The 57,671-nt window shown below is 32.4% G+C and carries 51 protein-coding genes (1 of these 51 running past the window's edge); 7 read left to right on the forward strand and 44 right to left on the reverse strand.

Going from position 1 to position 57,671, the window contains the following annotated elements; all coding sequences use genetic code 11:
- Nucleotides 1–845 precede the first annotated feature (845 nt).
- The 3 genes from H4O20_RS08685 to H4O20_RS08695 all read left to right on the forward strand — a co-directional run bounded on the left by H4O20_RS08685 (nt 846) and on the right by H4O20_RS08695 (nt 3,571).
- Nucleotides 846–1,280 carry a hypothetical protein gene (locus tag H4O20_RS08685; RefSeq protein ID WP_185098987.1) on the forward strand — a complete coding sequence of 145 codons (435 nt, stop codon included), beginning with the start codon at nt 846–848 and terminating at the stop codon, nt 1,278–1,280.
- Between the two features lie 177 nt (nt 1,281–1,457).
- Entirely contained in the window at nt 1,458–2,099 is a 642-nt protein-coding gene (locus H4O20_RS08690; protein WP_185098988.1) for a DUF6266 family protein, read from the forward strand.
- 254 nt (nt 2,100–2,353) lie between these two features.
- Nucleotides 2,354–3,571 carry a serine hydrolase gene (locus tag H4O20_RS08695; RefSeq protein WP_185098989.1) on the forward strand — a complete coding sequence of 406 codons (1,218 nt, stop codon included), beginning with the start codon at nt 2,354–2,356 and terminating at the stop codon, nt 3,569–3,571.
- A 25-nt stretch (nt 3,572–3,596) separates the two neighbouring features.
- On the opposite strand, the gene nagB is transcribed toward H4O20_RS08695, so the two are convergent.
- A complete protein-coding gene (nagB, locus tag H4O20_RS08700) occupies nt 3,597–4,379 on the reverse strand; it encodes a glucosamine-6-phosphate deaminase (RefSeq protein WP_185099035.1) in 783 nt (260 codons plus the stop codon).
- Between the two features lie 335 nt (nt 4,380–4,714).
- Here nagB and H4O20_RS08705 point away from each other — a divergent pair, with 335 nt between their 5' ends.
- Entirely contained in the window at nt 4,715–5,401 is a 687-nt protein-coding gene (locus H4O20_RS08705) for a sulfotransferase (RefSeq protein ID WP_185098990.1), read from the forward strand.
- 36 nt (nt 5,402–5,437) lie between these two features.
- On the opposite strand, the gene H4O20_RS08710 is transcribed toward H4O20_RS08705, so the two are convergent.
- Nucleotides 5,438–6,652: a Xaa-Pro peptidase family protein gene (locus H4O20_RS08710; protein WP_185098991.1), complete on the reverse strand. Its 1,215-nt coding sequence runs from the start codon at nt 6,650–6,652 to the stop codon at nt 5,438–5,440.
- 565 nt (nt 6,653–7,217) lie between these two features.
- The gene (locus tag H4O20_RS08715; RefSeq protein WP_185098992.1) at nt 7,218–7,715 is read right to left on the reverse strand and encodes a DUF4494 domain-containing protein; all 498 of its coding nucleotides are present in this window, start codon (nt 7,713–7,715) and stop codon (nt 7,218–7,220) included.
- A gap of 522 nt (nt 7,716–8,237) precedes the next feature.
- Between H4O20_RS08715 and H4O20_RS08720 the strand changes: the two genes are divergently transcribed.
- The gene (locus tag H4O20_RS08720) at nt 8,238–8,666 is read left to right on the forward strand and encodes a peptidylprolyl isomerase (RefSeq protein WP_185098993.1); all 429 of its coding nucleotides are present in this window, start codon (nt 8,238–8,240) and stop codon (nt 8,664–8,666) included.
- A gap of 821 nt (nt 8,667–9,487) precedes the next feature.
- Here the strand turns inward: H4O20_RS08720 and H4O20_RS08725 are convergent.
- From H4O20_RS08725 to H4O20_RS08830, 22 genes are all read right to left on the reverse strand, one after another.
- Nucleotides 9,488–10,648, reverse strand: coding sequence for a glycosyltransferase family 4 protein (locus H4O20_RS08725; protein WP_185098994.1), 1,161 nt, complete (start codon nt 10,646–10,648; stop codon nt 9,488–9,490).
- A 183-nt stretch (nt 10,649–10,831) separates the two neighbouring features.
- On the reverse strand, nt 10,832–11,779 hold the full coding sequence (locus H4O20_RS08730; protein WP_185098995.1) for a polysaccharide deacetylase family protein: 948 nt from the start codon (nt 11,777–11,779) through the stop codon (nt 10,832–10,834).
- Complete coding sequence (locus H4O20_RS08735; RefSeq protein WP_185098996.1) at nt 11,779–12,543, reverse strand: formyl transferase; 765 nt, start codon at nt 12,541–12,543, stop codon at nt 11,779–11,781. Before H4O20_RS08735 ends, H4O20_RS08730 begins: the two co-directional genes overlap by 1 nt.
- 110 nt (nt 12,544–12,653) lie before the next feature.
- Nucleotides 12,654–13,478 carry a glycosyltransferase gene (locus H4O20_RS08740; protein WP_185098997.1) on the reverse strand — a complete coding sequence of 275 codons (825 nt, stop codon included), beginning with the start codon at nt 13,476–13,478 and terminating at the stop codon, nt 12,654–12,656.
- The gene (locus tag H4O20_RS08745; RefSeq protein ID WP_185098998.1) at nt 13,471–14,592 is read right to left on the reverse strand and encodes a glycosyltransferase; all 1,122 of its coding nucleotides are present in this window, start codon (nt 14,590–14,592) and stop codon (nt 13,471–13,473) included. The genes H4O20_RS08740 and H4O20_RS08745 overlap by 8 nt, the downstream gene beginning before the upstream one ends.
- Before the next feature lie 11 nt (nt 14,593–14,603).
- Entirely contained in the window at nt 14,604–15,566 is a 963-nt protein-coding gene (locus H4O20_RS08750) for an ATP-grasp fold amidoligase family protein (RefSeq protein WP_185098999.1), read from the reverse strand.
- A gap of 56 nt (nt 15,567–15,622) precedes the next feature.
- On the reverse strand, nt 15,623–16,684 hold the full coding sequence (locus H4O20_RS08755; protein ID WP_185099000.1) for a polysaccharide pyruvyl transferase family protein: 1,062 nt from the start codon (nt 16,682–16,684) through the stop codon (nt 15,623–15,625).
- Between the two features lies 1 nt (nt 16,685).
- Nucleotides 16,686–17,678, reverse strand: coding sequence for a glycosyltransferase family 2 protein (locus tag H4O20_RS08760; RefSeq protein WP_185099001.1), 993 nt, complete (start codon nt 17,676–17,678; stop codon nt 16,686–16,688).
- Entirely contained in the window at nt 17,678–19,165 is a 1,488-nt protein-coding gene (locus tag H4O20_RS08765) for a lipopolysaccharide biosynthesis protein (RefSeq protein WP_345742670.1), read from the reverse strand. Before H4O20_RS08765 ends, H4O20_RS08760 begins: the two co-directional genes overlap by 1 nt.
- Before the next feature lie 403 nt (nt 19,166–19,568).
- Nucleotides 19,569–20,648, reverse strand: a complete 1,080-nt coding sequence (locus tag H4O20_RS08770; RefSeq protein WP_185099003.1) for a DegT/DnrJ/EryC1/StrS aminotransferase family protein — start codon at nt 20,646–20,648, stop codon at nt 19,569–19,571.
- 237 nt (nt 20,649–20,885) lie between these two features.
- Entirely contained in the window at nt 20,886–22,682 is a 1,797-nt protein-coding gene (locus H4O20_RS08775) for an ABC transporter ATP-binding protein (RefSeq protein WP_185099004.1), read from the reverse strand.
- Between the two features lie 126 nt (nt 22,683–22,808).
- The gene (locus tag H4O20_RS08780) at nt 22,809–24,185 is read right to left on the reverse strand and encodes a bifunctional cytidylyltransferase/SDR family oxidoreductase (RefSeq protein WP_185099005.1); all 1,377 of its coding nucleotides are present in this window, start codon (nt 24,183–24,185) and stop codon (nt 22,809–22,811) included.
- Nucleotides 24,186–24,275: 90 nt separating this feature from the next.
- A complete protein-coding gene (locus H4O20_RS08785) occupies nt 24,276–25,334 on the reverse strand; it encodes a glycosyltransferase (RefSeq protein ID WP_185099006.1) in 1,059 nt (352 codons plus the stop codon).
- A 43-nt stretch (nt 25,335–25,377) separates the two neighbouring features.
- On the reverse strand, nt 25,378–26,496 hold the full coding sequence (locus tag H4O20_RS08790; RefSeq protein ID WP_185099007.1) for a CDP-glycerol glycerophosphotransferase family protein: 1,119 nt from the start codon (nt 26,494–26,496) through the stop codon (nt 25,378–25,380).
- 269 nt (nt 26,497–26,765) lie between these two features.
- Nucleotides 26,766–27,890: a hypothetical protein gene (locus H4O20_RS08795; RefSeq protein WP_185099008.1), complete on the reverse strand. Its 1,125-nt coding sequence runs from the start codon at nt 27,888–27,890 to the stop codon at nt 26,766–26,768.
- Between the two features lie 640 nt (nt 27,891–28,530).
- A complete protein-coding gene (locus H4O20_RS08800) occupies nt 28,531–29,358 on the reverse strand; it encodes a glycosyltransferase family 2 protein (RefSeq protein ID WP_185099009.1) in 828 nt (275 codons plus the stop codon).
- Nucleotides 29,359–29,409: 51 nt separating this feature from the next.
- A complete protein-coding gene (locus H4O20_RS08805; RefSeq protein WP_185099010.1) occupies nt 29,410–31,206 on the reverse strand; it encodes an ABC transporter ATP-binding protein in 1,797 nt (598 codons plus the stop codon).
- A gap of 210 nt (nt 31,207–31,416) precedes the next feature.
- Nucleotides 31,417–32,427: a glycosyltransferase family 2 protein gene (locus tag H4O20_RS08810; RefSeq protein ID WP_185099011.1), complete on the reverse strand. Its 1,011-nt coding sequence runs from the start codon at nt 32,425–32,427 to the stop codon at nt 31,417–31,419.
- Nucleotides 32,424–32,942 (reverse strand): GNAT family N-acetyltransferase, encoded by a 519-nt coding sequence (locus H4O20_RS08815; protein ID WP_185099012.1) that lies wholly within the window; start codon nt 32,940–32,942, stop codon nt 32,424–32,426. Before H4O20_RS08815 ends, H4O20_RS08810 begins: the two co-directional genes overlap by 4 nt.
- Nucleotides 32,939–33,652, reverse strand: coding sequence for a WbqC family protein (locus tag H4O20_RS08820; RefSeq protein WP_185099013.1), 714 nt, complete (start codon nt 33,650–33,652; stop codon nt 32,939–32,941). The genes H4O20_RS08815 and H4O20_RS08820 overlap by 4 nt, the downstream gene beginning before the upstream one ends.
- The gene (locus H4O20_RS08825) at nt 33,649–34,953 is read right to left on the reverse strand and encodes a polysaccharide pyruvyl transferase family protein (protein ID WP_221442805.1); all 1,305 of its coding nucleotides are present in this window, start codon (nt 34,951–34,953) and stop codon (nt 33,649–33,651) included. Before H4O20_RS08825 ends, H4O20_RS08820 begins: the two co-directional genes overlap by 4 nt.
- Before the next feature lie 48 nt (nt 34,954–35,001).
- A complete protein-coding gene (locus H4O20_RS08830) occupies nt 35,002–35,658 on the reverse strand; it encodes a sugar O-acyltransferase (RefSeq protein ID WP_185099014.1) in 657 nt (218 codons plus the stop codon).
- 321 nt (nt 35,659–35,979) lie between these two features.
- Between H4O20_RS08830 and H4O20_RS08835 the strand changes: the two genes are divergently transcribed.
- Nucleotides 35,980–36,981 (forward strand): lipoate--protein ligase, encoded by a 1,002-nt coding sequence (locus tag H4O20_RS08835; protein ID WP_185099015.1) that lies wholly within the window; start codon nt 35,980–35,982, stop codon nt 36,979–36,981.
- A 360-nt stretch (nt 36,982–37,341) separates the two neighbouring features.
- Here H4O20_RS08835 and azu read toward each other — a convergent pair whose 3' ends face one another.
- The 18 genes from azu to H4O20_RS08925 form a co-directional block, all read right to left on the reverse strand.
- A complete protein-coding gene (gene azu, locus H4O20_RS08840) occupies nt 37,342–37,860 on the reverse strand; it encodes an azurin (RefSeq protein WP_185099016.1) in 519 nt (172 codons plus the stop codon).
- Between the two features lie 455 nt (nt 37,861–38,315).
- Entirely contained in the window at nt 38,316–40,700 is a 2,385-nt protein-coding gene (locus tag H4O20_RS08845) for a polysaccharide biosynthesis tyrosine autokinase (RefSeq protein ID WP_185099017.1), read from the reverse strand.
- 3 nt (nt 40,701–40,703) lie between these two features.
- Nucleotides 40,704–41,462, reverse strand: a complete 759-nt coding sequence (locus H4O20_RS08850; protein WP_185099018.1) for a polysaccharide biosynthesis/export family protein — start codon at nt 41,460–41,462, stop codon at nt 40,704–40,706.
- 65 nt (nt 41,463–41,527) lie between these two features.
- A complete protein-coding gene (locus H4O20_RS08855) occupies nt 41,528–43,495 on the reverse strand; it encodes a nucleoside-diphosphate sugar epimerase/dehydratase (RefSeq protein ID WP_185099019.1) in 1,968 nt (655 codons plus the stop codon).
- Nucleotides 43,495–44,637: a DegT/DnrJ/EryC1/StrS aminotransferase family protein gene (locus H4O20_RS08860; RefSeq protein ID WP_185099020.1), complete on the reverse strand. Its 1,143-nt coding sequence runs from the start codon at nt 44,635–44,637 to the stop codon at nt 43,495–43,497. The genes H4O20_RS08855 and H4O20_RS08860 overlap by 1 nt, the downstream gene beginning before the upstream one ends.
- Before the next feature lie 315 nt (nt 44,638–44,952).
- Nucleotides 44,953–45,783, reverse strand: a complete 831-nt coding sequence (locus H4O20_RS08865; RefSeq protein ID WP_306785644.1) for an IS3 family transposase — start codon at nt 45,781–45,783, stop codon at nt 44,953–44,955.
- Nucleotides 45,784–45,791: 8 nt separating this feature from the next.
- Complete coding sequence (locus H4O20_RS08870) at nt 45,792–46,190, reverse strand: transposase (protein WP_139856833.1); 399 nt, start codon at nt 46,188–46,190, stop codon at nt 45,792–45,794.
- A 171-nt stretch (nt 46,191–46,361) separates the two neighbouring features.
- The gene (locus tag H4O20_RS08875; RefSeq protein WP_185099022.1) at nt 46,362–46,931 is read right to left on the reverse strand and encodes a sugar transferase; all 570 of its coding nucleotides are present in this window, start codon (nt 46,929–46,931) and stop codon (nt 46,362–46,364) included.
- Nucleotides 46,921–47,532, reverse strand: coding sequence for an acetyltransferase (locus tag H4O20_RS08880; protein ID WP_185099023.1), 612 nt, complete (start codon nt 47,530–47,532; stop codon nt 46,921–46,923). The genes H4O20_RS08875 and H4O20_RS08880 overlap by 11 nt, the downstream gene beginning before the upstream one ends.
- Nucleotide 47,533: 1 nt before the next feature.
- Entirely contained in the window at nt 47,534–48,136 is a 603-nt protein-coding gene (locus H4O20_RS08885) for a sugar transferase (protein WP_185099024.1), read from the reverse strand.
- A gap of 82 nt (nt 48,137–48,218) precedes the next feature.
- Nucleotides 48,219–49,310 carry an EpsG family protein gene (locus tag H4O20_RS08890; protein WP_185099025.1) on the reverse strand — a complete coding sequence of 364 codons (1,092 nt, stop codon included), beginning with the start codon at nt 49,308–49,310 and terminating at the stop codon, nt 48,219–48,221.
- 309 nt (nt 49,311–49,619) lie between these two features.
- The gene (locus H4O20_RS08895) at nt 49,620–50,288 is read right to left on the reverse strand and encodes a hypothetical protein (RefSeq protein ID WP_185099026.1); all 669 of its coding nucleotides are present in this window, start codon (nt 50,286–50,288) and stop codon (nt 49,620–49,622) included.
- A 138-nt stretch (nt 50,289–50,426) separates the two neighbouring features.
- A complete protein-coding gene (locus tag H4O20_RS08900) occupies nt 50,427–51,683 on the reverse strand; it encodes a sulfate adenylyltransferase subunit 1 (protein WP_185099027.1) in 1,257 nt (418 codons plus the stop codon).
- A gap of 309 nt (nt 51,684–51,992) precedes the next feature.
- Entirely contained in the window at nt 51,993–52,898 is a 906-nt protein-coding gene (gene cysD / locus H4O20_RS08905) for a sulfate adenylyltransferase subunit CysD (RefSeq protein WP_185099028.1), read from the reverse strand.
- 118 nt (nt 52,899–53,016) lie between these two features.
- Entirely contained in the window at nt 53,017–53,607 is a 591-nt protein-coding gene (gene cysC, locus H4O20_RS08910) for an adenylyl-sulfate kinase (RefSeq protein ID WP_185099029.1), read from the reverse strand.
- Between the two features lie 203 nt (nt 53,608–53,810).
- Nucleotides 53,811–54,239 (reverse strand): DUF2061 domain-containing protein, encoded by a 429-nt coding sequence (locus H4O20_RS08915; protein WP_185099030.1) that lies wholly within the window; start codon nt 54,237–54,239, stop codon nt 53,811–53,813.
- On the reverse strand, nt 54,239–55,027 hold the full coding sequence (gene cysQ, locus H4O20_RS08920; RefSeq protein WP_185099031.1) for a 3'(2'),5'-bisphosphate nucleotidase CysQ: 789 nt from the start codon (nt 55,025–55,027) through the stop codon (nt 54,239–54,241). The genes H4O20_RS08915 and cysQ overlap by 1 nt, the downstream gene beginning before the upstream one ends.
- Before the next feature lie 72 nt (nt 55,028–55,099).
- A complete protein-coding gene (locus H4O20_RS08925; protein WP_185099032.1) occupies nt 55,100–56,299 on the reverse strand; it encodes an FAD-binding oxidoreductase in 1,200 nt (399 codons plus the stop codon).
- A gap of 181 nt (nt 56,300–56,480) precedes the next feature.
- Here H4O20_RS08925 and H4O20_RS08930 point away from each other — a divergent pair, with 181 nt between their 5' ends.
- A complete protein-coding gene (locus H4O20_RS08930) occupies nt 56,481–56,960 on the forward strand; it encodes a PA2169 family four-helix-bundle protein (protein ID WP_139855635.1) in 480 nt (159 codons plus the stop codon).
- 77 nt (nt 56,961–57,037) lie between these two features.
- Here H4O20_RS08930 and H4O20_RS08935 read toward each other — a convergent pair whose 3' ends face one another.
- Nucleotides 57,038–57,671, reverse strand: partial view of a rhodanese-like domain-containing protein gene (locus tag H4O20_RS08935; RefSeq protein WP_185099033.1) — the 3' portion only. 752 nt of this gene lie beyond the right edge of the window; 634 of the gene's 1,386 nt are visible here — the last part of the coding sequence; its start codon lies beyond the right edge, outside the window — the gene reads right to left on this strand; it ends in the stop codon at nt 57,038–57,040.

A 57,671-nucleotide genomic window follows, 5' to 3' on the forward strand; every position in this document is an offset into this window, starting at 1 on the left:
TACCTGATTTTACTAATTCTACGATTAGAACCTTAAAATCGTTTTCATGTTTTCTTGCCATATGTTAAATTTAATCATTTAGGGCTTAATTAAGTTGTCACAACAAATATAGACACTCCACACCCACTTTCAGCAACCCGCGCAAGAGTAGTTCCTTCACTCCACTACACGAGCCTACGTACCTTCATTTCGCAATAAATTTGATAACTTCAATTCATAATGGACGCTATTAGTAAAAAGTAAATACCACAATATTAATAGCACTAAAGTATTGCTCCATTACGGTTCCGGCATCGTTTCGTTCCATTCAATCGCTACACTTGCCTTTCCCTACGTCGAAGCAAAAAATCCCGCCAGCCCTGCCGTAAACGGTAGGCGTCTGCCACCTTCATCCTTCAGGCTAATGCATCCACCACCCTTGCTCCGCTCGCAGGCGGCTCGCATTATAGTTACAGCAATCCATTCCATTCCTCTCCATTCCTTGCTTCCACTATAGCTCCGCTTTGGTTTACCTGCCTAATAGACCCTATTGATTTCCATCAATTCCAATTAACCAGAAACTTGAAACAAATAAATCATTCCGTTAGAGAGAAGTGAAAACTCAAACTTAAAGCAAAGTTACAGGCGTGCGGATGCGAGAGCCACAAGGGTATGTAAAGGTCAAGCCCTCCGGGTTTTGATGAAAATCTCCACCCTCTGGGTAGTATTTTCATTCAAAAACCTTGACAACCCCGGCAAACCCGCCTAAACTAAAGCTTTCTCATTTCTTTTTTTTCGCTTCTGATTTTCTCTTCTGAAAAAAATTAATGCGAAGCAAAAGGAAGCCAATTCTAAAAAGCTTTTATATGAAAACGTTTCGAATTAAAACACACAGAGCATCCCTAACCTATTCCGAACCTCATTTCTTTATCCTCAATAAAGGATTAAACAGCGGGAAACCGTTAAAGGAATCTTGTCCGAATTGCTTTGTCTGCACTACAACCGATGAAATCCACAGGGATTTTATGTTCTGGTTATGTTTCGCATTATGGAAATCAAAATCATTCCATTACTATTTGAAAGGATCCGTGATTCCCTTTATAACCATTGGAGAACTAAAAACCCATCTTCAAAAAAGCGAATCAATCGCATCCAGAAATTTTGAAAGATTCAACCAATCCATCCAAGCCCTAAAATCTTTAGAACTCAATGAACAAAAACTAAAGCTGACTCTAAAACTGATTGATACCGCGAAAAAGGCCATCCTTCGACAACTGATGTATAAATCAGATGCATTTTAAACTCTTCATTTATAAGAAAATCCATTTCTGAAAGGCAAAACAAAGCAAGTAAAAGCAACACCCCCCGCTACCAGAGCTCCGCACATTAATTGAAGTAATTTAGTTGTATAAGGACAACGCCGTATGAAGTCCGTGCCAAGTCCGAACATTTGTTTAACCCATAAATACATATAAATTATGGCGATCATCAATCAAGGTATTCTCGGCGGTGTATCCGGAAAAATCGGGAATGTAATCAGTGGGTCCTGGAAGGGTATCGATTACCTACGAATCAAACCTTCCAGCGTAGCGAACCCCAAAACCGAAGGACAAGTTGACCAACGCTCAAAGTTTTCAACCGTGCTTCGCTTTTTGCAACCAATGACTGACTTCTTGCGTGTCGGTTTCAAATTGTATGCTAACAAGATGACACAGTTTAACGCTGCAATGTCTTACAATTTGTTTAATGGTGTAACAGGATCTTATCCTAACTATTCTATTGACTATGCCAATGCGCTGATTACACGCGGAAATCTTACAGGTGCAGTCGGTGGAGCGGCTACTTCCCCAAGTGCTGCAACAGTAGATGTTACCTGGACAGATAATTCTGGAAGTGGTAGTGCCTTAGCTACTGATAAAGCATTGATTTTGCTTTTCAACGCTACAAGAGGGGAAAGTGTATTTACTACAGCTGGTCCAGTTAGATCAGCCGGTACAGAAAGTATTTCCGTGCCTTCAGAGTACACTGGTGAAGATGTTGAGGTATTCTTAGGGTTTATCTCAGAAGATGGCTCTAAAGTAGCGAATAGCTCTTATTTAGGTTCTGTAACAGTTGCTTAATAGCGATTGACGTTTTCTTGGAAAACCGTCCTTTTTTAGGGGCGGTTTTTTTATCTTTGCACCTCTCGATTTTCCTATCTTTAGTCCTTAATTAGCTATAATTCAACACTTTTTGTTGCTTATTTGTATCTATTAACATCTAATTAATTGATAATCAGTAGTGCATTACATTTTGTATTGGGAAGTAAATGAAAGCCATCTTCTCAAAATGTTAATCAAAATCTTATAGTAAACTTTACAAACTCACTTTAAAAATGATTCATTACAAAAACTTCATATTATCTACTTGTTTAGCGATGGCTTCGCTAACAGTAGCTGCTCAAGACTGTACAACTCTAACGACAGAGCAAGCTAAAGCTGAAATCGCAAACATTCCCGGAGAAACCATGGGGCAGAAACTTGAGAGTTTGCTCTTTTGGTCGCAAGAAGAAAAAGAGAGACGCTTTTCTATAATGCACGAACTTTATCCTAGCATACTTGTTTCAGGCGCTAGTGAAAGTTCTTCATTAGAAAAAATTGATGATATTACGCCAATTTGGGATGACACTACAACTTTAACTTCATATATGAGTGACAACCACGTTCAGGGAGTAATTGTAATTCAAAACAATAAAATTAAACTCGAAGCGTATTCAAACGGAATTGATAAAGAAACCTTATGGACTTCCTTTTCTGTTGCCAAATCTGTTTCTTCTATGTTAGTTGGAGTTGCACTAAAAGAAGGTGACATTGAAAGTTTAGACGATCCTTTAAAAAAATACATAAGTGAACTAGACGGATACGATTATGGAGAAGTAAGTGTACGTCAATTACTAACTATGACTTCAGGAATTGCTTGGAATGAAGACTATGAAGATCATAATTCGGATGTGGCTCAAATGTACTTACAGCCTTGTGAAGGTAATGAGTCGCATATATTGACATATATGAAGCAATTAGAATTTTCAAATAAGCCTGCCTCTACTTGGAACTACAGTACTGGTGAAACCGATTTAGTTGGGATATTGGTTCAGAAAGCTACCGGAAAAAGTTTGGCTGAATACCTTTCAGAAAGAATTTGGAAGCCTTGGGGAATGGAGCATTGCGCGTACTGGCTGGCAGACGAATGCAGCAATGAAAATATTGGCGGCAGCGGTCTTTCAGCAAGTCTTAGAGATTTTGCACGCCTAGGAACACTTATGCTAAGTGAAAGCAAATTAAACGATAATAAAATTCTAGCTGATGAATGGGTAAAAGATGCCACTTCTATTCTATATAAAACCAACGAGCAAGGCGACGGATACGGATATTTGTGGTGGCGTTCCAATAGTGGAAGCTACGCTGCTGTGGGAATATTTGGGCAGATGATTTATATCGACCCCAGTAAAGATCTTGTAATCGCGCAAACTGCAGCTTGGCCAAAAGCTAGTTCAAAAGAACTAGTTAAAGGCCGTAAAGAATTTGTAAATGCAGTAATAAAAGCTTTGGAATAATTCTTATAATAGAGAATAAAGCAAGCTATTTCTGTATCAATGCTGCTGCTTCTCGGTCGAGTATGTATTCCACTTGTGGTAGTGTTTGGAGTATAGACGATGGCACTTCAGTAGCGATGGTACCGTTAAGCGCTTTCTTAATAATTTCAGATTTTCTTTCCCCTAAGGCTAACAATAATATTTTTTTAGCTTGAACAATGGTATTGATGCCCATCGTAATAGCCTGGTGAGGAACATTATCTAAATCTCCAAAATTCTCGATAGCATCTTCCCTTGTTAGCGGATGTAAATCGATTAATCTCGTAATGGAATCAAATTTAGAACCTGGCTCATTAAAGCCAATGTGTCCGTTTCTACCAATACCTAACAACTGCAAATCTAAGCCACCATAGCTCTTGATTTTATTATCGTAATCTAAGCAGTATTCACTTATTTGGTTTGAAGAGCAGTCTGTATGTGGAATGTGAATATTTTCTTGTGTAATGTCAACATGATTAAACAAGTTGTTATTCATAAAATAAGTATAGCTCTGCTCGTCATTTACACTTATTGGATAGTACTCGTCCAGGTTAAAACTAACAACATTGCTAAAGCTCAAGCCTTCATACTTATGTAAACGAATTAATTCCTGATAAACCATTTTAGGCGTATTACCCGTAGCCAGACCTAAAATTGCGCGGTTACCTTCTTTTTGTTTCTGAAGAATAAGTTCTGCTATTTTCTTTGCAGTGTATTTAGAAGCAAGAACAGCACTATCATAGACTGTCAACTTATCAAAATCAGGCTGTATATTAGAGCTTTTAATCATCACAATTCAATCAGATTTAACTGATTATATTTATTCAAGTTCAATTTAAAAAGAGTGCAAAAATAGCAACTTTAAAGTTTAAATGGTATATATTAAAAATTAAAAAAACGTATCTACTTAATTTAGATTTAAAAAAATAATTAAATCTTAATTAGTTTACGATATGTTTTAAAATTATACATAATTCAAAACTTTAAACAAAAACTCAAATAATAGATTATTTTAAATAAAAACTTCATAAACTTGTAAAATAATGATTTTAAAAAAAACAAATTCGTGGCAATACTTATTAAGTTTAAAAATTTTTCCAGTATTAAATGAACAATAAATAAAGAATGTTTGAAAAGGTATTTAGAAAAGTCTTTCGTATAGTATATGTACTAAAAAAATCTCAACCTTATAGTAAGAGAAATAAAGTTTTTTGTATCGGTGCTAATAAAACTGGTACTACTAGCATGAAAGAAATATTTAGAACCCTAGAAATTCCAGTAGGTTCACAACTAATTGGAGAAATGTTGGTTAGTGATGTTGTTAATAAAAATTATTATGAATTCATTAAATACGTTAAATACGGAGGAGTCGGTTTTCAAGATTTGCCATTTAGCCTGCCTGAAGTTTTTAAAATATTAGATAAAAAATTTCCAGAAAGTAAATTTATTTTAACATTAAGAGACTCTCCCGAAGTTTGGTATAATTCCTTAATAAACTTTCATGCAAAAGTTTTCGGAAACGGAAAACTTCCAACGAAATCAGATTTACAAAACAATAAATACGTTTACAAGGGATGGGCCTGGGAGATAAATCGTCTGCTTTTTGATACTCCGGAGGATGATTTATATAATAAGGAAATATTAATTCAAAGTTATATTAATTACAATAACTCAGTAATTGAATATTTTAAATCACAACCAGAAAAATTGCTTGTAATTAATTTAAAAGAACCGGATGCTGCTAAAAAAATCTCTCAATTCTTGGATTCAGAAATAGCATTGAAAGAAATTCCATGGGAAAATAAAACCTAATTATTCTGATTTCCAATTGACCTGATTGTTAAAAAGTTAATTATTAACCCCAAAAGGATTATCAATACTATGCGCCGGCTCTGTAAACCATTTTGGTCCTTCACTGGTCATGTAAATATGATCTTCTAGACGGATTCCAAATTCGTTGGGTACAACTATCATAGGTTCTATACTAAACGTCATTCCCGCTTGCAGCTCATTATCGTTCCCTCTAAGAATAAACGGATGTTCGTGAATATCTAATCCGATTCCGTGTCCTGTTCTATGTGGCAGACCGGGGAGATCGTAATCAGGGCCTAAACCATCTTTTACAAGCTGTACGCGTACTTCGTCATCAATATGTCCGCAAGGTTTCCCTAATTCCGCCGCCCTAAAGGCAGCTAGCTGTGCGTCTTTTTCATTTGTCCAGATTTCTTTTTGCTTTGCTGTTGCTTCCCCGAAAACATAAGTTCTAGTGATATCGGAAAGATATCCATTGAATCGCGCTCCAGTATCTACTAACACTATATCATTTTCTTCTAGTGGTTTTGGCGATTTCACCCCGTGAGGAAAACTAGAATCCTTTCCAAATAGAACAATACAAAAGTACGATCCACTTGCAATTCCAAGTTTTTTATGTGCTTTATTTATGAAATCTTCTACTTCAGCGGTTGTAATCCCTGGTCTTAATATTTTGGCTGTTGCCTTATGCACTTGCATTGTCAAGTCCATTGCATATTGAAGTTGTGCAATTTCCGCATCACTCTTAAGCATTCGAATATCCCGAATCAGGGTTTCAGCGCTGCTTATTTGAAACACCTTGTGGTTTTGAAAACGAGAAACTAAGGTAAATGGCGTAACATCGTCTAAAGCAAGGCTTATCCCCTGTTCAACACTATCAGCAATTTTTTGTATAGGACACTCGTGTTCAGCCCAAGCAATTATTTCACCATCGATTCCTTTGTAATCGTTAAAAGTGCCTATTTCAAACTCAGGAACCACGTATTTTAAACTCCCATCAGCAAACAGAACTGCCCCTACTAAGCGTTCAGAAGGATTCCATTTGGTATTTGTAAAGTAATATAAGTTAGTACCTGCATTGATATATAATGCATCTAATCCGTTTTTTTTTAATGCTGCACAAGCTTTATCAATTCTATTTTGATACTCCTCTTTACTAATTGGAGACGGTTTTACTGTAGGTTCGGTTAATTTGAATAATTCCACTTCCGCAGTACTCCCACCGATTCCGTATTTTCTATTACTATTCATAATTCATTTAGTTTAAAATAAAGATACGACACACATTTTTAATATGCTATTATACAGCTAAGACCTCTTGAGTTTAGATGCTGGAATCTAGATGCTAGATGACAGACGCTAGATGATAGATGCTAGAAACTAGACTCCATTTCCAATTATCGTTATCCAAGTCTCTCTTTCTCTGTTCTGTTCTCTTCTCTTTTTTCTCTGCCCTCTGTTCTCAATTTACGAAACTTGAAGGCTTATTTTCTGTCTCTTTATACTTGACTTTTACGCCTTAGGTCCTACGTCTTACGTCTTAGGTCCTGTTGCTAAAGCATCTACCAACTATACTCTAAATATACAATCATTTATAAACTCAAAATCTCTGTTCTCTGTTCTTTGTTCTCTGTTCTCAACCTAAATCTACTGATTCTTGACTCTTGACTACAGATACTGGAATCTAGATGCTGGAACCTAGACGCTAGATGATAGATGCTGGATGCTAGAAACTAGACTCCATTTCCATTTATCGTTATCCAAGTCTCTCTTCTCTCTGTTCTTTTTTCTCTTCTCTTAATATTCACCTCTAACCCTAGTCTTCTTGTTCAACCAATTCTGGAGAATCGAGTACTTTAAACTTTTCTAACTGTTCTTCTTCTCCTGTAAAATAAGGAAAAACATCTACAATTGGAGACTCTGTGATAGAAGGAATATTATAATCCCCCATGGTTTGCTCCATAGCTTTTGTAGTGTTATCAAAAGCTTCCTTTACATCGTTTGCCTGAACTAGCAAGTAGATATTTGTCTTTTTCTCTTTCCCACTTTCTTCATCCAACGCTACTAAAGAAACCTTGGATCTAAACCAGCGGTCAGAATTTTCAAAGGGATGAACTTCTGAAAAGTTGGCTACTTTTATATTCATTATTCTAAAATCTTCCTCAGTAAATGTTTTCATCTCTTCGGTAATTCTAGCTTCTGCTTCCGTATAAGAAACTGCATCAAGCAGATAGGTATCAGTTGTTACTTTTTGCTCTCCAGTTTCGTGTGTTTTTTTGTATTTCACCTTACATTCATACCAAGTTACGCTCATAATATTTTTTTAAAAGCCCAAAAATATCAATTATAACACCACTGACTTAAAAAAAATAGAATAGATATTCACAATTGTCAATTCGGAATTATGAATTCAGAATTATGAATTAACGACTTTAAAAATTATATAAAAAAAACTATACAGTTATGGTGTAAAGTTAAGAGTTGTGAGTTCAGAGTTGTGAGTTCAGAGTTCAGAGTTATGAGTTGTGAATTTTGAGTTAAGAGTTATGAGTTTTGAGTTAAGAGTTATGAGTTATGAGTTATGAGTTATTTGGGTGGAGATTATAAAATTATAAATTGACACACTTTATGAGATAGTCCCGACTCTTTCTTGAAACAAAATCTTGGTTCCTAAATCTTGCTCTTTTTTTCTTCTCTCTTTTCTCTGTTCTAAGCTCCTTTCTCTATTTTTCCTAAAATTTACCTAAAACTTTGAATTATAGGCAATTTTCTGTGGAATTGGCAATTCAAACCTATAGTTTTGTTCACTTATTGAAATAATTGTAAAAACAAATTTATGAGTCAAGTACAAGGAAATGAAACCGTAAAACTTCATTACACAGGAAAATTAAACAACGGACAGGTGTTTGATAGTTCGCTACAGCGTGAGCCTTTAGAGGTTAAGCTTGGGGAAGGCCGTTTAATCCCTGGTTTTGAAAAGGGGTTGGTGGATATGAAAGTGAATGAGAAGAAAACCATCACCATCCCAAAAGAGGAAGCTTACGGTGAGGTTCAAAAAGAGCTTTTCCAAAAAATACCTAATGAAAACTTACCGCAAGAAATAAAGCCAGAAGTTGGTATGGGGTTAGTATCTAAAAACCCTGATGGATCTGAGCGTCAACTTCGCGTTGCCGATGTAAAAGACGATTTTATTATCGTTGATGCAAACCACCCACTTGCAGGACAAGATCTAACTTTCGAACTAGAATTACTTGAGATAAAGTAATTTTATTTTAAATATATTTAGTTATAAAGGCTGCCATTATGGTGGCCTTTTTTTTGGTTTATTTAATTTGGAGCTTATACATTTTTAAGTTTAATACTCTTTTGAACGAGCATGGAAACCTACATTTTTAGTAATATTTTGCATTTCTTAAAGATACCTGTAAACACAGTTAAAATATACCAAAACAACATCTTATTTTTAGATTAGGTTATTCTTAATGCCAGCAATAGAAGCGAATAGATCAAATAAAATTACCATTCTACTCCAAGTGGATATGTATGCAAAAGAATATTGTCGGTAGTGCTAAAATAATCCTGATATTTCAAAAAATAAATATTGGATACAAATACCCCCCCATGTGCTACATATTTGGCATTTAAACAAATATCAGATGCAAAAAAGAAAAAACAGAAATAAGTAATACAAAAATTAGAATTAATGATAATGCCGGAACCAGTCTTCGAATTCGTCTTATGTAAAAGCCATTAAAGGTGAATATGTTCTTTTCAAATTCTCTTAAAAACAATCTTTGTCATTATAAAACCTGAGATCACAAAAAACACATCCAATCCTAAAAATTCACTAGAAACCCCAGGTATTTGAAAATGGAAAAAAGTTCTATTAGCACTAATAGCTCGCTTAGAAAGCTAATGTCTGTAAGGGATTTCTTAAAAAAAGTTTCATTGAATAATTTAACCTACTCCATTAATGACACTATACTGCTAAATGTGTAAGTTTAAATTAACAGGGGTTAGTATTTTTAAAGTCTGGCTCTTTTATTATAGATAATTAAGAATTAAAATGAATAGTTTCTTGACCATTTAAGTCGGTTTTTCTTGTAAACCTTTTTTATAAACTTTCTCCTGCTCCTCCCAAATTAATTTATTCTCGAAAAAAGTTTCAACTCTTTTTCTCGCGTTAACTCCATGTTGTTTTACTAATTTTTTATCGTATAAATATTTTTGCATCTGTAAACCCAAGGCATCAACGGATTTTGGTTTAACCAAAAATCCCGTTACACCATTTTCAACAGTATCACGGGCACCTGGAATATCAGAAACTATTGCAGGAGTCTCCATAGCTGCAGCTTCAATAACCACATTGCCAAAACCTTCTCTATAAGAATTCAGTATCAAAACATCTATCAAGTAGGCATAGGTAGGTATATCATTGGAATAGCCAATTTCTATAATATTCTTATCCTTTTTAATTATATCAATATATTCATCACTAATTGAGTTCTCCTTTTCATAATCCCCAATTAAAAGTAAAACCATAGGTAGTTTGGAAGTATCTCTCAAACCTGTAAAAGCACTAATTAACTCTTCTACCCCTTTATCTTTAACCAATCTACCAATATAGCCAAATTTGAAAATCGCAGAATCCAGGTTTAGTTGAATTAATATTTTCGTTGATGAATTTTTAACAGTACTATTAATTGTAAAACGATTTAGGTCAACCCCATTACTACTGCCCTTACCTATTACGACAATTTTATTAGGATTTTTCACTAATTTAATTTCCATTGCTTCTTCTTTTAGGGAAGGACTAATGGCAATAACTTTATGGGCTAAGTAACAACTCAATTTTTCGAAAAACCTCATTAATACTTTTTTGAAGCCACTTAAAGAACTACTTCTCAAACCTCTTAAAGTAAAAATTCTTACTTCAATACCACATAAAAATGATGCAATCATATAAAGAAGACCAGCTTTGGGAGTTCCTGCATTCACCACATCAGGCTTGTGTTTTTTTAATACTTTGATGCACTGAACTAAGCATGAAAAATCATTTATAACATTTATTTCTCTGGAAAAGTTGATGGGTTCATATATGAGTTTTTCTTCTTTGACAAAGGCATCAGCCTTCTCCCCTTCGGAAGAACTAAATATAACCTCATTACCTTTACTTTTAAGCCACGCACCTTGTCCCTTAACCAATATCGCACTTACGTGGGATGTTGTAGCTAATAAAATCTTCATTTTTAAATTTAGTTTTTAATATGAAACAATGTTTCATAGTTTTAATACTTTTTATAGCTTCTGTTCTGGTTAAATAACAAAGTATCAAAGCTATCATTTATAAATTACAGTTATAATAATATGGTATTGTTGAGAGACAAGAAATCTGATTATGTAGATAAGTGAAAGAATAAGGTTTTTTTATTAATTTACGAAATCAATCATATTAGCAGAACCAAAATTGTACTTACCCTTTAAAATTTCAAAGTGTTCTAATATCTCTAATAATTGAATTTTATTATTTTCTATATCTTCCCCAAAATTATGGGGATGCCACCATAAATGGTAATTTAAATTATGTTTGGCTGCATAAGTCATCTCACTTTTAATTCTTCTAATTTTATATCTTTGAATTTTTTCTTCTCCTTTCTTATAAGGTCTATAAAATCGACTTGCGGGCAAATGAAGGACTCCATCGATTTCTAAAGGCTTATCAAAGCACAAAGATTTACTTATTGGAAACAAAGTATCCATGGCTCTGAACAAGGATGTTATTTTCCCATAACTTTTATTCCAGAACCAAACATTTGGATTTGAACGAACTACTTTAATCCCATTTTTTTTTACAACTTCCAAATAAGAACCATTTAGTTGATTTCGAGGAAAAACTAAGGATTTTAATGTAACTCCAAAATTTTCTTGCGCAATGGCTTGAGCAGCTTTCAAATCCGCATCAAACTGCTCCACGGTCTGACCTGATTCGATACAATAATAATGTTCAAAGGTATGAGAGGCAAGTTCTTGTCCAGGTGTGCTCAATATTTTTTGAATCAGATGCGGTGCAAAGTGAAAAGGATCCTCGTCTTTGTCATTTCCTAGTTTCGGAAAATAATTATAATAGGACAATTCATTTCGATTGTATGAAGGAGTATCGATAGGCGAAAAATCCAATAATTGCTTTTTGTCTTTCGCAAATAGAAACCCTACCGTAGCCCAAGTAACTCTAATTGAATTCTCTTTAAATATTTCTAATAATTCAGGAATAAACTTAATAGTTTCTAAAAAGTATTCTTGCTTTTTTTCAATGTCCCATTTTTCCACTCCACCCCAATGAAGTTCAAAATCCAGAGATATTATAAACTTACCATTCATTACTTTACTCCTTTAAATAGAAAACCAGAAATATATTTTGTAAATGTTGGATGATAATACAACCTACTTAGTGAATTCTCTTTTTTATATGTTTTTAATTGATTCCCTTCAATATCAGATAAGGTTTGTTGAAGCATTGGAATTGCTATAGCATATTGATATAAAGGATAGGTTAAAAAATTATCATCTCTTTTTACCTCCGTCGTTTTTTGATAGATAATCGAACCTGTATCTATACCCTTGTCAACAATATGAACCGTAACGCCAAAATTTTCTTTATCATTATTTCGCAAGGCCCAATAGCCACCATGAACTCCTCTATATTCAGGTGTAATTCCAACATGAGTATTGATAAATATTGCATTGGATGAATTTAACACTTTAGATGAAATGATTGTAGTACCATTAACGATTATAACGTCGGGATTCAACATTTTAATGGTTCTTATTGTTTTTTTTGAATTTACGGCGCCTACCTTTATAACGACTTCATCAGGAATTGGTGTAATTTCTAATTTTAACTCTGCTTTTCTTCTTTCAAATTTAGAAATTGTAAATATCTTAAGAACTTTCACTACGATTACCTGAAATAAAAGTTGATTAATTACTCTAAAATAACCCAGATTTTTAATCCTTCTTTTAACCAACTTCTTCTTAGATGGAGTACCTGTTATGATTACCTTATTTATTTTAAACTCCTTAGATAAGCCATTATAAATATATTTTGTGCTGGGTCCTGAACCAGCTAGCATTATTACTTTCATTTCTCGATGTATTAAAAAATAAATTCCTTCTCAAGTAACAACAGTACTCGAAAGGATTTAAACTTTGAATAACTGCGGTCCTAGCATTTTAACGTTAATTCGTTCATCTATTAAATCCCCATTTTTTTCTTACGTATTTTTTTCATTAAGAAATCTGGGATAAACGCTTTTATAAGATCAGGTATTGCATAATAGAAAGCATTGGAAATCCCTAATTCTTTCATAACATGTTTTTTGACAATAAATCCATTGTAACGGGTTCTAAACGTCCTCCTATTCATTGCGTCCTTATCATCCCGCATCTTATATAATGGCTCGCTCATATTAAATCCGCGGTAACCAGCTTTATAAATTTTATACCATAAGTAGTAATCTTGACCTCTTATAAGATATTTATTTACCGTATAACCATTAACTTCATTCATGACATATGTCCGCACCATAGCTGGTGCATGTACATGAGGTGTTCCCTTTTTGAAATCATATTTCGTTGGTTCAGGTATAGAAACACCTTTTCCCCAGTCTCCATTTTCATCGAAATAAATCATAGGTGTACTCACTAAGGCAAATTCTGGATGTTGATCTAAGAAATTTATTTGTTTTTCAAAACGGCTGGGTAAAGAAATATCATCCCCATCCATTCGAGCAATATACTCTGTATCAGCATATTCTAAACAACGATTTAATGAGGAGGCTAACTTTAAATTCTCTTCATTTCTTAATAAAATAATGTTGTCATATTTATCTGCATACTCTTTAGCAATGGAATAAGTTTTATCTGTAGATGCATCATCGCAAAGAATAAGCTTAAAATTCTTATAAGTTTGGTTTAATAAAGAATCTATAGCTTCCTCTAAGGTATCTGCACAATTAAATATTGCCATAAGTACAGAAATTCTTGGTTTTTCAAAATTTAAGCCAGCTTTATTACTCATTGTTTATTAATTTATCTATTAAATTTTCTACATCCAAAACTGCTTTTTCAGTTGAAAAGAAAGAGGCTCGTTTTTCTGCTTTTCTTTTATATTGTTGAAGTAATTCTGAGTCTAGTACTATGTCTTTTAACCCTCGGTATAGACTTTCTTCATCATTTTCTACTATCATTCCATATTCATTATTTTTCCCCAAAATTTCGTGCATTCCTGCACAATCAGTTGAAAGTACCGGAACTCCTAAAATAATACTTTCGACTACTACAGAACTGAACCCTTCTGAAAAAGACGAACAAACAAATAAATCACTATCAGCTATATATTTATACGGGTTTAATTGAAACCCAACCAACTTAACATAATTTTGCAATTGGCTTCTGGTTATAAAATCTTCTAAAGTTCTTCTTTCTCGTCCTTCCCCTACAATGGTTAAAGTTATATGAATGTCTTCGGCCACTAAACGTTTTACAACTTTTAGTAATCTTTGATATCCTTTTACTTTGTTAAGTTTTCCTACTGAACACAGTTTTATCTCCCCAATTAATTTAGAACCATCTTCGATATTTTCTAAAGACTTATCTTTAATCCCTTGCACATCAAATGTGTTGTAAATTAAATGAAGGTTATTATCTATTCCCGAAACATTTTTAAATGATTCTTCTACACTTTTACTGACTGAAACTATAGCATTATAACTATTAAAGCAAGATTGTAGTTTTTTTTTCGATTTAAAGCTTTTTATAAAAGGAGAATGCTCCATGTTAGAGTGTAAATATGCAATAGTTTTTTGTGAGGAGGGTGCATTTGCAACTATTTTAGTTAAAACACCGTGAAGGTAAACTATTATAACGTCAAACTGACCATAGGCTATTTTATTATAAATATATGTCTTTGGCAGTAAATGAAGAAAATTTATTCCCTTAAACCCTTTTTTGAAAATCGACTCATAAATTATAGTTCTATTTAAATCCTCTTTATTTTCTCCATGATCTATCAAAGTCCTTAATGTTACATAATATTTATTCTTATCTAGGTTGTTAACTAAATTGACCAATACCTTCTCGGCACCACCACCACCAAGATTATTGATTAAAAATAACACATTTTTCTTAGCCATCATTTTAGTAATTATGCGTTAATTTTATGGTATAAACCCATATTGTGATTTGGCTTCGGCAAATCTAAATAAGAACCAAAAAGTTTTTCATTTTTTTCAGTATTTGGGTAAAATGCACTTAAACCTCCTCCCGGAAAGAAAGTTAATTCTCCTAAAATTACTTTACCTTCAAAATTATAAAAATCAACCCTCACAAAAGGAAACTCCTCGCTCAATACTTTTGCGATTTCGATTAATTTTTCTAATGAGTTTGGAGGAGGTATTATTTTATCAGAGATTTTATAGCCTTTAAATGTAACTCCTAATTTTTGCCATTTCATGTCATAAAAATCCACATATCTACCTTTATCATCCTCACTGTTAATTTGAAAATATTTAGGCTCACCATTGAAACAAGTAATTTTATAATCAATTAGCGGCTTATAATCAATCATTTTTTCAATTAAAATTTTAGGTTTTAATTTCTTGTAATTCCATTCCCTACCAAAAACATATAGGTTTAATTTCATCCATTGTTTAAAAATTTTTTTTTGTGCTGACCAATTAACTTCATTTTTATCTTTACATATAAAATTCCATCCACTTCCATGAGTTGCTTTTACAACAAAAGAATTAGGAAGTGAACTGATATCAATATTGTCTATTTCTTCATCAGTTTGATAAATTCCGATTACGTCATTTAATAAATGTTCATAGCCAAATTTTTTTAAGTACAACCTTATGTCATATTTATCTGAGCAAATAGGCATATTTTCATTTCTGTAAAACAACTTCAACCACTGAAGTTTTTCAGATATCGTAACTGGTTCTTTTAAATTTAATTCTTTTCCATAGCGATTTTTATAGTCCGATGTAATATACTTATAATCATCCATTAAGGCTAAGGACAACTTCTCTCTTAATACACGAATTTTATAAAATAGTAATGTACCAAGGTTTGAATCTAAAAGGTTTCTTTTAATAGTCTTTCTCATATTTATGATAAATTCTTTATGGATAATTTTATTTTCTGAATTGTATAATATTGAAACTAAATTTCAACTAATACATCTTTAATTTGAGTATAATGATCAGAAATCTGCTGAATTTGTCCAATGTCAAAATTCTTTTTCTTTAAAAAGTTTTGGATATCTTCTTTAGAAAAATTTTCAACAAGATTGACATTGCTGTTTTCGCTAATCCAATTAAAAGTCTCTCTAACTTTGTGATTATTATTTTGAAATACTAAACAAGGAGTGTTTGTAATATAACAAAATATCATGCCGTGCAAGCGGTCTGTCACTACTAATTCAGCTGATTTAAATGTATTCCAAATTTTTTCTAATTCCTTTTCTCTTTCTTCAATATTCATATTATCTTTATTAATATGAGTATCATAGAATAAAACAGACTCGAACCTGTCTTTTATCTCGTTTTGAATAAAAGCAGTTTGTTTTTCTGTAAGATTTTTCTCTTTGTCTTGCCGCATACAAATAACAGCCCCATTTCTCTCTAGCTTAGGATATTCTTTATTAAGACTTAATACGATATCAGGAGTAAGTAAAATATTTGCTTTGTTAAAATGTTGCCTCATCAAGGCGTAAGAAGTTTTTTCTCTTGCCACCATATAAAAATTAGGGTGAGCATTGTAAACTTTTTTAGCAATCGCTAAGGCCTTCTTTCCTTCAGCAGTCTCAGAAAAATCAAAAGTTTGTGGAAAGGAAATAAATTTATTGTTAGGGAAAGACCGCACGGCTAATTGACGTATATATTCAATTTGATCATACAAATTCCCTAAATTCCCACCGCCAACTGAGGTAATAATATCCCCATGTTTAATATTTTTCTTTACAAAATAAAGTCCTTCTAAACTATGGCTAATAGGAATTTCAATTACTTCAAAATTACTTTCTAGTATATCTTTTAAGAATTTAGTTTGCGCATAGGTAATAGCTACATCCCCCAAGTTTCCATAATCAGCTGCTAAAAAGATATAGACTTGATTTTTGTTTTTATCAAATTTGATGTTTTTAAAAAAATCAAAATTTTTAAATTGCTGTAAAAACAATCTAATACGATATTTTGTTCTAAAACTTAATAAATCTTTAAGCATATCATTTTATAAATTCAGCAATAAAGCTAGTTGTAAATGCCATATTATGTTTAACTAAAAATTTAAAGGTTTTATCTTTTAAGTTTTTAGTTTTATAATTTTCAATATAGCCTTTTGTTTCTGGATTTTTGAATAATGATTTCGTCAATTTATATTTATCAAAAAAAGATAGGTTGTTCTTTGAAGTAAATATATTTTGAATTGCCCCGCGTAATCCTCCAATAACCAAATTGACTAAAATTTCTTTCTTATTATAAACATTCCATGTGACAAGCCATTTTTCTATGGCTTGAAATTTCATTTCCCGGAGTTCAATAAAGTCGGGGTGAAATTTTTTCATTTCCGATTCAGTAGTTCTACTAATATAATGATAATAGGCTTGCTGATTAAAATATATAGCGTTGGAGTTGGTGTATATTGGTGCATTAAAAAGAATATCCTCTACTAAAGTAATTCCTTTTGGGAAGATAAAATTATTTTTATCCAAAAATGATTTACGATAAATTTTATTCCAAGCATAACCTAATAACCCTACATGGTATATATCAATTTTTGGTTCGTCTTGATCTGTGTAATAAGCACTAACTTTAGGAATATATTCTATGGTAGAAATCAAGTTTTCGGAATATCCAAAATTATCTTGAAAATAGCCAAAAACTACAAAATCTAACTGTTTTTGTTCTATTATTGCGAGGTTATCTTCCAATAAATTAGGTTCTATCCAGTCGTCAGGATCCAAGAAATAGATAAACTTTCCATTTGCTCTTTCTAAACCATAATTTCGAGCGTCAGATAAACCTCCATTAGGTTTTTCATAGATCTTAATTCTTGGGTCCTTAATACTTTCGGCTATAGCTTTACTGTTATCTGGTGAACCATCGATAATCACTAATATTTCAAAGTCATCATAAGTCTGATCTAAGATTGATTGAATGCTTTTGGCAATGTACTTTTCTACATTGTAGCAAGGAAGGATGATTGATATTTTAGACATTAGGAAATTTTATTTCTAATAAAATTAATTAAATAAGTTCTTTCTCTTTTAGTTATTCCTAAAATTAAAATTATAGTTAATGTTGTAATAAGGCTTAGAACTGAAAATAATATTAAATCATACCAATTTTGAATAGAAAAAAAAACTTTTTCTCTGATTATATACAATATTCCGATAGTAATTCCACTTATCAAAAGTAACCTCAGATATATTTGAAATAATACATTCATATAATTAAAATGCAAGTAGCTATGAGTACGTATCAAACGAAATAAAAGCAATAATATATTAATAACAACCTTTGCAACAATTACATAAATTGGGGAATAATTAAAATACAACAATAGATAAGCTATAGGTAGATTCATAAATAAAATTAAGGCAACTCCTAATTGATATTTTCTTATTTTTCCTGTTGCATTTATAGAAGACCAAAATGGTCCTGCTAAAGCGTCTACTAAAGAGAAAAGCACAATTAACTGTGTGAATTCTGTAGCATAATCTGGAACAATGATTAACCAAAGAGTTAGGATATACTCCGTATTCAACAAAATAGGAACAGCCAAAATCAACAATAAATAATAAGAAAACTTGGAAGCCTGAAAAAGCAATTTTTTATGTTCTTCTAAATTACCCGATGCATATGTTTTCACTATTTGTGGATTAAAAGCAATTTGAAAATTGGAAACAAAGCCATAAATAGCAGTATTAACTTGTGAAGCAATTCCCATAGTCGCATTGATTGTAACCCCTAGAAAAACATTCAATATAAAAGATATTCCTTGGTTTGAACCTATTAGTGCCATATGTCCAAAAAGACTCCATCCTGAAAAACTCATCAATTCTTTTAAAAGCGTTTTGTCTCTTAGAAATTGATATCTGCAAGACTCATATAAGCTCCTGCAGAAAAAACGATAGGCTAAAAATATAATTACAGAAACTGCAAAAACTAGGATTGAATATAAAATCAACTTATCATAAAAAAAAAGCACAAGAAGAAATACAATCACTAATTTCAAAACTACTTCTAATACGCTAATCCAAGCATAAAACGACATTTTCTCATAAGCTATAACACTAGCATTATAAGGAACTTTAAGAACACTAAAGCAAAATGACAAAAGAGAAAATTGATAAACAATATTTGCAGCATACATTCTATCTCCTGGGATATTCAACCTATTATTTAAAAACCATAAACCGATAGTTTCTGACAAAAGTATGATTACTGCAATTATCAAAAAATGTGCATTCATGCTCACACTGAAGACACGTTGTACGGCTTTAGTTGAGTTTTTAGCCATCTCAAAATTCAAGAAACGTTGAGTAGCTGCAGTCATTCCGGAATTGATAAACGAAAATAAAACAACAATACCTCCCACTAAGTTATAGATACCAAAATCTTGCACTCCTAAAGTGTTTAAAACAACTCGTGAAGTGTATAAGGAAACCACCAAGGACAATAACATCCTAATATAAAGGAACATGGTGTTTTTTGCTATGGTTGTATTACTGGACAATTATTTATTAGTTTAACAATTATTGACAATTGTATGAAACCGGTTAAAAGGCTAATTTTTTTTGCGACTGCAAAGATATAGAAGCTATAATGAATAAATCGATTTTATTAGTAAAATGTATTGTTTAACAGGGAAGAGAAAGAAGAAAATAAAGTTGTCGGAAAATGAATTCGATATTTACAAATCACTCGATTATAAGCAGTAGAACGAAGCATTTTTATTAAGCAGTACAAGTAGTCACTCTTGAATCTTCAAACATTATGATAAATTTTATTTTTAATATAAGACTATTTAACATTATTATAATTTTCAAGATTTTTTATATTGACGCTGATTGAAACTTTCTTATATAAATCGAACAACATTAATACTAAATACATTCTAATATTAATTCACTTATTTTTTTAGCATCATTTAATGAAAGATCGAAATAGATTGGTAAGCACAGACATCTTGTTGAAATACTTTCAGTAATTGGTAAAAAAACAGCAGACATATAAGGTAGCGATGAAGCTAAGGATGGATAAAAATAGCGTCTGGTAAAAATATTATTCTGTTCTAAACATTCTTTAACGCGTAATAATTCTTGTTCCGTCTTAAATATAACGGGAAAATAACAATAGTTTTTACTGGCATAATTGTTCCATGTTTGAAACTTCACTTTGTCTTGAAGTTGTAACTCATAAATTTCAGCTATCTGTTGTCGTTTTTTTAAAATTTCACCAACGTAATTAAGGTTAACCAAACCCAAGGCCGCGTGAAATTCAGAGTTTTTGGCATTCGTACCTATGGATGCAAAGCCTTCTTTTTCATGTAGTCCGTGATTACGAATATAACCTAGCTTCCTAACTACTTCTTTATCTTTAGCTATTACTAAGCCACCTTCTCCAGTATGATAGAACTTAGTGGCATGTAAACTACAAGTTGAAATATCTCCGTAGTCAAAAATTGATTTGTGTTTAAAATTTATCTCAAAGGCATGAGCAGCATCATAAATTACCTTAAGATTATGCTTATTTGCAATTTTTTGGATGGCTTCAACATCACATGGATTTCCGAAAATATGTGTTGCGATTATAGCCGTTGTTTTATCGGTTATAGCCTCCTCAATTTTCTTTGAATCTATATTTAAACTATCTCTTTCTATATCAACAAATACAGGAGTGCAACCCTCCCATACAATACTATGTGTAGTAGCAACAAAGGAAAAAGGAGTAGTGATAATTTCACCTTTTAAATTCAATGCTTTTATTGCCATTTGCAGCGCAATTGTGCCATTAGAAACAAATAGCAAATTTTTTACGCCTATATGTGCCATCAATCTCTCCTCTAATTCAACTGCTAAAGGCCCCATATTTGTCAACCATTGATTGTCCCATATTTTATTAAAATATGTCTCATATTCTTCACGCGGTGCTAAAAATGGCCTTGTAACGAGAATTTTATTCATAAAAATATTAATCAATATTCATTAACCAATGGGGAAAGCAAGTTTAATCTTACAAAAGGTTAATATAAAGTTGCGAAGATAGATAAATTAAAAATTATGTTAAAGAAATAGAAATGCTTTAAAATATAGGAAAGAATAAATTTATGTGATTATAATTGATAGTTTAGTTAGCAAGACTTAGTGATTAATTAACTTAAGTTAGATTATGTTATAAGTGGTTTTTATATATTAAATTACTTATAACTCTTGTAACTCAACCATTTTTTTAAATCTTTCTTGTTTAAGTATCAAGTTTTCGAAAGTATCGATATCTAAAATTTTACCTTTATCCATAAATACAATCTTATTGACATTGCGAATAGTAGATAAACGATGGGCAACCATCACTATGGTGTATTCCCCTTGCAATTCATCTATACTCTCTTGTATGACTTTTTCAGTCTCTGAATCTAAAGCAGAAGTCGCTTCGTCTAGAATTAGAATATCTATTTCTTTGTAAAGTTCACGTGCTATCGAAATTCTTTGTTTTTGTCCGCCACTTAAATTTATTCCGTTATTTCCGAGTTGTGTTTCCTCTCCTTTAGGCAATTCATTTAGAAGAGTTTCTAAAGCAGCTTGCTTTATACTAAGTTTATACCGTTGTAGGTTTTCAGAAGTTTTTTGACCCCATAAAGTTACATTGTTATAGATAGTATCGTTAAATATTACAGGGTCCTGGCTTACATAACCTATTCGTTTTTGGAAAGATTCCTTATTCAAATCTTTCAATAACATATCATCTATATAAATACTTCCATCACTCTCCACTAAAAGTCCTGCAATTAGATTGGCTAAGGTCGATTTTCCACTCCCACTCTCTCCTACCAAAGCTATACTTTGAAATTTATCGATTTTTAAATTTATATCCTTTAAAATAAGTTCATTACCATAAGAAAAATCCACATCTTTTAGAACAATAGAATTTTTAAAATTATTAATTTTAACTTTTCCTTGCTTTTCTTTTCCCGACTCCAAATCCCTTTGAAAATCTTTCATGTTCTCTAAGGAACCTGAAACCTCCATATAACTATTCCAAAACCATTGCAAACTCATTAATGCTGTAAGTGCTCTATAAAAAAACAACAAACTAATTATAATTACGCCGATATTCCCTTCAAAATAGCTTACTTGAATTAGAATTACCGCAGCAATAATAATTACCATAATCGGTTCACGAACAGCTGTTGCAATACTGTTTAAAGCACCAATCCGTTTAAGGGAGTCTTCTATTTTGAGAATAGTATCTTTTAATTTTACTCCATAAGAAATTGCACTGCCAGTGGCTTTTAAATATTTAAAATGGCCTACATATTGAATTACTTGGCCTTGAAAAACAGAATTATGTTGTGTCAATTTTCCAGAGGCTCCTTTTGTGCGTTTATAAATATATTTGTAAAGAATATTTGTTAAAGCTCCTCCTACACTAACTAATAGTGCAAATTGGGCATTAGCCATAAACGCAAAACTCATATAAACCACTACCATAACCAATTGTTGGAAAGTGTTGAAGTATGCCGAAAATGCAAGTGAAACCTTACTAACCTCCCCCGTCATGGTGTTTTGAATACGCCCTACATCAGAAAGGATAAAGCGTTTAAAATCTATTTGGCTAAGTAGATCTAATAAATTAAGCCTAATTTTTTTAATAAAACTTTGTTGTAAAATCACTAGATAAATATTGCGTATATAAAAAGCTACTCCTTTTAATACAAAAAATACTATCATTAAAATTAAAATACTCTGCAGGGTCATTGATATTCCAACAGCTTCCAATGTTTTGATAAACACTCCTAAATACCCCATTTTATCGGGATTAGCCATATTGCTTTCACTCACAACCTGAAGCAATGGTATAAACATTGTTAAGCCTAATCCGTCTAAAAAGCTTACAGCAACACTCAAAAAAAAGGCTATAAAAACTTTGGCCCTTAGATAACGAAAGAAAAAGGCAAAGTCTGTAAAGTACTTTTTAATAAAGTTTTTTAATTTTAACATGGAGTTGAAAATACTATTTTATGTGATTGCGTAAACTACGGCAATGTTAATTTAAAGTAGAAGTTTATATATCAAGAGATGATTTATGGCAGTATAAATTTTAAAGAAGAAACACGGTGGATTTTTTTACATTAATTCATTCTTTTTTACATCAATTACTTGCCCATTTAATTGGCTAAGTAATACTCCTAGTGATATTTTTGCAACTTCACTAGCGCTTAATAAACTATCTACAGGCTCGTGACCGAAATTTGATAAACGCATAGGAGTTTTTGTTCGTTCAGGATTTATACAATTTACTTGAATATTATCAGGACTCCATTCCTCTGCCAAGGCTTGAGTAAAATTAACAACAGCAGCTTTAGTTGCTGAATACACACTATAAAATGATCTTCCACGTGTATAAGAACTTGATGTAAAATTTAATAATTGTCCATTAGATTTTTTAAGAAAAGTATAGCTCTCACGAGCTATACAAATAACTCCTTTTAAATTTGTATTTAGTGCTTCATCAATTTTCTCAGTCTCCATGTGTATTAATGCTTCCTTCGTTAATACTGCGGCAGTATTAATTACAAAATCTATTTTACTTTCTCTTGTTACCACCATTTGTAAGGCTGCTGCAACATGGACTGGATTTGAAATTTCGGTATTGTTTAAACTACGAGAAAAAGGATAAACCCTAGCCCTCAACTCTTTAGCTATATTTACAATTTCTTTCCCAATTCCTGATCCACCACCAAAAACAACTATTACTTTGTCTTTTAATTTTGATAAATCTGGGTTTGTATAAAAATTGGTTGTTTTTAGTTGAAATAATTTATCTAATAGAAAACTATCTTCCTTATAGGTTAGCTTAAAATTATTCTCTTCTCCAGGTACCACATAAATCTCAACTTCTGGTAAATAATTTAAAACAACGCCACAATCATCAGTCGTTTTAAAATTAGGGTCTTGAAGTGCTAAATCATAAGCTTTTTTTATAATCTCGTATTTAAAAGCCTGAGGGGTCTGCCCCCTTCTCAAATACTTTCTTTCTGGTATACTTTTAATAATATTATATTCCGAATTGAGCTGAATAATGGTATCGGTAGAAGGGATTGCTGTGTTTATAGCTGAATATTTTTTTAATGCTTGAATTACATTATCAATAATATCATCACTAACTAAAGGTCGGACAGAGTCGTGAAAAATTAAATTAATATCTGAATTAGCAGGAAACGCATTAATAGCACTCAAACTTGATTCATACCGTTCTTCTCCACCTTGAAGAATTTTTTTAACTTTAGTCCAATCGTTGATAAGCACAAAGTTCTCAACTTGAGTTATATATAAGGAATGGCAAACAATAACAATTTCATCTATATTTTTGTGATTTTGGAAGCTCTGTACTGTATGCTCTAAAACTGTTTTTCCTGCTACTTTGAAAAATTGTTTTGGCAGCTCCATATTCATTCTAGAGCCTATACCGCCTGCAAGAATGACTGCTATATTTTTTGACATTTTTTATATTTTGATAAAAGTTGACTATTTCACTAATCGACTACGTAATATTAATTATTTCACGAAAGTAATAATTCAATGTCTCTTATTTTATTTTTTATAATTACCTTTTAAAATAGTTATTAAATGATCTCCAAATAAAAGTCTCAACCAACGACTAAAATTCCCTTTATATCTGAAGTTTAAAAAAAAATCTAAATTATTAAATAGTAATTTTTTCCTTTCAGTTCTATTTGCATATCCATATGCTTCAGGTAAACAATTTTGTTTCCACCACTTATTGGTGGATTGAATTTCTTTATTGTATTTAAATTTTGAAAAACTGTTGAAAAGATTGTAAGTATAAATTCTGCTTTCCATATGATTAATCTGCCATTCAAAGGTTTTAGAAAGTTCACTCCAAGATCCAATCGTTCTTCTTCTATAAACTGCCATTGTACCTGGTATATATCCAATTTCACCATTGTAAGCATAATACAACTTTAAAGCTAAATCGGTAAGCGGTGCCTTAAAAAGCCAATTTGGTAAAGTTTTTAAAGATTCTGATTTCGCAACAACTGAAACAGTCCAAATCCCTAAGCCCTCTCCCAATATATAATCTTTTATATTAAATAATTGTAATTTTTCGGGGTTTGGAGGATGTTTAATATGATTGTAAAAAGGATCTTTTTCATCAACACACTCAGTAGGGTGATAGCACAGTACGCAATTTGGATTTGCTTCCATAAAATCAACTTGTTTTTGAAGTTTTAAGGGATCTGTCCAATAATCATCTCCCTCGCATATAGCTATATAATTCCCAGTACTGGAAAATGTACTATAAAAGAAATTAAAAACTGGTGAGGGTCTGTTGTTTATTTTAATATTATTTTTCCTACTATGTAAAAATAATCGAATTTTATCTGGGTTTTTTTCTGCATAATCCTTACATATTTCTCTAGTTCCGTCTAATGAATCATCCTCACCAATTATAATTTCAATATTAAAGTTTGTTTTTTGCTTTAGAATTCCATCTAGACAATCTTTAATATACGGAGCTTGCTGATAGGTTAACACCAAAACTGTTAACTTAGTGTTTTGATCTACCTGATTTGGAACTTCTATTACAGGCTGTAATTCATATTTACTTTTGAATACTTCAAAATTCATTTTAATACCTTTTAATAACCTTATAATAGAAAATTAGATTTTTTTAGTTTTTCTTAGAATTAAAAATAAAGTTCGCCAAGCGTTCTGCACTTTTACCATCCCGATATTTAAAATACAAATTACGCATTTTCACTCTCTTTTCTACATAAGGGTCGAGATCAGTTGTTAAGAGTTTATTAAGAAATTCAAAAAAATCTTTTTGATTTTGATATAGTTTTGAAGGCAACCAATTTTCAATATCCTCAAAGTACAGTTCTTCATTATTTTTGACTTTCTCCAAATCTGTACAAAAACATATAATGGGCTTATCTAATAAAGAGAAATCTGTCATTACAGATGAAAAATCGGTTATTAACATATCGGTACACCCAATTAAATGATAAAGTGTGATTTTTTTATTAAGTATCCATTGATCGTTTATAATTAAAATATTACTTAAACTATCAATATCCTTTTTACTTAAAGTGTCATAATAGTAATGAGGCTTTAGAATGCAGATAGCATTGTGTTTTTTTAGAATATTATTAAATGTCGACACATCAAATCCTTCACTATTAAATATATTATCTAGTTTTATTCCATATTCACCCATTTCAACATCTATCCCAGGAGGCATCCTCCTATAGGTAGGCATCCATAAGATAATTTTACTATAGCTGTTTAAATATGGATCTATTTGATTAATAATTTGATTTTTTTCATTTTTAGCTTTCAGCATTATATCATTTCTAGGATAACCAGAAATAATCACACTCTCAATAGGAACCGCAAAAGAATGTGAAAATATTTTCTGAGTTAATTCTGAAGTAGCGACGGTAATGTCTGCCTTTACACCTCCATAACCTCTAGCTGCTTTAATTTTTTTATGGCCTACACCATGCCATAGATTAACATGAATTTGACTTTTAGGAGTTTTCAAAAATCCATGAGTACTAAGAATATACTTGCTCGTTAAGTAAGTTGAATTAAATTTTAAGCTTCCTATTACAATCAATTCAACATTGTGATTAAGTAAAGGAGTAATCGAATTTTTGTTTGACTTTTTTACAACAAATGACACAGGTAAATTATAATTCTCAGAAATATAATTCGCCATCGCGATAGCATTTGTTTCTGCATTAAAACTGTCAATAAGCATTACCCTGCTAACTTTAGGCAGCATTAGACTCAAGTTTTGCCTTAAAAAACTTTTAAGTTTATACCTAATTGATGATTGCTTTGGAGTTGATTTTCTCAATATTGTATTAACTTTAAATCCTTACTGTTTTAAATAATAGACTCGTTGATGAACCATATCTAAATACTTACTGATTAACAATTCTCAGAACATGAGAATTAAAGTATTTTAAAATAGGAAAAAAAAATTGAATTTCTGATTTTTGTCATGATTTAAACTTTAGTTCTTTAATACCACATTGAATAAACAAAGGATTATTCACTATTAACAATCCGAATTATCTGGTTTTGAAATTTCTCTAAAGAATGTTCTCGCATTAGTATCTGTAAACTTTCAAAATTATTTTGTTTTTCTGATGCAGATAAAAATATATTATTGCATTTTAAGTCCTTTTCTAAATCATTCTCAATTGAATAAACTAAAAAATTATTTTTAGTTGCCCAGCTATATGTGACATTCTTTTCACTTAAATATATTTTTACTCCATTCATCAATGCAGTTACTATATTATCCAATGCCATTTGTCTATATCCATTTATTACTAAGGCTGCTGCATGGTGATATATTTCAATAAATTCCTCTTTGGGCAGAAATGTTTCTATCAATTCAATTTCTGGAATCTGCTCACTTTCTTTTTTTACTTGGTGGGAATATTCATCTACAATCCCATAGCTAAAAAACATTTTAATTTTTAATTCATTGGGAAGCATGGTATTTCTAAATAATTTTAGAACATCTAAATGATTATTGTCTTTATTCCTACTGTTTCCAAAAATAATCAACGAAGATTTTTTAAAATTTCCTTGATTGTAGGGGATAAATCCAATAGGAAATTGAAGAAAGGTGGGTAAATCATAGCCCATATTTTTTAAAAGAGTATGCTCATCTTCCATAACGCCCAAAAAAAAGTCAATCTTACTTAGCAATAATTTAATATTTTTATAGGAAAGTAAGGCAGGTCGAAAATACCGTATTATCATATGCATTACCGAGGTATTTTTCTTTTTTGTTTTCCAATATTTTAGCGTTTCTTTACTATAAAACAAATCGGGCTCACGAGTATAAATTTCAGCGCCATAAAATCTCCAAATTATTTTGATTTTTTCGGGCAGTGATAAAATAAGCTTAACTGTAATTTTATTAAGGAAGTTTACAATTAACAAATCAGCTGTTTTACATATTTCCAAGAGTTGATTCAATTGATTTGCGCTATCCTTTGCTAGAAGATGAGCATTTTTCTTAAATTTCAAAGGTATATTATCGGAATCTCCAATATACACTAATTCATTGTTAAATTGATGAAAACGATAACTATCAATAAAATAAATAAATTTTGGATCAGAATATATATGGATTATATTTTTTGGAGTCTTACTCATATTAAATTGGTTTTAAAACAAGATTGCTACAATTACTTATTATAGGTGTAGCTAAAAGATAAATGTTTAATAATAATATTATTCTCGATTTTTTTTTGGACACACACAAATCTTTAAATATAACTTAAGGCCAATTGACCAGATTTTATTAGCTCATAATCCTTCCGGTTTCTAATTCGTAGATATTTTTTAGTTTCACCAAATTTATTATAAAACGTAATTTTTGAACCAATTTGGTTTAAGCAGTATAACATTGAAATAAAGTTTGGAACATCCGGTTTTAATTAAAAAAAGTAATCTTAATTAAATAAGATTAGGTTGGACTTATCTCAAATAAAAATATGATTATTGAGTTTTGGGTTATGAGTAATAGTCGAAAATAAAAATAGGTATTCCGAATTTATACACAGTCATACAACAGCATTATTATCCAACTATCAAGGAAATTTCTATAAGTTTACCAATATTTTTTTCAATAAATTTCTTAAAGTGGTTTTCTCTTCATAAACATTATTTTTGAAATATTAATCTTTGTATATCAAATTGTAGGCATTTCTATTTTTTTATCATATTTTTAAAAATCTTAGATAAGTCTTTTAATGGCCTGCTTCAATTCAATAACGATTATGTTTTATTTAGACTAAGTGTTTTTTTTTAAAATTTTGAATAATTGCGTTTTGCAATAGATCGCCCACAATCCTTTTTTATACAAGTATTTAATATAGTTTTTTTTATATGCTTGTATTGATTTACAATATTTTATATGAAATTTTAATAAGGATATCAGATTGTTCAAATATTCATTTATGGTAAATTTAGTCGTATTGGAAATCCCTTTTTCGCTATGGCGAATCCACTTAAATAGGGCTTTATTTACATATGAAAACTCATCAACAATAAAAAACATTTTCAGGTTAAAATCTAAATCCTGACCCTTCTTTATTTTCGGATTCCATTTTATTAATCCAGGTTTAAAATAACTTGTATCAATTACCCCTATAGAAGTATGTAAAAAGCGAGCTTCTGTCAAAATTTGCTTAATACTTCTATTATTTGAAGCTAACAGTATAATTTTTCCATATTCATCAGTATGGTAATAATCGCAGATGCAGAAACCTGTGTTTTCCTCTTGCATTTTATTTATTTGCAATTCTAATTTTTCAGGCATTAAATAATCATCAGAATCTAAAAATTGTAAGTATCTACCTGATGCATTCTTAATTCCATTATTTCGAGCGCTTGGTGCTCCCGAATTTATTTGATAAATATATACAACCTTAAAGTCCTTATCTGTGTGTTGTATGACCCAATCGTTAATAATTTGCTTTGTATTATCCGTAGAGCCATCATCCACAATCACCACCTCAATAGGACGATAGGTCTGTTTCCATACACTATCCATGGCGTTTTCTAAATGCTTTGTCCTGTTATAAGTTGGAATGATAACTGAAACAAGATTCTTGTTCATAATAGACGCAAACATTATTATATTATATGGGTATTATCTCGATTTTAAGGTTTACAATTCCTGTAGCTCAACCATTCTTTTAAATCGCTCTTGTTTCTGCATTAAATTACCAAAAGTATCTACATCCACAATTCGCCCCTTATCCATAAAAACAATTCGATCAACATTTTTAATTGTAGATAACCTATGTGCCACAATTATAAGTGTATATCTTCCTTGCAATGCTTCTATGCTTTCTTGAATAGCTTTCTCGGTTTCAGAATCTAAAGCTGAAGTTGCCTCATCTAAGATAAGAATATCTATATCTTTATACATCTCGCGCGCTATGGAAACTCTCTGTTTTTGCCCTCCACTTAAATTTATTCCATTATTTCCTAAAAGAGTCTTGTCTCGTAAATTCAATTCTTGCACAAAACTTTCCAAAGAAGCTTTCTTTAAACTCTCCTTAAAACGTTTTTCAGTTTCTGGAGTTTTATGATCCCATAGAGTAATATTATTAAATAAAGTATCATCAAAAATTACGGGGTCCTGGCTTACATACCCTATCCTGCGCTGATATGTTTTTGATTTAAATTCATTTAAAGGAATGGAATCTACATTAATCTCCCCCTCCTGCGGTTTTAAAATTCCTGTTATTACGCTTGTGAGTGTGGTTTTTCCACTTCCACTCTCCCCTACGAATGCGATAGTTTCATTTTTAAAAATTTTGAGATTAAGGGATTTTAAAATTGCTTCAGAGCCGTAATAAAAACTTAGATTTGAAATATTAATCTCAGTTTGAAAGTGATCGAATTCTCTACTTACATCTTCCAGCTTACTTTCTTCTAGTTCCTGACCAAATTCTTCTATATTATCTATGGAGCCGGAAACTCCAAGAAAAGAATTCCAAAGTGCCTGAAGCCCAATTAGAGATGTTAGCGCCCTATAAAAAAACAGTAGGCTAACAAAAGCTGTTCCCAAGGTTCCTCCAAAATAATTGAATTGAATCCATAAAACAATGCAGAGAATAATGATGATTGCTGGTTCAACTACCGCTCCTCCAATACTTCTTAACATTCCTAAGCGCTTCCTACTTTCTTCAATAGCAAAAATTGTTTCTTCCAATTTTCGCGAAAACTTATCAATAACCCCTGTGGAACGCAAATATTTGAAATGAGTTACATGTTGAATAATCTGTCCTTGGAAAATGTGATTTTGAGTTGTCAATTCTTTCGACGCTAATCTTGTTCTACTATACACAAGCCTAAAAAGAAAATGTGAAATCACACTAAAGATTATCACCAATAAGGCAAAACCTGGATTAATCAAAAATGCGAATATTAAATATATTAATGCCATTAGTGCATTTCTAATTGTTCCAAAATAGGTCATAAAGGCATTAGCTACACGATCGACTTCACCGCTCAATGTATTTTGAATTCTACCCGAATCGGCAAGCATAAATTTTTTAAAGCTTATCTGATTTAAGCCTCTCAACAAGAACAATCTCATTTTTCTAATAAAACTTTGCTGAAGCACGATGATATAGACACTACATAAATATTTAACCATACCTTTAAGAATAAAAACCAGCAGCATTACCCCAATAATCTTAGTTATTGTTAAGGTAATTCCGAAGCCTTTTATTGTTTCCACAACTACTGCCAATTTCCCCATGCCCGACAGATCAATATTTCCATCATTGCTTATAACTTCAAACAAGGGAAGGAACATGGATAATCCTAAGGCATCTAACAAACTCATTAACATACTTAATAACAGAGCAGTGTAGACTCTTTTTCCTAGGTACTTATAAAAAAAAGAAAAATTGGAAGCATATTCCCTAAATATTCCTTTGGATTTGCTCATAGAATTAGCCTAGAATTTCGTTGAGAATTAATGTAAAGTTTTTAGCTTTAGTTTCTTTCTTATTAATCATTTATATGTATTTTTATAGGAGTAATTTATTTTAAAGTTTCGCATAACAACTTATTATTTTGGTTGAATTCCCTTCGGGAATGATATATTCATTCTCGATGCATCATCCATTTCGAAAACATTCAATAAAACAGAATCTTTCTATTTACTTATACTCATTTTTTTTTTAAGTTCCGATTTTAAAATTTTTAATTGTAGCGGAATAAAGCATTTATAAAATTCTTTACGTTCTTTCTCAGAATTCATTAAAGGTTTTATTTCCCGAATAATTTGTCTTGTAGTTATGGTTTTGTTTCTAAGTTGGGGCGTTTTTATTTTGGAGTTTGGCATCAATCCAGAAATTTTTAAATTAATTATTTTAAAGCAAATCTTCAAATAACGTTGCTTACTAAATGAATTTTTATCTTTTTCATAAATCTCTTTAACTAAATAGTATTGGAATAGTAATCTGTCTCGATGATCCGTCCCGCTGTTCACTCCACTTTTATGCACGTTGTAACCAACTAGTATCTCGTTGCTGTAATATCCTTTGCCTATTTTTAAAAGATGGTAAAAGAGATGGATATCAAAAGAAAATTCATATTCCTTTAAAAGTTTTACCTGTTCTGCATAATTTCGAAATAAAACGCTTGAAGGCCTTATTAACGAAAACCAAGCCTTATTATGGTCCTCTAGATCAAATTGCGAACCTTTATCCTCATTTTTTTCTGGGGATACTTTGTTGGTTCTTATAACTGGTGTTTTTTTTCCATCTTGAACCCGCATATAAGCTCCACAAACAAGGGAGAAATCAGGGTTATTCTCCAAAAATGTCACTTGTTTTTGTAATTTTTTCTCGTCTATCCAGAAATCATCTCCATCACAGAGCGCTAAGTACTTCCCTTTGGCTCTGGGATAATTAAACCTCAAGTTTATACCTCCAGCTTTTTTAGACCATTGATTTTCAGTTTGTAGAATTGGTTTTACAATCTCTGGATATTTTTGCTGAAATCCCTTAATAATAGCCTGGGTACCATCGGTAGAGGCATCGTCGTGAATTAGAATCTCAAAATCAAAGTCACATTTTTGATTTGTCAAGCTTTCAAGACATTTGCCGATAAACTGTTGGTGATTATAGGTGATGCACAATATGGAAACTAAAGGTTTTTTCATATTTCTCTTATCAAATAAGTTGAAGTTTCTCCTACACTTTTTACATAAAAGCCAATTTTTTTATATACATATATTAGAACCTGGTTATCGTTACGAACTTCTGTATGTATACTCTTAATAGGTATTTTATTAGCTTCAACATTGATACCAAGTGCTTTTGTAAAATCCTTGCTAAGTTTAATTGTTTCGGTCGAAATCTCTGAAAATCGACCTTCTAAAAACTTTATTAATTCAATTATTAAAGTTACTCCTTGACCACGATATTCTTTTTCAATACTGAAGTTTGTAATAAAAAGAAACTTACTTTCCGAATTGAAGTAACTTGCCATAAGTCCTATTAAGATGTTTTCATTATAATATTCTAAGCGAATAGCACTATCAACTAATTTCTTTGAATATTCATCTATATCGACATAAGTATGTAATGCAGGTTTAAAGTCATTATCTACTCTCCAAAAATGTTCTTTTATTTGCTGCTCAGTAGATTTATTAAAGGTATATGTAAGCGATATCATGGATTTATTATTTCATAATGGTTTAAAAACTCACTTACTTGAGAAACATCGTTAAACATACAAACATCCATTATTGATAGAAAGGGTATAAAATCATTTTCAAATTGTGAATACTCTATTTGACTAGTTCTAAAAAAGAATAATTCTAAATTTTCTTTTTCAAAGCTTTCTGGGTCATATAAGTTCTTCCCACCAAGGGAATTTATATAGTGAGTTGCCTGTAATGCTTTACAAACTCCTATAACCTTATCCTGTGCCCTCAATAAGTGGACATCCTTCCCCAATTTAGAAAATACTTTAATAGGGGTTTCAATATTTAAGAAATCTTTTATACAATATACACTATTGAGAATGTAATCGAATAGATTGCGTTCTTCATAACATATAATTTTTTCAACTACTGGAAAAAAATCATTAAAGTAAGGAGCTTTTGAATAATTAGCTTCTATACGCCTCAATAACCTACCTGCTTCCTTATCAAAATTTTCGACTAAATAGCGTTGATCCACATCTAAAAAGTCCGAATCCTTTTTAATCGGTAAAGTAAAATAAGCATCTTTGCCATTTTGTAGCATACGATTTCGACGAATCCAACTGGCTTTAGAAAACTCTATATTGTCATAAATCACAAATTCATCCACCATTTCCATCAATTGAAAATATCCTATATAAGGTAAGAAATAGGGTTGCATAATTCCAATCTTTTTCATTCAAAAAGACTTTTTAAAAGATTAAAATTTTGTTTCGATTTATTCTTGACCTCGGGAATATGCACTTTAAGTTGTTCTCTTATGATTTTTAAATTCTGAATGCATTTTTGAATTTTATAAAAAATATCTTCTGGTAGATTTGGGTTTGCAACATATTCTAGAACCCCTGCCTCTTTAGCAAAACCTTTTAATTTATGTGCTTGGGGCCCATTACCGTAATCTATAATCACCGTAGGAATTTGTTGACTCAATCCGGCAACTGCTCCGTGAATCCTACCACTGATTAACATATCAAAATTTCCTATAATGGCTTTAGTTGTCCAAGGATCATATACATCATTAAGAGCAAAAACCCTATCTGCATAACCTTTTTGAAGCATTATTTTTTCTAATTGCTTAATAGTATCATAATCTCTCCCATGAAGAAGACGAAAAGGCTTCTCTCCTGGATTAAATCCATTGGAATGAGACATTAAACATAATTTTACTTCAGAGTTCTCTTTTAAGAATTTTAACAATGGATTTACAAGAAAATCATACTCTGATTCTGTTCGTTTAGCAGAATCAAAGGCTTGAGTAGGAAAATTCCATCCACATAGAATAACTCCAACGACCAAATTTGGTTTTTCCCGATTGAATAGCGGATGAATTTCTTCTATGTCTAAATCAGTTTTAGTTTCAAACAAAAATGAAGGGCAACTTAGATCTTTAAGATTGCTTAAATTGAACCCATATTCTTTCAAAATTTTCCTACTGAAACTTTCTCTATTGGTAACTAAGTCGAAATTTTCAAAAACTTCTTTGGCGAAATCTAAGTTTTCCCCTGGGCTAAATGGACCAGGTGAACCCGCCATCATAACCGTTTTTTTACCTAATAGCTGTGCGGTTCTATCTTTATATAAACCTACCAGAAACCGGTTTTCTCCTAAAAAGTCCGCATTGTCACCCCAAATATCTCCACTGAAATCTATAACTAGATCCGCTTCCATTATAGCGTCCATAAAAGGAGTTGTTTCGGTGAGAGGTTTTCCGTTATGATAATCTAAAGCGAGTTGATATTCTTTTTGAGCTATGGGGAGATCTTCTTCGATAAAGCCATAGTACCATTCCATCGGCACTACTTCTATATTTTCATCTAGACAAAATCTTTTAGATAGCTGTAAGGTTGTTTTTACTTTGGCATTGGGGAAAGTATAATGTACCATTCGGATGGCAGGTTCAACTATATAGTAATTTCCAATATTTCCGAACTCTATTCTCCCCCAATGAACTGTAGATTGACCGAATATAAATATTTTCACAATTGAAGATGTTAATTGATTATTAAGCTAATTCCCTACCATTAAATCTTATAAAAGCCTTAATTTGGTTGAATCAAAACTTTGCTTTTCAGTAGCTTTATTTAAGTAAACTGAAGCAGGGTCAGTATTTTTAGAAATTGTACACCCCATTCCAACAACTGTATATTCTCCTAAAATTATATTGGGACCAATTATTGACCCTAAGCCTATAAAAACATTGTTTTTCAAGTGTACATTACCAGCTAATATACTTGCAGATATAAAGCAATTATCATCAATTTTACAGTGATGCCCTATTTTTGATCCAATTAAAGTGGTGTTGTTTCCTATTTCAACAAAACTTGAAATCCAACAGAACTGATCAATAAAGATATTCTCTCCTATCTTAACAGTTTTATCAATGAAAGGCGAAGGACAAACACAGTTTACAAAGCTATATCCATTCCTTTTACACTCTTGAAAAATTTCTTCTCTTGCTCGATTTACTCGTTGTGGACCAACAGCTATAAACAACTTAAATTCGTCGTTAGGATAAATGCGTGTTATATCTTCGTAAGAAATAACTGGATATCCATTTAATTCTGATGTATTAAGATATTCTCTTTTAACCGTAAAAGCAACAACTTGGTGTAAGTTATACTTTGTCATTAAATTCGCTGTAAGTTCAGCATGTCGGCCGGCGCCATATATTACAACTTTATCCATAGGGATTCTCACTTATTAATAAGTTAACAAGAATTATTGGGGAGAAAGTCAGTTTGTTACGAGCAAATATAAGATAAAAGCATCTAATATAAGCTTTCAATTATATTTTAAGAAATATTTAATTAAAGTACAGTCCGAAACAAAGATTTAGAATCAAAAGTACAATTATTAATTTAATTAAATTAAATTTTTACAAACACTTAAATTATTCCACGACTTACACTCATTGCTTCTAAATTAAATAATGACTTTATAAACCGCTCAATAAAATAAACGACTGATAAATCCTATCTTTGAGGTTTAAATCACAAATAAAGAACTATGATTTTTATAGAAAATGAGGATGTCACCAATCCACGGCTAAACCTAGCTTTAGAAGAGTATATTTTGCGAAATTTTAGTGCAGAAAATGATTATTTATTGTTTTATATAAACGAGCCTTCCATAATTATAGGACGTAATCAGAACACTTTAGAAGAAATCAATCACGAATATGTCGAGGATAATAATATACATGTAGTGAGAAGAGTTTCTGGCGGGGGAGCGGTTTACCACGACTTTGGAAATCTTAATTTTAGTTTTATTACCGATCACGACGTAAAGAGCTTAAACAACTTTAAAAAGTTTACTGCACCTGTAATTAGAGTGTTAAACAGTTTAGGGCTTGATGCTGAATTAAAAGGCCGAAATGATATATTAATAGACGAAAAGAAGATTTCAGGTACAGCCCAGTTTTCTACAGGAAAGAGAATGTTTAGCCACGGTACGCTACTCTTTAATACTGACTTAGGTGAAGTTGTAAATGCACTAAATGTAAAAATGAGTAAAATCCAATCTAAAGGCCACAAATCTGTGAGAAGTCGCGTTGCGAATATTTCAGAGTTCTTAAATGAACCACTCACTATAGAAGCATTTAGAACCTTGCTTCTTAAAGGCCTTTACGAAGAAAGTGAACCTTTTGAAACCTACCGCCTCACGGCAGACGAATGGAAAGCTGTACACCAATTGAAAGAAGAAAAATATGACACTTGGGATTGGAATTATGGTAAATCTCCAAAATTCAACATTCAACGTAGCAAACGTTTCCCTATCGGTGAAATAGATTTGCGAATTTTTGTCGACAAAGGGCTAATCAAGGAATTTAAAGTTTATGGCGATTTCTTTGGAAAAGAACCCGTAGAAACCCTAGAAAATCTCTTACTGGAAACCCGATACGATAAAGAGGACATCACAAAAATCATAAAAGATGTGAACCTAAAAGAATATTTTGGTGATATTGATGAGGAAGAATTTATAAACTTGATTTATGGGGATGATGAGTAGTTTTTTAGTTAGGAGTTATGAGTTATGAGTTAGGAGTTAGGAGTTATGAGTTATGAGTTAGGAGTTAGGAGTTAGGAGTTATGAGTTAGGTTTTAAAAGTTATAAATTGAGAGTTTAGAGTAGTTGAAGGATGATGGGTGGTTATCGTAATTATTTGAGAGAAGTCTAAATTCTAAATTCTTGGCTCTTACGCCATACATCCTATGTCCTACGTCGTACGTCCTATGTCCTACAGTCCTACGTCTCACATCTCAAATCTCAAATCTCACATCTCAAATCTCACATCTAGAATTCAAATCTGTCCAAAAAAAAGCCACATCTAATATGCAGCTTTTTTGTAATAATTATAGGCGCTATAGTTTATTCAACAATAAACTTTCCTTGCATAAGCGCGTAATGCCCAGGGAAGGTACATAGAAAGGTATAGGTACCTGCAGCAGGCGCGTCAAACTCTATGGTAGTTGTTTCTCCTCCACCAATCATTTCGGTATGGACGATAAACTTATCTTTCATATCTGCAGGGATATAGTCTGTTTCTTTAGCTAAAGCAGCAGCTTGTCCCACTGTAGCCATATCTGCGTCTGCAGTGAGTAAGGCCCAGTTATGTCCCATTACATCTTCAGACATTTTACCTACGTGCTTAAGGGTAAGTTTTACTTTTTGCCCAGCTTTAACGCGAATTTCACTCTTGTTAAATTTCATTTGGTCGTTTCCTTCTATAGTAACAACAGCTAAATTAGGATCTGCATTAATATCTTCAGTAACTTCTTTCTCTACTGTTTTCTGAGTTCCAATTTTCATCTCAGTTTTTTCTTCTTTCTTATTATCCCCGCAACTCATAACTAATGCAGCAGCAAAAACTAATAATAACTTTTTCATGGTTTAAAAATTTTATGGTTATATATAACAAAGCTAATTGCTATAATCAGTATTTCAAAATTAACACATCAATTCTTTAAATTATTGTGAAAACTATAACAGATTTTTAGTTTTAAAATAAGGATAGCTTAAATTTAGAGTTATGAATTATGAGTTCAAAGTTATGAGTTCAGAGTTAGGAGTTTAAAATGCAGAATTCAGAATTAAGAATTTGGAATTTACTAGTTATGAATTAAGAATTATGAATTAAGAATGCAGACTAAATAATTCAGAATGCAGAATTCAGACTGAGTATTTCTTTATCACAAGGCAAGTCTTACGTCATACCGTCCTAAGTCCTACGTCCTATCGTCCTAAGTCTTATAACTTGTCTCTAAAAACATCTATCAATAAAAAATCCGAAACAAGCCTAGGCCTATTTCGGAAATTTTTATAGTTGACATTATAGTGTTGGATTACTTCCCAAACATCTTTTGCCAGAATGTCTTCTTAGTTTGACCATAAGTATATCCATATTTGTTACCGTAACCAAAATTAGCTTCAGAAACGTTATTTAAAACAAAGGAAATATTATTGAGTTTACCATTATTTTTATTCTCAATTGGAAAATTCATAAGGTTTTTTTCGGTATACCCCGCTCTTAAGGTATAAAGAGTTACGTCTGCATACTTATTAATTAAAATAGTATCCGCAACCAACATTGCAGGAGCAGTATCTACCACTACATAATCAAATCTTGCAGCCAATTCTTTAAATAATTCACCTGCCCTATCTTGCATCCATAACTCAGCAGGGTTTGGAGGTATTACTCCAGACATAAATAAAAATAAGTTTTTATTTTTTCCTGCAGGTTGCAAATAGTCTTCAACTGTTGTATCCGGATAAACCAAATATTCCACAACACCTGACTTATTGTAATCCCCATCTATATAACGTTGAATTTGAGGATTTCGAATATCTGCCCCTACTAACACCACTTTGGCCCCACCATATGCTAAGGTAACCGCAAGATTAGAAGAAACAAAGGTTTTACCTTCACCTTTAATAGTAGAGGTGACAAAAATGACATTTCCTTTCTCTTCTTTATTAGTTTTATTCAACATTAAGTACTTTAAATTAGTACTCATTATTCTAAAAGACTCAGCGAGTATTGAAGTATCGTTAACTTTAACTAAATCTTCTTCCTTATTACCTAATTCAGGTATTTCTCCAACTATTGGAATATTCCTAGATTTACTTTCGATAAAAAAGCGATTTCTAATTTTATTATCAAATAATCTTCCTAAATAAATTATAAGAAAAGGAATAGAAATCCCTAAAAACAATGCTCCCATGTGCAAAATCTTTTTATTTGGCGCTACGGGAGTTATATCACTATAAGGCGCATCTACTACTTTAACTTTTGGAGCTGTTACTGCCAAAGAAATAGCATTTTCTTCTCTTTTTTGTAATAGGTACAAATAGAGTGTTTCTTTAATTTCTTGCTGTCTACTTATACCTCTAAAAACCTTTTCCTTTTCCGGAATTTGATAAATTTCAGAACCAATTTTACGCATTTCTTTATTAATCTCTCCCAAACTAATTCGAAGATTGTTTTTAGCATTTTTCATGCTTTTTAAAACATTTCCGCGAAGTTCTTCTATTTGTTGGTCGAGGCCTACAACCATTGGGTTTTTGGTGGTGCTGCTCTGTAATAACCGATTTCGCTCTAAAATTAATTGGTTGTATTTATCCACTTCTCCTGCAAAACTTTCCTCACCAACACCCAAATTTGCGGGTAGCAAATCCTTTTCTGAACTATTTTTAAAATAATCCATCATAGTGTTAATTAATGCAATTTGAGTTTCTAGTTGTATCTGTTGTCTATTAATTTCACTTGCACTCTCAAGGAAAATTTGGCTTTCTGCCTCAATACTAGTAAGTCTATTTTCTTCTTTAAAATCTACCTTGCCTGTTTCAACGCTATCTAATTCATTAGTAATAATTTCAAGTCTCCCTTGTATAAAATCTGCAGTATTTTGAGCCACGAGATTTTTATCTTCCATGGAATCTTGATTGTATTGCTTCACCAATTCATCTAATATTGCCCTTGATTTTTCAGGTATAGTTGAAGTCAAAGACAATTTTAGAACACTACTCATTTCCAGTATCGATGAAACATTTATAGCTGCACTAATTCCGTTAGCCACCTCATCCCGTTTTTGAAATCTCACAAGAATTTCAGGATAATTGTTAAAAGAATCGGTATTTTCTAATACATTTAGGTTTGGAGTCACGAATAAAGACACTCGTTTCAATTCAATTGAATCTCCAAATGTATAGTCTCCAATTTTTTCTCTTTCATTATTAAAAACAGTAAATTGTGTTGTAGAAATAGGTTTGAAATAAAAAGTACCTGTAAAATCTTTATCGGTACCATTAGACTTTATAACTTTAACATCGAAAGGTTTATTATCGAATATCTCGGTATCCAAAATATTACCTTCTACAAAGTAAGAAACGGTAAGGTTAAGTTTATCTACAACTTTCTCACTTAAACTTTTAGATTTTAAAACAACCTTCAAATTTTCAAAGTCAACAATATTGAGTTTGTCCACTAATCCCAAATCGTTAAAAGCAGCTAACTCAGAGGAGGCTTTGCTATTCTCATTTTTAAGTAAAATGGTAGTAGTTGTGGAATAAGTTAATGGTGTATATCGCAGATATATAGTAACAATAATAAATGCTACTAATACAGAAACAACGAACCAAGGCCATTTTCTAAGATAAATGGCAACATGATCTCGAATAGAACTATCTTGATCTGATTCTTTATTTGTATCTTGAGGTAATTCTTGCATATTTTATTTTATAAAAACCACAATTATGGTAATTAATAACGAAGCTACACTTGCTAAGGTTCTAAAGTAATTGTTATCATTATAAGACTGAGCAGCTGCGCTATTGGGCTCGACATAGATTAGATCGTTTTGTTGAAGGTAATAAAAGTCGCTTTCCATTATTTTAACATCTCTTAAATCTAAATAGGCATATTCTTTTTTACCGTTCGTCTCTCTTAAAACTAAAACGTTCTCTCTTTTTCCTTGAATATGCAAATCCCCAGCAAGACTTATCGCTTCAGGTAATGTTAATCGCTCCCCTTGAACAGCAAAAGTACCAGGTTTATTAACTGCACCTAAAACACTAACTTTAAAATTAAGAATATTTATTGTAACTATGGGATCTAAAATATATTCAGATATTCTTTTGGTAAGATATTCACTTAATTCTGCCCTTGTAAGCCCCGCAGCCTTCACTTTTCCTAATACTGGAAAATTAATGGTACCATCTGCCCCCGTTAAATAACCTTGATTTTGAGCCAGTACTCCCCCACTCGACTCTAATACCAAATTAAAGGGTTTTACCGCAGAAGGGTCATAGGCAGTAACCGTAATACTTAAAATATCATTGGGTTTAATTTTAAAATTATTTTGCACACTATCAAGTTGATCTAACGCATCGGGTAGGTTTTGAAAATACGCTATTTCTTTTCTAGAAGCACAGGAAGCAATAAGAAACAGTAACAATATAGGAACTAATACCTTAATCGAGATTCTTTTCATTTATAATAATTTATTGCAAATATAATTTTTTATTGATAGCGTTAAAATTGTAATCCAAATAGAATTTATTCACTTTGTTTATCCAAAGTTGAATATTCCGAATTTTGGCTTACAAATTCTGGCACTAATATTTTAAGCTTTTTGATAATATCCTTCTTTTTCCCCACACTATCCGCCATAAGTTCTAACTCATCAATAGCATCGCAAATAACCGTATATTCATGAGGCACTGTACTGCAAACCATAATTTTAGGATGATATGTTGGCAGCGTATTTTCCCCGTCTATCAAAAGCTCCTCGTACAATTTTTCCCCTTGCCTTAATCCTACTATTTCTATAGGGATATCTTTATAGGGTTTAAACCCACTAAGTTTAATCATTCTCTCAGCTAAGTCTAATATTTTAACGGGTTTGCCCATATCAAATACAAAAATCTCTCCCCCCTTTCCCATAGTTCCTGCCTGTAATACTAGTTGACAAGCTTCTTCAATGGTCATAAAATAACGAATAATATCTTTATGCGTAACCGTTACAGGACCACCATTTTTAATTTGTTCTCTAAAAAATGGGATTACCGAGCCATTACTGCCCAATACATTTCCAAATCGAGTGGTGATAAATTTAGTTGTTATCCCCGGGGTACGTTGTAGCGATTGTACAAACATTTCAGCCGCACGTTTTGATGCCCCCATTACGTTACTCGGGTTGACTGCCTTATCGGTAGAAACCATTACAAATCGCTCACATCCGTACTTAACAGATAGCTCCGCCAAGGTACGTGTTCCTACTATATTTGTTTTAATCGCCTCCCTAGGATGACGCTCCATCATAGGTACGTGTTTATATGCTGCTGCGTGATAAACTACATCGAACTTAAACTTTTTAAAAATCCCCTCCATTCTCCCTTTCTTGGTTACATCGGCAAGAAAGATGCTGTAATTAAGATGCGGGAAGTTGTTTTTTAAATATATCTCTACCCCGTGTAACGGACTTTCACCATTGTCTAAAACCACTAATAATCTAGGATTTATTTTAGCTATTTGTCTAACCAATTCGCTTCCAATACTCCCTGCTCCTCCGGTAATTAAGATCGTTTTATCTTTTAGGTCTTTAGATATCAATTCTATATCGGTATCGATGACACTTCGCTCCAACAAATCCTCAATTCTAAGAGGATCTATCTTTAAAGGTTTTTTCGAAATATCACTCCACTGCTCTGGTAATGATAAATTATAAACCTCAAGTCCTACAGTAAAACACGCTTCTGCTATAGAGTTCCGTTCGTCAACAGAAAGTAAATCTCCAACAAATAATACGCCATCGGCATTTTGCTTAGACTTGGTATTTTCTAAGTTTGTTTCAAGATCATCATCTGTATAGCAAACTGGAAGGTTTAATATTTTGAAACGCTTACGCTTTTCTTTAGTCGTTAAAAATGCAACTGGCTTATATATAGAAGCAGAATCGGATAAAATAGCATGTGATAGCGAAATTGTTTTATCGTCGATTCCCAATATAATAACGCGTTTTTTTAAACGGCCCGAAGTAGCTGCCGCGCGAAGAAAACGGTACATTTCTTTTATAGTAATTCTAAAAGCTAATAATAGCGTTAACGATAAAAATGCATAAAGTAATATGGTAGTAGTAAGGAATAGTTTGGTGCCATTAAAATAATAAAACACCATATTTCCAACCATTGTAATTACTAGAAATGCGAAGGTGGATTTTGCAAAACGATACACATCGGCAAAGGTGCTATGCCTTATAATCCCAGAATAAGTTCGGAATATAATAAAGCACAAAAAGTGTAGACCTATTAGTACTAAGGCTTTCTGTGGAATGGATAAAAACTGATTGAAAAAAACCGGAGTTTCACTTAAGATAAGCCAAGTTAACAAAAAAGAGACGCCACAAATAGAAAGATCTATTAATGCCACTATCCAACGCGGTAAATAGCGTTGGCCTAAAATAAAGTCTCTAAACTTATTATAAAGTCTAAAAGCAAGAAAAGTAAATTTCCCTGGCATTTTCATTATACGCTATTTTTTAAATAGTTAATAACAGTTTCTGAAATTCTAGTTCTATCTGCGTCAGTTAAATTACTTCCCGAAGGCAAGCACAAACCAATTTTAAATAGTCGTTCTCCTACTCCATTTACATAGGAAGGAGCATCTTTAAAGATAGGTTGTAAGTGCATTGGCTTCCACAAAGGTCTAGCCTCGATGTTTTCTGCTAACAAAAATTTGCGTAGGGCTTCAGGATTTAATTTTGTTGTTGTATTGGTAAATGTAATGCAACTCAACCAATGATTGCTATAAATAGCATCATTTGCTTCTTTAAAAACCTCAATTTCATTGAAATCTTTAAAAAGATTTTGATAAAACAAATTCATATCTCGTCGTAAAGACACGTGTTTATCGAGTACTTCCATTTGCCCGCAGCCAATACCTGCACTAACATTGCTAAGTCTGTAATTATATCCTATTTCAGAATGTTGATAATGTGGTGCGTCATCTCTGGCTTGAGTTGCTAAAAATATGGCTTTATTTTTATCGGCAAGATTGTTTGAAACTAAAGCCCCTCCACCTGAAGTGGTTATTATTTTATTTCCATTAAAAGACAAGATTGAAATATCACCAAAAGTTCCACATTTTTTGCCGTTATAACTACTCCCCAGAGCTTCAGCACTATCTTCCACAATAGGAATTTCATATTTATCAGCAACTGTTCTTAAAGCTGTTACCTTATACGGCATACCATATAAGTGAACTGCTACAATTGCTTTAGGCTTTTTCCCTTTTGCTATTCGGTCTTTTATAGCGGTTTCCAATAATTCAGGACACATATTCCAGGTTTCCACTTCGCTATCTACAAACACAGGAGTTGCTCCTTGGTATAGTATAGGATTGGCAGAAGCCGAAAACGTCATACTTTGACACAGTACTTCATCTCCTTTCCCTACGCCTAAAATTATTAATGCTAAATGAATTGAGGAAGTTCCAGAACTAAGGGTTGCCACATGACTTCCTGACTGTAAATACTGCTCCAATAACGATTCAAATTGGGAAACGTTTGGCCCTAAAGGTGCTATCCAGTTTGTATGAAATGCTTCTTTTACAAAGTCTAATTCACTACCGCCCATGTGGGGTGAGGAGAGGTAAATCTTATCTTTCATTAATTTTTGAATAATTGAAAACTACTTCTTGTGAAGTTACATTAATTTTTGTTAAACACCTCACGTATAAGTAGTTTCAGTTAGATGACTCTTTTGCTTAAATAAACAGGAATCAGGGAGGTTGCAAAGATATAAATTATTTACCCAAATTCACCAACAACATACTACTACTCAACGAATAGTTTGGAAACAATTAACTAATATTAGCAGTTTAAGATTATAAGTCTTAAATTTTTTACGTCATAGCCCTCAAATCCTAAGACATTTTTCTACGTCTCATGTTGAACATCCCTGATTAGTGTTGACCGTTATTTATTAATTTATATTATCAAAAATAGTCATCAATTTTCTTTCTTGAGGCCTCAAGAAAGAAAATTGATTTATGAACTTCTCAGGGCTCATTCTGTCGTTATTGTTATGTAATCTTTTACTGTTATAATTCTTGACCGCTTTTGCTGTCATTCTTTTTAACTGGTTAAATGTCTGTGGTTTCCAGTGGTCAAGATATTCTTCCTTTATCGTCCTATTGATACGTTCCGCATAAGCATTGTCATGGGCTGAGATTGCCATACTTATTTGGCTTCCACTTTCCCTTAAAAGATTAATATAGCCCTTGTAGGTATACTGACTCCCCCGATCACTGTGGTGCACCAGAGGAGCATCGTTTTCTTTCAATGCCATATTCAATGCATCCACATTTGCTTGTGCCCTCATGTTATCAGAGACTTTATATCCTACGATCTTCTTTGTATAGACATCTATTATAAAAACTGCATAATAATGTTTGTCACCTATAGGTATGTAAGTAATATCAGACTGCCATACCATTGATGGTCGGTCAACCTCCATCCCTTTTATCAGGTTGGGATAATAAATCTTTGAAGCAATGGTCGTTCTTATATAGTTCTTTCTGCGCTTCAATCGGTATCCCAGTTCCATCATTAATTCAATAAACCTATCCCTTCCTATAAAGTCTGGTTTAAGTGTATAGTACATTTTCTCAACCCCACAACCAGGGTGATCCGCTCTGAGCTCATCAGCTTCGAGCATCATTTGCTTGACTTTCTTATCAAAGGTCTTTTGCCTTGTGTTATAATGGCTTACAGCTTGCTTGCTGATACCAACGGTGGCATATAGCATGTTCATTGAAAAACTCACTTTTTCTTTGTTTTTCCTGAACCAGTTGATTGTGGGGTGCCGAAGTTTTTTTTGATGTCGATATCAAGTTCATCCTTGGCAATCTCCATCATCTTCTCCAAATAATCAATCATTATTTGCTTGCGGCCCACGGTGCTCTCAAGCTCCTTTATACGAGCTTCGAGCTCTTTCATCTTTTGGCTGCTGCTGTCTTTCATTTCTATAATTCTAAATCCTTTTTCGTTAAAGGTAGAGAATTTATAAATCCATTTATAAATTGTTGGATTTCTGATTCCGTGAAGCTTCTCCAATTGGAGCACACTAAACTTCCCACTTTCAAAATCTGCAACAATCCTTTTTTTAAATTCAATTGAGTATTTACGCTGCTTGCGAATACTCCGTACATTTGCTTTCATAGGTTTTCACTGGTTAAGAGGTCAACCTATATCAGGGACGTACATGTCTCATATCTCATATCTCATATCTCAAGTCTCATATCTCAAGTCTCAAGTCTCATATCTTACCTCTAATCTCCTACGAACTAAAACACAGGACTAATTCTAAAATAAGAATCTTTTGCTTATAAATTAGGAAGAAATTAAATTGGAAATTATTTTTTTAATTGACGCTAATAAAATTTTAAGATCTTCCTTTAGTGAACGCTTATAAAAATACTCCAAGTTCATCGACACTTTATCTGGAAAAATTATATTGTTATTATAATATTGGGGATTGTCTTGAGATTTTAATAGATTTTCTTCATTGTAATACTTTAGTGCTGCCCAGCTAAATAAGCCAGGTTTTAGTGTAATAATTTTTTTAGCCTCACCCTCTAAGGTATCATAATATCCCGGAATATCTGGGCGTGGGCCTACAAAACTCATTTGCCCTAAAAGAATATTTACTAATTGGGGAAGTTCGTCTAATTTATATTTTCGCAAAAAATTCCCAAAAGTAGAAATATCTCCATCTTTTGAAAAGGTTCGTATTTTAAATATTGTAAAGGGTTTACCGAATTGACCTATACGCTTTTGTAAGAATACACCTTGACTTTTTGTATCTATGGAAGCTATAATGATTAAAAATAAAATTATTAAACCAAAAATTAGCAGACCGATCACTGAAAAGACTAAATCAAAAAGTCTTTTAGTAATCATTATGCTCTGTATACTTAATAATTTTCGCTGGCACGCCTACAACAACTGCAAAATCAGGTACATCTCTAGTAATTACTGCTCCTGCACCAATTACCGCCCACTTTCCAATTTTTACCCCTTGTAAAACACTAGCACCTATACCGATATGTACTCCTTCCCCCACTACAACTTCCCCCGCTAAACTAGCATTCGGAGATATATGAACGAAATTTTTTAGAACACAATCGTGTTCAATTACAGCTCCGCTATTAATAATACAATGTTCCCCTATATTTACATTAGCGTTAATCACTGTATTCGCCATTACAACTGTACCTAATTCTAAAGAAGATCTAGAGGAAATACTAGCAGATTTATGGAGCAACCTTCCAAAAGAAACTTTTAATTTTGAACTTAGTATTTTTCGAGTGTTATTATTCCCAATTGAAATCACCCAATTATTATCAGTTTCAGTGTTCACACTTAAAAATTTTTTCACAGGAATCTCGAATATAGTATCAGTTTTAGGGTTATCGTCATAGATACAGAGTATCTTTTGATTTATCGACTCTGCTATATCGATAACAGATTTACAATGCCCACTTGCCCCGTATAGAATCATGCTAATTTCCTTTAAATGATTCGGCAGTAACTTGCCCTTCTTGACTAATTCCTTCTTTTATAAATACTTTCTTAATTGTCATAATAAATATTTTAAGGTCAAGTAAGAACGTTTGATTGTTGACATACCAAACATCATATTCAAACTTTTTTTCCCAAGACACAGTGTTTCTACCATTTACTTGCGCCCAACCAGTTATTCCTGGTTTTACATCATGACGATGGCGTTGCGTTTCATTATATAAAGGTAAGTATTCTGGCAACAACGGCCTTGGTCCGATAAAACTCATATCGCCCTTAAGCACGTTAATAAGCTGCGGGATTTCGTCTAAGGAGGTTTTTCGCACGAAGCTCCCAATTTTTGTTAAGCGAGCGGAATCAGGTAAAAGATTCCCTTTAGAATCTTTTTTATCGTTCATGCTTTTAAACTTAATTATTTTAAAAATTTTCTCATTCTTCCCAGGTCTACGCTGGAAAAAGAAAGGCTTACCATTATTTGCAATTCCCAAACCAACTGTAACAACTAAAAATATTGGGGATAAAATAATCAACCCAATAAAAGCAGCTAAAAAATCGAACAACGGTTTTAATATATTCTTATACATTAATTCTGTAAAATATATAAATGATAAAGCACATAGCTCTAAACTATGAATTATTCACTATTAATAACTCTTTTTAAATTATCTATAAACCTACTAAAATAAAATTCATTAAAAATGTAAAAGAATAATATACTACTAATAGTAACCCTATTTTTTTATGTTGTTTGTCGACAATATATTTTTTTAATAAAGGATAGAGAATTACTAAGCTAATCATAAACCAGGATAAGTACGCAAATCTGTTTGAAAACTGAGCACGAATTACCAAGATCCAAAAAGCATTGGTCAAAATATAAGTGTTAAACAGCCAAAAATAAATCTTGTCTTTATACTTTCTCTTAAAAATATAGAACCAACCCGCAAACACTGCCGTAGCACTATACAACAAAAAATCCCAACGGAAGCCTGTACTCGCAAACTCAACATTATAAATATTTTCTTGTGTTAGGTAACTTGTCCTTTCATCAAACCCAAAACCTGCAAAAAAATCTATAAAAGCTCCTCCAGCAATTAATGACAATGGGATACAAAATGCCCAAAAATATATTAACACTTTCGGGTTATTATAAAAATTAGCTAGTAAAAAAGCAGCAGCTGGTAATACCATTGATTTGTGAAAACTTATAGCAATTAAAATAATTACAATTTGCCATAATTTTTTCTCCCGAGACATTCCTAATAAAAAAATTGAGCCCGCAAATCCATTTCTGATTCCATTAGTCCCAAAAGCCCAAAACGCATAAGATGATACAAAGAACAAAAATCCGTAAAACCAATAATCCTTAAACCATTTTTTACTTATTACCGCAAATGGTAAAATATATAAAATTGCACAAGTAAGAAAATAAAAATTAGCACTCATTATTTGAGAACAAGCCTTTGTAAACAAATGATATAAAATATCTTTAGTAGATATAATTTGCCCTCCACTTTGATAATATTCAAAAATCCTATTATAGGTTGTCATATCCACAAACACTCCACTAATTGGTCGCAAACCCACATATAAAATAATAAATATTAGATAGCACCAACCCATTACCTTCATATATCTAAAATTCTCATTACTGTTAATAGCATTACTTTGAGAATGAATAAAGGTTATTAATACCAAAAAGAGCAAAACAATATAGTGTATAGGTGTATAAACCTCTATTGGAATCCAATCAAACATATATTTAGTAAAACATTAAAAGGGTTTATTATTTTGGCGACAATTTACATTATTAACTACGAATAAACTCAGTAAATTAAGCACTGTAAAAAGATTTTTACCATCCTTCTCACCAAATTTTCAAAGATAGATAATTGTTTTTATTATTTTTTATATAACATTTTAAGTAGTATTATAAATTTAATTTTGAGATATAAAGCCGTAAATTTGAGGTTGAAAAAAAAATGGTCTTTTTTGAGTTTCAAAAAAGACCATTTTAATTCATATTTTATAAATGGCACAGGCCAATTAAATTATTTTTTGGAAAAATTAATTGTCATAATACCAGTCTGCGTGCTCTTCTCTATTTCCAAAGCTGACACTTAGACCTAAACTTAAATTCACTAAACCACCTGTTTCGTGCTTATAACCAAGGTCGAAAAGCTCACCTCCATAAGAGTAATGCTGCTTGATATTAGCCATATAAGATATATCTGCAAACAAAGCAAAATTATCAGAAATTCTAAATTGAGGCGTAAATCCAACAATAATATTTCCTATGTGATCTGTTCCGGTAACAGTACTCGGGTTAGCAAAAGTAACTCCAGCACCTAAGTGAAATAAAAGACCGATATTTTCTTTAAATTCACCTTCAACTTTTGCAACTTTCCACACATTAGCAACACCTTCAAGGGCTACTCTATTATATTTCACCCCACCACCTTGTACTTCAGGGTTTTCAAAATTTAAGAATGAATAATGTGCTCTTACACCATATGTATCTGTTATCATATAACGCACACCAGCTTGAAATTGCTTAAATGCCCCGTCATAATCTCCTAATTCTACAAATTTATTTGGAGCTAAAGGAACGTGATATCCTGTTTGGGCTTCTATAGACCAGTTATTATATTGTCTATCACCTTTTTGTGCTGTTGCTGTTATGCCAATCAATAAGAATGCGGCAATTGAAAGAAACTTGATATTCACTAACTTCATGTTGATTAGTTTAAAAGTATTATAAATTTATTTTATAAATATTCGAATTATAAGGGGCAAAAATAAGATAATTTTTATTGAATGCTAATCTTATTAACACTAAATTATATCCTATTTTTTTGATAATTATCGCTAAAGCTAAACAATCATCCCAGCTGCTACCGTCTCATGTGTTGAATCTTCTATTAAGATAAAACTTCCTGTAATTCGGTTGTCGCGGTATTCGTCTACCATCAAAGGGCGTGTAGTGCGAATGGTAATTCGGGCAATATCATTCATATTTAAGGTATTATCCTCCTCTTGACGGGCATAAGTGTTGACATCTATTTTATAAATCACATCTTTTATCATTGCCTTTTGTTCGTTTGAGGTATGAACTATAGTGTATTTCGCCCTAGGTTTGGCTGCAGAAGTATTAAACCAACACAGCATGGCGTCAAATTCCTGCAAGGCTTTAGGTTGGTTGTTTTGCTTTACAATCATATCACCACGACTAATATCGATATCATCCTCTAAAGTAATAGAAACACTCATAGGTGCAAACACTTCCTCCATCGTGCCTTCCATAGTATCGATGCTCTTAATTTTAGAACTAAATCCAGATGGCATAACAACCACCTCATCTCCTATTCTAAAAATCCCGCTAGCAACTCTACCTGCATATCCTCTATAATCTATAAAACCTTCTCGTTGCGGACGTAAAACCGTTTGCACCGGAAAACGAGCGTCAATTTTATTGATATCACTCCCAATATGCATAGTTTCTAAGGCATGTAATAAAGGTGGGCCTTGATACCAATCCATATTTGTTGAACGATTTACTACATTATCACCATTTAATGCACTTATAGGAAGAAATTGAATGTCCTTAACAATAAGTTTCGAAGAAAAGCCTTCAAACTGACTAACGATATTCTCATAGACCTTTTCGGAATAGTCCACTAAATCCATTTTATTGATACAAACAATAATATGAGGAATTTGTAGAAGGGAAGCTATAAATGCGTGACGTTTAGTTTGTTCTATTACCCCGTGTCGCGCATCAATTAAAATTAACGCAGCATTTGCTGTAGAAGCTCCCGTAACCATATTTCGGGTGTATTGTATGTGCCCTGGAGTATCGGCAATGATAAATTTACGTTTGGGAGTTGTAAAATATCTGTAAGCAACATCTATAGTAATCCCCTGCTCACGTTCATCGCGTAAACCATCTGTAAACAATGCAAGATCAATTCCTTCGTGTCCTTTTTTACGGCTTGTATTTTCTACCGATTCCAACTGATCTTCAAAAATAGCTTTGCTATCGTACAGTAGCCTTCCTATTAAAGTACTCTTCCCATCATCTACACTCCCCGCAGTCGTGAATCTCAATAACTGATTCTTATCTATTTCCATTATAAATGCTTATCACAGTTTATATTATATTGAATATTATCTAATAGTGTTCTTCTCCCAAAATCCTTCATTAATCATAAGCAAGATTCAAAAACCAAGTTGAAAGAAGCTAAACTTTTGTCTCATGAAATTGAAACTACCACTCAACGTCCTGTATCACGATTTCGTCAGAACTCCTAACTCATAACTCTGAACTCATAACTCATAACTCATAACTCTGAACTCATAACTCATAACTCCTAACTCATAACTCATAAACTTCAAGTAAGTAAATCCATAATTCTGAATTCTTAATTCTAAATTCTTAATTTAAAAATACCCCTCTCTTTTCCTGTCCTCCATTGCTGTATCGCTCCTTTTATCATCGGTACGATTGCCGCGTTCAGTTTGTTTCATAGCTGCTACTTCTAGAACAATCTTATCTAAAGTATCAGCATCCGATTCAATGCCACCTGTAATAGTGATATCACCAAGGGTTCTAAAACGAACTTTCTTAGTGTGAATCTTTTCGTTTTCCTCAAGTTTTAAGTATTCAGAAACTGGAATCCAAGAATCACTTCGCCATACTACTTCACGATTATGGGCTTTATATAAGGAAGGAATTTCAATTTGTTCTCTTTTGATGTAATTCCAAACATCCATCTCGGTCCAATTGCTTATTGGGAAGGCACGGAAATGTTCCCCTTCAAAATGTTTTCCATTAAGAATATTCCAAAGCTCTGGACGTTGATTTTTTGGGTCCCATTGTCCAAAATCGTCTCTATGTGAAAAAAAACGTTCTTTTGCTCGAGCTTTTTCTTCATCGCGTCTGCCGCCACCAATAGCACAATCAATTTTATTGCTTTCAATAGCGTCCAATAAAGTTGTTATTTGCAAGGCATTACGAGTAGCGTGCTTTCCCCTCTCTTCAGCAACACGGCCCGCATCAATAGATTCTTGCACCGAACCTACTAATAACTGTACTCCTAAATTCTTCACTAAATCATCTCTAAACTGAATGGTTTCTGGGAAATTATGTCCTGTATCAATGTGCAGTAAAGGGAAAGGTATCTTACAAGGGTAAAATGCTTTTTTTGCTAAATGGGTTACAAGAATAGAATCTTTTCCTCCAGAAAACAGTATTACAGGATTCTGAAACTGCGCATATACCTCCCGAAGAATATAAATAGCTTCAGATTCTAATTCATCTAAATAATTTAAATAATACTTATTCATTTGCATTTAATTTATCCGAGGCATAAAAAAATATCCTCCTTTACTCTCTTTTCTCTGCTCTCTTTTCTATATTCCCTGCTCTCTGTTCTCTTTTCTCTGCTCTCTGTTTTTCCGTCCTTTACTTTACTCTATCATCAATCTCATTCAAAATTAATAAAACCGCATCTTCCACCGAAATCTGAGAAGTGTCTATTTCAATATCTGCTGCCATAGGGGGCTCATAAGGTGCATCTACACCGGTAAAGTTTTTAATTTCTCCTGCTCGAGCTTTAGCGTATAAACCCTTAACATCTCTGCTTTCACATATTTCAATTGGAGTGTTTACATATACTTCTATAAAGTTTTTATACCCTACAATCCGTTTTACCATTTCTCGATCCTCTCTATAAGGCGAAATAAATGAAGCCAAAACTATCAAACCTGCATCTAGCATTAAATTGGCTACTTCGGCTATACGTCGGATATTTTCCGTTCTATCTTCAGGTGAAAATGTCAAGTTGTTGTTTAACCCACCTCTAACGTTATCACCATCTAAAAGATAGGTGTGCATATTGCGTTGAAAAAGAGCGCGCTCTAAGGCATCGGCAAGAGTAGATTTTCCAGACCCCGATAGCCCTGTAAACCAAAGCAACATTGGCTTCTGCTCTTTTAAATCACTCCTTTCATTTTGAGAAACACTAAAATTATGTGGAATAATATTTTCTTTCATTATTAAAACAGATATTTCGTTTATTCTTTTTTCAACTTAACCAATAGCTGTATTTTTTTACAACTAAAATCTCCTCTACCCTTTTTCCTATCTAATGCCATTAATCTTTATATAAACAAGATTCATAATTCACAATTCTACATTCTGAATTTTTAATTATCTCACGTCTAAAGTCTCACGTCTCAAGACTCCCATCTCAAACCTCACATCTCCACCCTATCAATCAAACCATAATCAATTCTATACCAAATTCGTTCGTGAATATAGTATAAAATCATTTTGGTTAAAAGTTCAGCTAGACCTATTTTAACTCCAGTTAAAGGGTTACCGGTTAAAAGCCAAGCTAAAACCATAGTATCTGCTGTTCCCACCATTCGCCAAGTAATAGTTTTTGCTAAATGCCGCATTTTGTTTTCGCGAACCAATCCACTTTTTGAAAGATTGATATTAAACCAAACTCGTTCGTGTAAGTAATACAGTACCATTTTCGTTATTACCTCGGCGAAACCTATTTTTAAACCCGTCATAGGGTTTCCTGTAATTAACCATGATAGAAACACGGTATCTACAGACCCAACTATTCTCCAGGTTAAGGCTTTTGCAATATGTCGTTTTCTAGAAGGATCCTTCATCAAACTTCTGCAACAAAATAGTTGTTCAATAAATTAGGCTTGTTATAAATCATTTCGTTGCCAGTTGTTTGGTCAATAACACTTATACCAACTGCTTTGCAAATTGCATGTCCTGCGGCTGTATCCCATTCCATAGTAGGGGCATATCGCGGATATAGATGCGCCAAACCTTCAGCTAACAAACAAAATTTTAATGAACTTCCCTTAGAAACTATTTCAACCTTATGTTTCTTTTTTACTTCAGAAATAAAGTCTTCTGTTTCCTTATTTAAATGCGATCGACTTCCAACTATTTTTACTTCTGAAGTTATAGTCGAAGGTTTTATCGCTTCTGCTTTTGCGAAAATTTCTTCAACCGAATCATCTTCAGAAGAAATAATTACTTTTCTTGACTCATTTCCTGTTTCCAAAGTAAAATAAAGCTCTTTTGAAACTGGAACGTAAATCACACCTAATATCGGAGCGCCATTTTCAACTAATGCAATATTTACAGTGAATTCACCATTTCGTTTTATAAATTCTTTTGTACCATCTAGCGGATCTACAATCCAACAACGTTTCCAGTCTTTTCGTTCTTCATAATCTAACTGACGGTTTTCTTCGCTAATAATTGGAATATCAGTAGTGAGCAGATACTTCATTATAGCAGTATTTGCATTTTTATCGGCCTGTGTTAAAGGGGATGCGTCATCTTTAGTTTCAACATTAAAATCGGTTTCGTAAATTTTTAAAATTTCAGCACCTGCAACTAAGGCTGCTTTAATTGCTATTGTTAAAAGTGATTTCATACTCGCTTTGGTTAGGGGCTACAAAATACAATTTAATGAATAACAATAAAAAGTTATTAGCATCAACAATTATCACCTATCGAACTTGTAATATTCTAAATAAGGATGCGGGGTTTTGTTGATAGAGTTAATCACAGCGTCCATTCCCATTACACTAAATGTTATTCCATTGCCACCAAATCCTAATACATAATGTTCGTTTTTATTAGAATCTGTTTTTCCAAAATAAGGCAAACCATCTTTTGTTTCTCCAAAAGTTCCTGCCCAAGTGTAATCTGCAATAAATGGAATTTCAGGAAAACACTTTTTAAAACTTTTAGTTAAGGCTTTTTCTTTTTTTGAAAGCAATGCATCCCGTTTCGCTGCATTCTTAAAGTCTCGGTCACCACCACCCATTACTATTCGTCCGTCATCAGTGCTTCTGAAGTATAAATAGGGTTCATCGGTATTCCAATAAATTCTATCTTTAAATGCTTTTGGAACGGCTTTAAATGCTTCAGACGCTAGAGCATAAGTGCTTTTTAATTCAACTATTTCCTCCTTTACAGTTTCTACACTTTCATAACCTGTACAGTGAACTATGTCATCTACTTCAATAGTAAAATCATGATTTACAGTAGCAATCACCTTTTCATCTTTAAATTTCACATTATTCAACGCTGTTTTATCATAAATTTGCAACCCTTTTTTGGTACAATACTTCAACAAATCGTGGGCAAATCGATAAACATCCATCACCGCGCCCGATTCCGACTCGATGGCAGCATAAGCATTTAATCCTAATTCACGTAAATCTTCTTTGGAAAGCCACTTCACCTTAAACCCGTGTTGTTGACGGGCTTCAAACTCTTCTTTAAGAAAAGTAACATCCTTTTTAGTGGAAGTAAAATAGACGCTCTTCTTTTTCGTAAACCCACATTTACTTTTAATTTTTTTTACAATTAGTTCGAGGTCCGAAATAGATTTTTCACAATTTTGATAGCTTGATACCGCAATGGTGACACCCACAAGGTCGATTAATTTATGTAGCGGTTCATCGATTTCATATTGCAACATCGAAGTACTAGCAGCTGTGCTTCCGTTACAAATATCACGTTTGTCCACCATGACCACTTTTTTACCTTCTTCTAAAAGTTTATAGGCAACTAGTGCTCCTGTTATCCCTGCTCCAACTATTAGAATTTCTGAAGAGATAGATTCCCGAAGTGATGGATAACTCTGAGGGAATTCATTTTTTATTAACCAAAAAGGCTCGTTTGTTTTTAAGTCCATAGTTTTTAATTGAAAGATAGAAAATTAACTTGAATCCATATTTAAACGTAAAAACAATATTCTTAAAATATGAATTGCACAAATCTTAACAACATTTGTTAAACACTTCTCAATTAAGAAAACTGTAAGATACTCAAGTAGATACTTCAAGTATCTTTATATCAACCAAAAAAAGAAAACTATGAAAACTACAAATGAAAAAGCAAGAGAAGACAACCACGATAACCTGGTTAACAATTTACAAGAGCTTCTAGAAAAGAATTACGATGCTGAAAAAGGGTTTACAAAAGCAATGACTGATGCAAAAACGCCTCAATTAAAATCATTTTTAAAACAACAAGCCGTTCAAAGGAGTCGTTTTGCAACCGAGCTTACTAATGAAATTATCAATTTAAATGAAGAACCTAAGGAAAAGGGAAGTTTTGCAGGAGATCTTCACCGAACTTGGATAGATGTTAAAAGTGCATTTACAGGGCACGACGATGAAGCAATCTTAGAAGAATGTATAAGAGGTGAAAAAGCGAGTTGGGATGAATACGAAGACAAACTAAAGCACGAAAATTTCCCACCTAAAATTGCTGAAGTAGTTCAAAAACAGGCTACCGAAATTTACGGTACATTAAAGAAAGTGAGAACGCTTGAAGATATTGCCGACCATTAGAATGTTGCATAAATAAATAGAAAACCCCGAATCGTTTTTGACTCGGGGTTTTCTATTTAAATCTTAATAGTATTAAATTAAGCTTCCACTGGAATTCCAGCTTCTTTAATAGCTTTAAATCCTCCGGCAACATCTACTACATTATGAATTCCTCGACTTTTTAAAATAGAGGCTGCAATTACTGAACGATATCCGCCTGCACAGTGCAAGTAAAATGGTTCATTTTCTGGCAAACCATCTAAATAATCGTTTAAGAAACCAAGAGGAGCATGTTTGGCTTGTGGAATATGAGCCGTATTATATTCACCATCATTACGAACATCCACAATAGGTACATTAGATTGCATTTTTTCTTTTAAAGTTTCCGCTGAAACTGACGTTAAGGTGTCGATTTCCTTACCTGCTTTTTCCCAAGCAGCTACGCCACCTTCTAAGTAACCTAAAGTTTTATCGAAACCAACTCTAGATAATCGTGTAACAGCTTCTTCTTCTCTACCCGGAGCAACTACTAACAGTATTTTTTGTTCTACATCGGCAAGCAAAGCGCCCACCCAAGGAGCAAATCCACCATCTAACCCTATAAATATAGAACGTGGAATATGACCTGAAATAAAGTCATTTTGATGACGAACGTCCAATACTATCGCATTTGTTTCATTAGCAACTCTTTCAAAAGTTTCTGGATCTAATGCTTTCGTTCCTTCAGCAAGT

The sequence above is a fragment of the Aequorivita sp. 609 genome (assembly GCF_014212065.1).
GTDB lineage: Bacteria > Bacteroidota > Bacteroidia > Flavobacteriales > Flavobacteriaceae > Aequorivita > Aequorivita sinensis.

What these genes read in the sequence shown, in the direction of transcription:
- H4O20_RS08885 (WP_185099024.1), bottom strand. Translation starts at nt 48,136, where the DNA reads ATGTATAAGAATATATTAAAACCGTTGTTCGATTTTTTAGCTGCTTTT.
- H4O20_RS08740 (WP_185098997.1), bottom strand. Translation starts at nt 13,478, where the DNA reads ATGAGTAATAAAGCTGGCTTAAATTTTGAAAAACCAAGAATTTCTGTA.
- H4O20_RS08685 (WP_185098987.1), top strand. Translation starts at nt 846, where the DNA reads ATGAAAACGTTTCGAATTAAAACACACAGAGCATCCCTAACCTATTCC.
- H4O20_RS08790 (WP_185099007.1), bottom strand. Translation starts at nt 26,496, where the DNA reads ATGCTGCCTAAAGTTAGCAGGGTAATGCTTATTGACAGTTTTAATGCA.
- H4O20_RS08750 (WP_185098999.1), bottom strand. Translation starts at nt 15,566, where the DNA reads ATGAGAAAGACTATTAAAAGAAACCTTTTAGATTCAAACCTTGGTACA.
- H4O20_RS08710 (WP_185098991.1), bottom strand. Translation starts at nt 6,652, where the DNA reads ATGAATAGTAATAGAAAATACGGAATCGGTGGGAGTACTGCGGAAGTG.
- H4O20_RS08870 (WP_139856833.1), bottom strand. Translation starts at nt 46,190, where the DNA reads ATGAAAGCAAATGTACGGAGTATTCGCAAGCAGCGTAAATACTCAATT.
- H4O20_RS08915 (WP_185099030.1), bottom strand. Translation starts at nt 54,239, where the DNA reads ATGAAGGATCCTTCTAGAAAACGACATATTGCAAAAGCCTTAACCTGG.
- H4O20_RS08760 (WP_185099001.1), bottom strand. Translation starts at nt 17,678, where the DNA reads ATGTCTAAAATATCAATCATCCTTCCTTGCTACAATGTAGAAAAGTAC.
- H4O20_RS08820 (WP_185099013.1), bottom strand. Translation starts at nt 33,652, where the DNA reads ATGAAAAAGATTGGAATTATGCAACCCTATTTCTTACCTTATATAGGA.
- H4O20_RS08735 (WP_185098996.1), bottom strand. Translation starts at nt 12,543, where the DNA reads ATGAAAGTAATAATGCTAGCTGGTTCAGGACCCAGCACAAAATATATT.
- H4O20_RS08775 (WP_185099004.1), bottom strand. Translation starts at nt 22,682, where the DNA reads ATGTTAAAATTAAAAAACTTTATTAAAAAGTACTTTACAGACTTTGCC.
- H4O20_RS08865 (WP_306785644.1), bottom strand. Translation starts at nt 45,783, where the DNA reads ATGAACATGCTATATGCCACCGTTGGTATCAGCAAGCAAGCTGTAAGC.
- H4O20_RS08770 (WP_185099003.1), bottom strand. Translation starts at nt 20,648, where the DNA reads ATGAATAAAATTCTCGTTACAAGGCCATTTTTAGCACCGCGTGAAGAA.
- H4O20_RS08805 (WP_185099010.1), bottom strand. Translation starts at nt 31,206, where the DNA reads ATGAGCAAATCCAAAGGAATATTTAGGGAATATGCTTCCAATTTTTCT.
- H4O20_RS08755 (WP_185099000.1), bottom strand. Translation starts at nt 16,684, where the DNA reads ATGCTTAAAGATTTATTAAGTTTTAGAACAAAATATCGTATTAGATTG.
- H4O20_RS08860 (WP_185099020.1), bottom strand. Translation starts at nt 44,637, where the DNA reads ATGAAAGATAAGATTTACCTCTCCTCACCCCACATGGGCGGTAGTGAA.
- H4O20_RS08810 (WP_185099011.1), bottom strand. Translation starts at nt 32,427, where the DNA reads ATGAAAAAACCTTTAGTTTCCATATTGTGCATCACCTATAATCACCAA.
- cysD (WP_185099028.1), bottom strand. Translation starts at nt 52,898, where the DNA reads ATGAATAAGTATTATTTAAATTATTTAGATGAATTAGAATCTGAAGCT.
- H4O20_RS08705 (WP_185098990.1), top strand. Translation starts at nt 4,715, where the DNA reads ATGTTTGAAAAGGTATTTAGAAAAGTCTTTCGTATAGTATATGTACTA.
- H4O20_RS08850 (WP_185099018.1), bottom strand. Translation starts at nt 41,462, where the DNA reads ATGAAAAGAATCTCGATTAAGGTATTAGTTCCTATATTGTTACTGTTT.
- H4O20_RS08830 (WP_185099014.1), bottom strand. Translation starts at nt 35,658, where the DNA reads ATGGATAAAGTTGTAATATATGGCGCCGGCCGACATGCTGAACTTACA.
- H4O20_RS08800 (WP_185099009.1), bottom strand. Translation starts at nt 29,358, where the DNA reads ATGAACAAGAATCTTGTTTCAGTTATCATTCCAACTTATAACAGGACA.
- H4O20_RS08780 (WP_185099005.1), bottom strand. Translation starts at nt 24,185, where the DNA reads ATGTCAAAAAATATAGCAGTCATTCTTGCAGGCGGTATAGGCTCTAGA.
- H4O20_RS08725 (WP_185098994.1), bottom strand. Translation starts at nt 10,648, where the DNA reads ATGAAGATTTTATTAGCTACAACATCCCACGTAAGTGCGATATTGGTT.
- cysQ (WP_185099031.1), bottom strand. Translation starts at nt 55,027, where the DNA reads ATGAAATCACTTTTAACAATAGCAATTAAAGCAGCCTTAGTTGCAGGT.
- H4O20_RS08795 (WP_185099008.1), bottom strand. Translation starts at nt 27,890, where the DNA reads ATGAGTAAGACTCCAAAAAATATAATCCATATATATTCTGATCCAAAA.
- H4O20_RS08845 (WP_185099017.1), bottom strand. Translation starts at nt 40,700, where the DNA reads ATGCAAGAATTACCTCAAGATACAAATAAAGAATCAGATCAAGATAGT.
- H4O20_RS08745 (WP_185098998.1), bottom strand. Translation starts at nt 14,592, where the DNA reads ATGGCTAAGAAAAATGTGTTATTTTTAATCAATAATCTTGGTGGTGGT.
- H4O20_RS08695 (WP_185098989.1), top strand. Translation starts at nt 2,354, where the DNA reads ATGATTCATTACAAAAACTTCATATTATCTACTTGTTTAGCGATGGCT.
- H4O20_RS08925 (WP_185099032.1), bottom strand. Translation starts at nt 56,299, where the DNA reads ATGGACTTAAAAACAAACGAGCCTTTTTGGTTAATAAAAAATGAATTC.
- H4O20_RS08815 (WP_185099012.1), bottom strand. Translation starts at nt 32,942, where the DNA reads ATGATATCGCTTACATATACCTTTAATAAATCTACTGAGCAGCAAATA.
- H4O20_RS08875 (WP_185099022.1), bottom strand. Translation starts at nt 46,931, where the DNA reads ATGATTACTAAAAGACTTTTTGATTTAGTCTTTTCAGTGATCGGTCTG.
- H4O20_RS08930 (WP_139855635.1), top strand. Translation starts at nt 56,481, where the DNA reads ATGAAAACTACAAATGAAAAAGCAAGAGAAGACAACCACGATAACCTG.
- H4O20_RS08880 (WP_185099023.1), bottom strand. Translation starts at nt 47,532, where the DNA reads ATGATTCTATACGGGGCAAGTGGGCATTGTAAATCTGTTATCGATATA.
- H4O20_RS08690 (WP_185098988.1), top strand. Translation starts at nt 1,458, where the DNA reads ATGGCGATCATCAATCAAGGTATTCTCGGCGGTGTATCCGGAAAAATC.
- H4O20_RS08900 (WP_185099027.1), bottom strand. Translation starts at nt 51,683, where the DNA reads ATGGAAATAGATAAGAATCAGTTATTGAGATTCACGACTGCGGGGAGT.
- H4O20_RS08730 (WP_185098995.1), bottom strand. Translation starts at nt 11,779, where the DNA reads ATGAATGGTAAGTTTATAATATCTCTGGATTTTGAACTTCATTGGGGT.
- H4O20_RS08890 (WP_185099025.1), bottom strand. Translation starts at nt 49,310, where the DNA reads ATGTTTGATTGGATTCCAATAGAGGTTTATACACCTATACACTATATT.
- H4O20_RS08765 (WP_345742670.1), bottom strand. Translation starts at nt 19,165, where the DNA reads ATGTTCCTTTATATTAGGATGTTATTGTCCTTGGTGGTTTCCTTATAC.
- cysC (WP_185099029.1), bottom strand. Translation starts at nt 53,607, where the DNA reads ATGAAAGAAAATATTATTCCACATAATTTTAGTGTTTCTCAAAATGAA.
- nagB (WP_185099035.1), bottom strand. Translation starts at nt 4,379, where the DNA reads ATGATTAAAAGCTCTAATATACAGCCTGATTTTGATAAGTTGACAGTC.
- H4O20_RS08895 (WP_185099026.1), bottom strand. Translation starts at nt 50,288, where the DNA reads ATGAAGTTAGTGAATATCAAGTTTCTTTCAATTGCCGCATTCTTATTG.
- H4O20_RS08715 (WP_185098992.1), bottom strand. Translation starts at nt 7,715, where the DNA reads ATGAGCGTAACTTGGTATGAATGTAAGGTGAAATACAAAAAAACACAC.
- H4O20_RS08720 (WP_185098993.1), top strand. Translation starts at nt 8,238, where the DNA reads ATGAGTCAAGTACAAGGAAATGAAACCGTAAAACTTCATTACACAGGA.
- H4O20_RS08835 (WP_185099015.1), top strand. Translation starts at nt 35,980, where the DNA reads ATGATTTTTATAGAAAATGAGGATGTCACCAATCCACGGCTAAACCTA.
- azu (WP_185099016.1), bottom strand. Translation starts at nt 37,860, where the DNA reads ATGAAAAAGTTATTATTAGTTTTTGCTGCTGCATTAGTTATGAGTTGC.
- H4O20_RS08855 (WP_185099019.1), bottom strand. Translation starts at nt 43,495, where the DNA reads ATGAAAATGCCAGGGAAATTTACTTTTCTTGCTTTTAGACTTTATAAT.
- H4O20_RS08785 (WP_185099006.1), bottom strand. Translation starts at nt 25,334, where the DNA reads ATGAATTTTGAAGTATTCAAAAGTAAATATGAATTACAGCCTGTAATA.